Genomic DNA, 54,703 nt, shown 5'->3' on the forward strand with positions numbered 1-54,703 from the left:
AAATAGTGAAATCCTCAACGAAAAATTCTTTTCCGCTTTTATCTGTTACTTTGTGATTTTTGTTTACTATAGCTTGTTTTTCAGCGGGAGTATACGAATCCATGTTTTCACCGAAAACATTGAATCCCCATCTAAAAGGCCAAATTGCATCTTCCTTAAGAGAACCCCCACCCCATTCTTCTCCAAGACCAGGGTGAATTACTACTAAACTATCTATAATGCCATCTGGTTCGTTATAATCTCCATCACCATCTAAGTCCCATTTATCTTCAATATCAAATTCAGACAAATCAACGTCCTTTGATGCCTTTTGTATTGCTTCTAAAACCAGATTTCTAGCATTTTTTTGATCACTTTTATCTACATTGGCACCGTAAGTAGCAGCCGGCTTATCTGCTGTATACCAGCCCATTACCTTGCCTTTGAACTCATAGGTACCACCGGATTCTTCCTTGAAAAATTTATTTACGGTTATATGATCATTTCCATCTTCCGTCTTGTATGTCTCATCACCAAAGAAAAGTTTTTCATAAAAATCAGCTGTGGTTTCCTTTCCTGTAAATGAATTTATTCTAAAATCCTTTTCTCTTTCATCTAGCTCCGTATATCTATAATCAGGAAAATCTATTAATATAACTAATGGTTTAGCCGTAAACTTTTCTGCACTCTGCGTTCTATCCACAGGAGCTAATGGATTTTCAAATACCCCTGTAGTCTGACCAAAAACTGTCATAACAGGGCTTATGCAATTCACCATCATGGCTGCCGATAATATTGCACCAATTATTCTACCTTTTTTCATCTAAAATTCCTCCTTTAAAATTTAGTCTATAACCACTACAACTATAGTAGCTGATTTTACTGATATCCCTTCGGCATTATAAATAGGAATATCAACATACCCACCCATTTCCGTTGTAGTCTTTTCAGTTAAACTTACAATTATTTTTCCATTTTCAACGCACACTTTTCCTATTTGCACATAGTCGCCTCTATCCTCATAAATTGGATACGTGTTATAAATACTTTCGCCTTCTAATATAGCACCTTCTAGTATGTTAATCTCAACATCTTTACCAACTTGTGATGAAATTATAGTTATCTTATTACCAGTACAAAGTGTAACAGACTTTACAGTTGATCCTTCAAACTTAGACTTTGCTATTTGTAAATCATCTATAGCTTTTTTCATATTGGCTATTTTTGAATTAGGATCTGAAAAAATTATATTAGCTTCTTTTATTGCATTATCGAATATAGTCTTTGATCCTTTAAGATGTAATTCAGCGTAGTCTCCCTCTTCAGCTTCATCATGTAATTTTCTACACTGTTCTACTAAAGTTTTTAATTCCTGCTTAGCAATGTCAAACTCTGTTTCTTCCTGCCCTAAGCTAGCTATTTTATCAAGAAGTCCCTGTAGCATTGCTACCATATCATTTTCAAACAACTTCTTAGCTCCATCTTGCAAAGCATTAAAATCTCTTAAGGCATTCTCTATACTAGTCTTATCCTGAAGTTTAACAGTATCCACAGTTAATTTTAGAACACTGTCATATTTAGTTTTAAAATCATCTGCATCTTTTTTAACAGCAGCTCCATCCGTTGCTACTTTAAGTGCCTCTAACTTGCCCTTTTCTTCAACGAGCTTATTTTTTGCACTCTCATCCAGTTCTGCATAAGCACTTAAGGCTGATATTATATCAGTTCTATTTTCTAAAATGACATTATCAACTGTTAGCCCCAAAACAGAACTAAAATCACTTCTGAATTTTTCTACCTTTTTATCTGATATTACACTCAATAAAGCAATCAACTTTTCAACATCAGTTCTTATTGCACTCTTTAAGCTATCGTCTGTTAGCTTGTCATATTCGCTAATAGCAGTTTTTATTATAGCTTCATCATTAATACTGACATTTTCACTGGTTAATTCAAACGCAGCTTTATGAGCATTCTTGAACTCATTAACTTTATCGTCCGCAGTTTTTTCAGTTATCGTAAGATACACTTTAACTATTTTGATAACATTGCCTTCACTATTTTTAATAGAAACATTTATATTAGCTTTATCAGCTGTTTTTAATATGCATTCTACCAACAAAGAATCAGTGGTAGTTTTTTTATTTGCTACTTTAACCCACTTTCCATTATTTAAATCCCATACTACATCATTTATACTCACTAAACTCTCGCCATTCTGTAATGGTATTTTAACTTCTAATGTTTCCCCTATTTTGCTATTTACTCGTCCATCAACTACCCCAACAGCATCTATAAGCTTTACATTGGAATCCTCATATGATTTCTTTGCTGTTTCCAAAGCACTTATAGCTTTATTTATATTTTCTATAGTATCAGAAGCCTGAACCTTTTCTGCACTAGCAATACATTCTTGGAATATAGCCCATGAACCAACAATCTTACTACCTTCCACTATGTTTGAATCAGGTTCTTCCACCTTTTTTATACCCTTGGCAGATGTTATAGTTTTCGTTAACTTATCAAAGCTTTTAAGCCTTTCAATTTCTGCTCTAAGGACCTCTAATGCTTTTGCTTCATCTGCTAAATATGATTTAGAAACCTCATTAAGAGTTGCATACTCATCCTCTGCACTCTTTATAGCAGCTTCATGCTCTAATGTGACTCCACTGACAGAAACGCCCAATATATCTACATGATTTGCCTTAAATATCAATGCACTAACCTTGTCCATCAATTTTTGTAGATGTTCCTTTATGTGTCCATGAGTTGTAAGTTCAGCATTAGAATCTACTATATCTTTTGAACCCTGTTGAAGATCATCATATTTAGCAATAGCAGCTAATGTAATTTCCTTGTCACCACTTTGAACCGTATCAATTGTCTTCTGAAGAATATCTTTGTATGACTTTGCAAAATCAGCTGCATCAACATCTATTCTCAGATCGTTTATCTTTTTCATTAACTTATCTAAGTTAGCTTTTTCTTCCACTAGCAAAGCCTTAGCCTCTTTTGACAATAATTCATAGTCATCAACAGCCTTTTGCACAGCTTCTCTATTAGATACACTTACAACACTCTCAGTTAAAATTAATTGAGCATTGTGAGCAGCCTTAAAATCAGCTACTTCCTTCTCTACGTTTTTGCCAGCTATAATTACAAGTAACTTTTCAAGTTCCACCTTTTTCTCTTTTAATGCAAGCTGAGCTTCCGGTGATAATGTATTAATCTCATCAATTACTTCTTTTATCCTTACATCGTCACCAATTTTTACATTTTTATCGTTCATATCAATAACTACATCTTTATTTCTAGTTTGGAATTCTTCTACCTCTAGTTTTATTATATTTTCTATACTAAAGTTGAGCTCTTTACTAGTTAAATCGCTACCTTGGATTTTCATACATACCCGATATGAACCAGTGATGTTTTTCACTCCAAACATGTTGTTAGTGAAATCAAAGCTTACACTAAATTTACCCTGACTGTTCATGCTTATCTGGTCAAAATAGCATATATTCCCTTGAGTGTCCTTTACTATAAGTATCATACCATTATCATCATACTCTGTAGCAATGCCACTTATTGTAACAAATTTACCCTTAACAGATACGTTGAGCTCACATAACAAGTCTCCATTTAACTTTGCATTTAACTTAGTTAAAATTTCTGCTTCCTTTATTAATTTTGCTTTCATATCTCCATGGAATCCCTCAAATTCTTTTAAGGCATCTGCAATTTCTTTCTTGTCAGATATATTAACTGTATCCACAGTCTTATTTAATAATTCTCTGTGACTCGTTTTAAAAGTAAAAACACTCTTTTCAATAAATTGATTTATGAAGTTTACAAGGGAATTAAGTTTCTCTTCCTCTTTTTTTAACGCAGCCTTATCTGATTTGCTCAATGAATTGAATTTATGAAGTGCTTCATCTATATATGTTTTATTTCTTATAATGCTCTCGTCCAGGTCCATGCTGAAAATTTCAGCATAATCTTTTTTAAACCTATCCACATCACTTATGTTATCGATTACAGGAGGGTAATATGGTAATGTTTCACTAGCCATATTGTCAATTAACTTTTTTTGTTCCTTAAGCTTTGTAACTTCATCTTTTAAGATTGCTTTTATATCCTCTGGCAGTATATCTATATACTCTATAGCTGCCTCAACAGTCTTTTTATCATTCGTACTTAAATCTTTATCTTTCTTTAAAAGTATATTTGAGTATGATTTTCTAAAATCAATAATTTTACCGCCTTTTACAAGGGTACTTAAAAACTCTATATTCAGCTCTTGGGCTTTTAATTTTATCAAATCATTATCAGTTACCTTTAGAAGCTCATTTATACATTCTGTAGTTTTATCAATATCCTCCAATTCATATTTTTCCTTAACATTTTTTATATTTTCAATCACGGCATTTATTATGCCCTGTTGAAACTCATCAATAACCACAGACCAAGAAGGAATATAATCCTGATTTTCTTTACAACTAGCAAATCCTTTAATAAGCTTACGCGCCTCATTTATTTTTTCTTGTGGTAATATCTTTTTCTTAGTAACCATATCTTGTTCATATATTACTTCGTATAATTTTACAAATAAACTTTGCTGAACCGGATCCAGCATTGCTGACAAAGTACCTGTTAACTGTTCTCTTAACTTTTTATCTGAGCTAAGACCTTCACTCAATGCATTTATAGCCTTTCTAGCAACATTAATGTCTTCTTGCAACCCCGATTTCTTAGCCTTCATAGTGTACGTATACGCTTGGGACCACAACTGATTTTTATCCACGTTCACAGCTGTTATGGCCATGGTTCCTTCCATTAAAGTTCCCATAGCTGTGGTTATAGCCATTACAGTGCTCATAACTTTTTTCTTATTATTTGCCATTGCTTACCTCCCAATTATATATAAGGTTTTACCCCTATATTTTTGAATATTGACCATGTATTATATCTATTATACCTTTTTAAATTTACATTCTATGTATACTTATTCATTGTTTTAATACTTTATTAATATATTTTCCTTTTTGAATTGAAGTTATAGATATATTAATTATTTTAAAAAAATTCTTTCATATAGTAACTATATCTGATCTACAACTTTGCCACTTGCAACTATCAATCTGTACTCAGTCTCCCACCAATTATATTTAGCACATGCTAGGCACATAAGAATCGAGTAGTAGGAAAAGATATATTCTAAGCCTTTTAAGGTTATCATGCTTTGGTTTAACTTTCTTCCATTGTTCCCCAACAGCACATGGGAATCCTTCTTCTTAGCCACTAATCTAAAGTCTTAAGAGTACTTTTTATATCAGCTAATTTAAAGTAATTAACCCAACAAACTATACTTTGCCTTAATTTAATTGAGCGAAATTCCATGCTCATGACATAATTTCTTCCGGTTACATCTTTTAATTTAGCTTTTAGTTTTTTAATAAAGTTTTCATGTACTCTTATTCCTATCTCACCTTTCTTTGGGTAAAATGTAAATCCTAAATATTTTAATTTCCAAGGTCTACTAGTGTCGGAATCCTAGTGGTCGTTTCTGTTCGTCAGACCATAGTTTTACCGCCGACTTCCTTCAGATTCCATACCACGGTGAACACCCTTGTCTTAAGCTATGCACTTGGCACTATCAACCCGTGCTTTGGACTATCACCCGTTATATTGCACCCATGCTGGGCGCACAAAAAACAGGGTCTTCGAATACTTTTTCGAGACCCTGTTTTATTAGCTAAATGTATGATATATTTAGTTTTTTAGTACAATATAAACACGAATTAAATTACCGACTAGGTTCCTTGGCTAACTCAGTGTTATCCTTCCCCTATGTTACCATAAGAGTATTTCAGAAGAGTCTTCCCCTACTCTATGCTCTGATTTTCGGCTGAGTGTCACAGCTACTATGAACCTGCTGAGCCCGTATATACATCACTGGTGCTGCTACACCTCTTTATATACAGCATCAAACGTTCCATTCTATCTATCCCTTATTTTGACTACCTTAGGTATCCACTAACGACTTACTTTGCCTTGGTTTAACAGCCAATTATGCCAAAGCCAATACAATATTTCAATTGTATTGATCCATACCAAACTGCAAGCATAGCTATCAATTTAACAGCATGAACTATAATTTATAAGACGCATTATAATGGATTCGTCTTCCTTACCATAGCAATCTTTTAAAGAACCCCGCATCTGACTCTCACAGATTACGACCTTACCTAGCTTCATAGACTTAACTTAGCAGTTCTAAATCTATGTAGGGGGCTTAGGTCAGAGCTATAGCTGTTTACTCTGAATAGGAATTTCACCTATTTAATCAATAGAACAGTTAGAAAATAAGGGGTAAGGGTTAATTTCCTCCCCCCTTATTTCCACCTATTTCGCCATAAGGCTTATAAGGTAACGTTTCGCACTTTTATTATGCAGTTGCTTTTGTAACTGTAACTTCTACACTTCCTACTTTTATTACTTTTCCATCTGCATTCTTAACAGTAACTGTTATTGTAGCTTTGCCGGCTTTCTTTCCAGTTACAGCTAAACCATCTTCCGCATCTACACTTACAGTGTCTGCATCGCTTGAAGTAACTACTAAAGTTTCTCCAACTGATTTATTATAACCACTTATAGTTCCCTTAACAGGATCATTATTATCTTTTGCTATTGTTAAAGTTGGTGCTGTTAATGTTCCTGTAGTTACTACTACTGCAGCTTTATACGCTTCTATTGCATCGTTTAATGTATTTGTAGCTTGTGTTAATTGTTCAGTTTTAGAATTAGCATTATTTAACACATCTTCTGCTGCCTTTTTAGCTGCATCTAATGTCGCTTTTGATCCTACAACTTGGTTTCCAACTACAACGCCTTCAGCTTTTCCTTCCTCTACTTTTGCTACTTCAGATATTTTAGCAGTTAATGCTTTTTTAGCTGCATCTTCTGCATTTGCTGTATCTATAGCTGTTTTTACTACTACTAATCTAGCATTTAAAGCATCTTTATCTTTTCCTACTGCTAATGCATCTACTAATTTCTTTGCTGCATCATAGTCTGCCTGAAGTTTGCTTCCTTCAGCTTTTTCTACTGCTGCTGTTGCTGTCTCTAATGCTTTTTTAGCTGCATCTTCTTCTATTTTAGATTGTACATCTTTTGAAGCAGTTACAGTAGCTTTTGCCTTAGCTTCGCCGCAAGTCATTTCAACTACAAATGTATCTCCATCTGTTAATTGTATTATACTTGCTGTAGCTGTACCATTGTTTGAATCAGCCTTTGCAGTTTTAGAATCAATATTCTTTATAGTAATTCTAGATTTAGCAAATAACTCTGCATTCTTGATACCATACTGATCTTTTACAGTTGAAGCTATAGCATTTCTTATCTGATCTGCTGTTATAGTTCCTACACCTAAAGTAATATCTTCATCCTTAGCTGTGTCTAAAATAACAAATGACTTTCCAGCAGGTGCTACTTTGGATAATGTTAAAGTTCCTTTTAAAGTTTCAAGGAATGCTCCATTGCTATCTTTAACATTGATAGTTACAGTAGTAGTTGTTGTATCTTTGTCTTTATCAAAATCAGATGTTTCTACTTTTTTCTCAACTATATCTCCACTAGAAGTAGCTGTTAACATGTTTTCATTTACTTTTATATCATACATTGAAACTGGTAGAACTACTTCTGTACCATTTTCAAGTACTCCAATTACTTCAGGTGTTGCACAATATTTATCAGATGCAACTTTTCCTTCTGTTGTATCGACGTACATTGTACCTAAATCAGATAATTTAAATGATTTGAATGCATTCTTCTTTACAACTGTTATAGTTTCATTTCTAGTACTTCCATCAACATCTTTAAAATCTTTGTCTTTTTCACCCTTTGTTTGAAGAGTTATAGATACATTAATCTTACCTTCATCTGCTCTAGTTAATTTTACACTTGCCTTTTCGTCTTCAATGTAATCTACTTTTTCCACTTTATCAATTGTTGTAACTACTTTAATTCTATTTTCAGGCTTTTTAACCCAATCTAATATATCGTCTGTGCTCATCATGCTACCATGCTGATCTTGAGCTAATATATTTTTTGCATAAAGTTCTTTTGTATCTCCTGCTACCATGCTCTTAGAAAAATCTTTTACTAAGCCTACAATAACGTTGGCCTGAATTGCAGCTCTTACATCAAGCATCATGCTAGAGAAGTTGCCACCATTAGTTACAAGAGATGTTATATAAACCATTCCCTCTTTTGTACCCTTAAATTCAAGCTTAGCTTTTCCTTTATTAGCACCTTCTGTTATTTCAACAAATTTCAAATTATCGCTGAAAGTAATCTTCCCATTTAAATCTGCATATTTGGTAATAGCATTTCCATACTGATCTATTGCTTCAAATGGTATTTCTATTGTTTTGCCTACAGTTACTATCTGCTGTGGAGCAGTCATATTGAATGTTTTAACTTCTGACGAAGCCGTTGCTTCAAATTCGAATTTACTTACATTTCCTGTAGCAGTTGACACAGCTTGGATTGTAACCTTTCCGCCTCTTTCTGGCATGCTTCCTCTTACAAGCTTCAATCCAAATCTCATGTTTCCATTACTATCTTCAACAAGCTCTAAATCCGTTCCATCAGATGCAGGAGTTTTTACAAATAGTATATTATCGCATGTAAACACAAGTGTTTTCTTCAATGAAGTTAATGTAGATTCACTTGGTATAATTTTGTTTCCATACTGATCTAATACATCAAATAATAAATGGAACTTATCATTTGCGAAATCAGCACCGAATTTTTTGCCATATTCATTGTATATTTTATCAAACTCAACTTTGTTAGCTTTTGATTCAAGTCCAATTTTAACTTGAGAATTTACAACTTTTGAAACTCCAGTTGTTGCATTTGCGTATACACCAGTTACATAAACAAGTTCTCCTGGGATAAATGCAGCTGTTTTAGAAATAGGCAATGTTCCATCATTATTTCCACTTGCCTGTACTCCTGTAGAAATTGTCCAAGTTACTTTTGAGAATTCTCTCTTTGTAACATTTTCACCATATTGGTTTAATATTTCAAAGTTAACCATTGCTTTTTTAGATTCACTATTAGAAACTATAGGAGCATTTTCTGATAGAATTTTTATATCAGATACTTTTTCATTATCCACTTCAAACTCAACTTCAAGAGCTTTTTCAGTTAAACCTTCTGCTGTAACCTTATAAGTTCCCTTTGTTAAGTTGATTGTAGTTTCAATTATTGCGCTCATTTTATCATCAGCAAATGTTACTTTTTCAACATTTGTTGTGATTAGGCCTTTCTTTAGAGTAACTTTTGCTTTTGCAGTGTCGACTGGTTTGCTAAACTTAACTTCGATTTTTTTAGCTCCTACAGCTTTTACAGAAGCTATTGCTACTGTATCTTCAAGAACCTTAAGTTGAGCATCTAGCCCTTCCGCAAATTCCTTTGTTTGTTTATTTACAGTTTTTAATAACTTATTTAAACTTTCTCTTGCTGCCTTAACATCTTCAGGTGTTTTTGATTTAAGAGCTTTTTCAAAAAGCGCTACAGTTGCATTTGTATTAGCCTGCTGAAATTTATCAACTGTTGATGACCACGCGCCTATATAAGCCTTGTATTCCTCTGAATCTTTTACATAAGCTCCCTTGAAGCTTTCAACAAACTCCATTGCCTTGTTGATTTCTTCCTGAGATAAGTTTTTCTTCTCAGTTTTATTGTCTTCTTCGTAGATTATTCCATAGAATTCTTTGAACTTGTCCTGCTGTAATGGATCAAGCATTCCTGATAATGTACCGATTAACTGAGCTTTTAAATCCTTGTTATCCTTTAAAGCTGCATCCAATTCTCTTACAGCTTTTCTTGCTACATTAATAGCTTCCTGTGTCTTCTTGTTCTGCGCTTCTTGCGTTGCTGTAAATGCGGCTTTGTACAATTGATCAACAGTATCAGCTAGTACAGTGGTTGCACCCATTACACTACCAAGCCCCAATGTTGTAGCTAAAACGCCACTTAACACTTCAGTGTTCTTCTTGTTCATACTCAATTCCCTCCTATTTAGATAAAAACTAAATTTTATAAAATTTATTTTTTAAAGCCCAATATCATAAGAATATACTTTTAGTCGTATATATCCTTCTTCAATTCAGCTTTGCAAACAAAATAATAAATGAGTAAAAAATAATTAACTAAATGAATTAATACAAGTTTAATTTAATTAGTATGATTTAGAATATTACTCAAGTATTATTATATAGCTTGTTTTTTTTCATTTCAAATTTTTCGTATGCCAATATTCGACAATATTCTCCATGATAAATACCTTGATTCAATATTTACTATATTTTTTTGAATTAAATTTATATAATATTCATTTTTGTAATTATTTTTGTCTTTTTATTACTTTCTTATATCATAATTACATTTCTAATATTTGCATGTATAAATTTACTAAATATATTTTATAAATCAAAAAATAAAAGCCATTACCCCACTACTGTATATATTCACACAGTAGCGAAATAATGACTTTATTGTATATTATATGCTTTTTTATCAATACTAATTTATATTCAATTAATTTTATTCTTCAATATATAGTATTATTTTTCCTATTTTCCATTGAAAAATTCTTTTATATTAATCAAAAAAAATTTTTACATGTTTTTTTTAAATTTTTATCCAAATTTGGACTACTTTTGGTTCAAAAATTAGAAATCATAATTTAAAAAATATGCTGTTTGTATTCACTTATACTTATTTTTAGATTACCGACTAGGTCCCTTGGCTAACTCAGTGTTATCCTTCTCCTATGTTACCATAAGAGTATTTCAGAAGAGCCTTCCCCAACTCTATACTCTGACTTTCGGCTGAGCGTCACAGCTACTATGAACCTGCTGAGCCCGTATATGGATCATAAGTTCTACCAAACCTACCCACACACAGCATCAAACGTTCCGTTTTATCTATCCCTTTATTTTGAAATGCCTTAGGTACCCACTAACGACTTACCTTGTTTAAGTTTAATAGCCAAAATTATTCTTAAACCAGTGAAGCATCTCATCTTCACCGTTCCATACCAAACCAAAAGCATAGCATCATTTAACAGCATGGAATATATTTATAAGACGCATATTCATGGGTTAGCTTTGTTTACCATAGCACTCTTTTAAGGAGCCCCGCATACGACTCTCACGTATTACGACCTTACCTGGCTTCACAAAGTCAAAATAGTAGTTTTAAACTTCATGCAGGGGTTCAGGCTCAAATCTTTTAAAATGGCTATTAGATCTGGATAGGACTTTCACCTACCAATTCAATAAAACAGTTTATATAAAGGGCATGGGCTTGCCCCACGCCCTTATATAGCTTATTTCGTTATTAACTTATAAAGCAACGTTTCGCACTTTTATTATTTGGTAATTCCTTTACCTGTAGCTCTGATTGTTAAATCTAACTTAACACTTCCAGCTGTAATCTCTATAACAGCAGTTTTTCCAGCTGCTAATTCAACAATCTTCATTCCTGTCTTACCGTTTTCTGTTACAGTTCCACCTTCAATGGATTTAACTATTATAGTAGCATCCTCCATTAATTTAGATCCTGCAACACCATACTGGTCAACAACTGTTGCTGTATCTATAACAGCTGCCAATATTTCTGCTCTGCTTAAGCTGCCAGTTTTTTCTACATCGTAGATTCCGTCAACAACATTAGCATTAAATTCTGCATAAGAAGCTTTTGGTGCTGCGCTAGTTAATGTTAATTTACCCTTTAATGTTTCAGAGATTATTCCATTAGCCTGGATAACATTTACTGTTACATCAACAGCTTTAGTTTCAACAACTTTACCATCAACTAATAAATCATCTGCTGTTACATCACCTTTAGTGATTTCTGGTTTTGCTATAGTTAATGCTTTCTTGTTTACTGTTGCAACAGCGATATCTAGCATCTCAGCTGGTAACTGTACTTTTGCACCATTTTTCATTACTCCGAATACTGGAACTGAAACCTTGTATCCTTCAGCACCAACATATAGTGGAGCTATTTCTCCTATTGCATAAGATTCAAATGCATCTCTTGCAACGATTGTAAATGTTTCGCTCTTTTCTGTTCCTGCTATAACTTTGCCGTCTTTAACTAAAGCAAATGTTACAGTCTTAGTTCCTGCTTTAGTTACATCTACAGCAACATTTCCTAAATCAGTTAATACTTGAGCTCCAGTTTCATTGTATGATACAGCTTTAACTGAAACGCCTTCTGGTAACTTAGCACAAGATATTGTTTCACCATACTGATCCTGGAAGTTGAAATTCTTAGCTTCAAAAGCAAATGCCTGTCCTGTAACAGTTGTCTTGCTATATTTGCTGTTTAATCCAACTAAAGCTTTAGCTTCAGATGCTTTTTCAACTTTTATAAGCATGTTCTGGAATATAGCTGCTGCTGGATGAGTTGCAGTTACTGAAACATATCCTTCTGTTAACTTAGTAGCAACCCCAGTACCTAATCTCAATACTGCTTTACCCTTATCTTTTCCTGTTAAAACTTCATCAAGGTAAGCACCTGTAAATTTCATAACTTTTAAATCATCAAATTTTGTTAATTTGTTTCCAAACTGGTCAAATGCTTCAAATGGAATTACAACGTCCTTATCATTAGTTCCAGCCTTAACAATTCCTTCTGGCTGTATCATCTTAAATGATTTTAATGCAGCGGCTGGAGCTACACTTACTTCAACCTTGTCCATTTTTCCAGTGTTCTTGCAGATAAGAGTTACTATAGCAGTGCCGCCATTTTTGTAATCTGCACCTGATGTTAATTCAACATAAAGAGAACCGTCGTCAGCTTTCTGTACCTGTGAAGCCACAACTAATCTCTCATTTGAATTACTGAACACTAAATGTTTGTTAATCTCAACAGCATCATTTAAGTTGTTTCCATACTGATCCAAAACTGTTAATGCTGCATAACGTTTAGTAGAATCATTTTTGTCTACTGTAACAGCTCCAAATTTAACTTCTGAAACTATTGATTTTGCAACAACTTCTACTTCAGAAGTTACAACGATAGGAGTTATTCCATCTATATATACACCATTTATGATAACTTTTCTCTGCATTCCTGCTATTTGAGGTATGTTTATTATTTCAAATGTACCTTTACCATCATCGTTCTGAGCTGTTCCTAAAGATGGTGTCCACTTCATTTTAGAAGCATCAATTGTCTTAGTTTCTCCATACTGGTTTACAGCTTTGTACTGAACCTTTATTGAGTCAGTTGCGCCTGCTGTGTTAACTACTGGAGCCTGCTTTGTAACAACTTCTATTTTAGCAACTTTTTCATCTTCAACTTTTACTTCTGCAACTAAAGCTTTTTCAGTTAATCCTGCTACTGTTACTTTGTAAGTATCTGCCCACATAGTAGCCGTAGTTTCTACTATAGCTGTAGTTTTGTCTTCTGAGAAAGTTATTTTGTCAGTGTTAACTGCTATGATTCCTCTATTTAAAGTTATCTTTGCTTTTTCAGTATCTACTGCTTTGTTAAATTTAACTTCCATTTTTTTAACGCCAATTGGTTTTACAGATACTAAAGATACGTTCTTTTCTAATTCAGCTACCTGGATATTTAATCCTTCTGCAGCAGTTTTAGCATCAGCATTTGTTGATGTTAATAATTCGTCAACTACTTTTCTTGCTGCTTTTACATCTGCTTCAGCTTTAGTTTCAATAGCTTTTTTAACTAATGCAGTTGCTTCATTTACATTAGCTTGCTGGAACTTATCAACTGCTGTTGACCATGCTGGAACGTATTGTTCATTTTCTTTTGCACCCAAGAAAGCTTCAACGTATTGTCTAGCTTCGTTGATTTCTTTCTGAGTTAATTTTTCCTTTAATGTAGCCTTGTCCTCTTTGTAAAGGATATCGTAGAAAGCTACAAATTGTGCTTGCTGTAATGGGTCTAATCTTCCAGATAAACCACCAACAAGCTGCTTTCTTAATGCTTCGTTGTTCTTTAATGCTGCATTTAATTCTCTTACAGCTGCTCTTGCAACATTTATAGATTCCTGAGTTTTAGTTTTTTCTGCTGCCTCAGTTGCAGTATATGCTTTTGCATATAAATTGTCGACTTCCTCGGCAAATACAGTAGTTGCACCCATAACTGTAGTAAGAACAGATGAAGTAGCTAATAAACTACTTAATACTTTTGTACTTTTCTTGTTCATTCTTAATTCCTCCTGTTTAGATAACATAAAATAAGTTTAATTTTAATATATAAAAATTAAAATTTTATCGATATTTTTCGACTTAATATCCTTATATTCGACATTATACAACATTTTTTTTGTTTTGTCTATTGAAAAGCTTTAAAATATGCGATATTTTTTATGAACTTCTTCTATTTATTTAATTCAATTTAAAGGAATTGATATAAAATTTATCTCTATTGAAATATTTTATGTTATCTTATTAATTAATTACAGTTAAAAAAAGGAAACTGAAGCCTTATTTAACTTCAGTTTCCTTTTTTTGATAGTCCCTTCCAAAGGGCAGCCACCCTATTAAATTTTCCAGTAAAAATATATTTTAAAAGTACTATGATTCTAGTTGAATAGAAAAACAATTTTAATTTTAACTCTTTGATTTTACTGCCTTTAAAGTATTTTTTGCCGTATTTATTAATTAGCCTCAGCCTGTTTCTAGTGTTCCACTCAATGGCAAAAGGCGAAGCCTCTCCCCCAGTAGATGAACTTACCCTGTGATATATAAGAGCCTTGGGACAGTATTTTATGGAAAAACCATTTTCCATGATTTTTAGGCAATAATCTACATCCTCATAATACATAAAATATTCCTCGCTGAGCACGCCCACACTTTCTAAAGCTTCCTTACTGATAAGCATAAGACACCCCGTAGCAAAGGTTATGAAACACTCGTTATCGTACTGGCCCCTATCCACTTCTCCCTCACCCCTATGAGCACCGTAAAACCTATTCTCCACAAACTCCCCACCGGCAAACCACAAAGTATCCCTCTTGCCCTCATAGCATATCTTCCCCGTGACAATGCCAACTTTATTTCCTTTGCCCTTAAATGCTGTGTTCCCTCTTTCAGTGGTGGAATTACACTCTACACTTTGGCACATTTCTCCTATACCATGGTCCTGCACCGCCACATTCACCAGGTAATCTAAGAAATCTTTTTCCACTAAAGTATCATTGTTGAGAAGCAATACATACTCACAGCCAATATCCATGGCATACCTAATCCCCACATTATTTCCCGCAGCAAAGCCTCTATTGGATCCTGCCTGAAGAAAAGTGCACCCCTGCCCTTGGCCTTCATGATAATTTTCATCAATATATTTATTTATTATCCCCTGCGAATCATCAGTGGATTTATTGTCAACCACAATAACATGATAATTACTGTACTCTATCTCTCTAAGAGACCCTATGCACTCCAAAGTATCCTTACTTCCATTGTAGTTTAGCAGTATTATCCCAACCAAGGGCTGCTTTATATCATTGGTCATAACTCTTATACTCCATCATTTTCTTTTTTCTTCATAAACACCATGCCATATTCAATAAAAAACACAAGCCCCACATTGATAATAAGAGTTGTTATCCTAAGGGAATTGTCAAACACACTCCACAGCATAACACTGGTAATGTTAGTGTACAAAAGGAATTTCCCCATAGGTGTAAAATGCTTTCTGCTCTTAAAAATCACAATGGAACCATAGGCAAGGCCCATAAATATCATCAAATAAATTGCAAATCCTAAAACACCAAAATCCTCAAAAGCATTGGGAATAAAAGACATAGCATTAAGCCCCACCTTGTCGAACAAATAAGGCGTATAACTGCCCCTCTCCATTAGCCATAACTTAAACTCTTCCCCCTTACCAATCACATTAGCACCCAATTTAATAAAAGGATAAAGCAAATTGCTCATAAAGGAAAAACCTCCAATGGACTCATTTGCAAGAGCAAAAGCCACATTTTCCAGAGGACTAGTGAGGTAAATGTACACCCACAAAAGCCCCGTAGGAACTAGCTGGCTGACACCATAGTGCTCCCACAAAGTCCTATGATAAACATTTTCCAAAACATACTCCATGCGCATATTTCCAATGTACCCAAAGAACCCAATGAAGGCCACTATCATAGCAGCAAACCCACAATACACCAAAATTCTCTTTTTCTTGCCAATGCTCTCCTTGTAGTTTATGAAGTTGAACACCTCATATACTGCCACCGTAATAAATATAAAAGCAATAGGCCCCCTATTTAGAGTGAGGAACAGTATTCCCGCACTGGCCACCGCTAAAATCACATGCTTAATTTCCTTAAAAATCCTGAACAATATGTATTCCACCTGACACACAAACACCAACATATATATAATGTATGCCCCATAATGCCCTAATTGCTGCTTTTCAATCTTATTGGGATACAATATAGCCAGCCCATACTCCTTGGCGTCCATGGCAAACACAATCGCCGCAACAACAAAAATAGCAGCGCAAATGTAAAAGTACACCTGCCCATATATCTTATTGTCAGAACGTTGCACCGCCCTCACATCCTCCATAACAACACCCTTAAACCTGCTCATCATGAAAAACGCAACACACATCACCGTAACAATGACATTCACCATGACAGTCGGATTGTACAAACTACTAAGCTGCAGATTATACAGCCCAATGGCACCACCCCACAAGATAAACATTATCTTAATCTGGTCCACCAAAGTGCACAACCCATTCCTATTGATCCAATAAAAAACTGTTATGAACACCACCAACAGCTGCATAACTCCAAGAATTCTATACACATCTTCACTTCCTTTTCTCGCTAAGTTCCTGTATCCTTTTCATTACCTCAATTCTGTCCGCATCCAATATAGGGTCCTCAATAACCCCATAAATATTCTTATTTCCACAGCTATTCTCATTTACGCAGTTATTCTCATTTACACATCTATTGTCATTTATACATCTATTCTCATTCCCATAGCTATTTGCATAATCATGTGGACAACCACTGCTATCTTCATTACCTAAACCCCCAGAACCTTCTAGCTCATCCTTCATGACAAACCGCCACAAAGTGTATGGAATATACCCAAAAGCACGTCCAAGGGTCCATGCCAAAGCTGCCACCCCCAATGCGCAGCCCACTATCACCGCCAAAATAGCCGTGACAACTTTAGCAAAAGTCTTCATATTTTTATCAATTGGAAACTTTTTTAATATCATATAAATGCCAAAAGGAAAACTACAGTACACAAATAGTACCCCAAAATCCACGGATTCCCCCACTTTGCACAAAGGACTCAAAACAATTCCCAAGGCCAAAACAATAGACCCTGGTATAACAGTATTATTCATAAAATCCTTTAATATTTCATTCTTAGACATTTTTAGCCCCCTACCACATATAAATCCCCTGTTTATAATGTGAATTATTAGTGAAAACTTTTATTTCTATTAACGCAGAAAAGCAGCACAATCACCGATGTCAACACCAAAAGCGTTCCATAAGCTGCAACGTAAAAATAAACTATACCATCATCCAAAGCATGAGTAAAATACAATATAATGGCACATACCACTGAAGACACGAAGCCTAAAATCACAGGCACTACCTTGAGTTTTGAACTCTTAACCTTACTTATAAAAAAATAATCTGCTATTATCAGCAAAATTCCCACTAGAATAGGTATTGCTATTTTCATGATAAAATCTCCTTTATTTATAAATTAGTCAAATTAATTATACACCATTATTTCAATTTTTACTCTCAAATAATTTACATTTTAATGTCAAATTTTTGGGAACTTCTTATGTTGACGTTTAATTTGCATTAATGTATAATCTCCATTAATTGGACTTAATTATTTTAGGAGGAAAAATTTATGGGAATCATCGCATTAATACTACTTGCCATTGGCCTTTCCATGGATGCCTTTGCCGTATCCATCTGCAAAGGGCTCAATATGACAAAAATTAATTTCAAACATTGTACCATAGTAGGATTGTTTTTTGGAGGCTTTCAAGCCCTTATGCCACTTATTGGCTGGTTTCTCGGCTCCCAATTTCAATCCTACATAACATCCTTTGATCACTGGGTAGCCTTTGCTCTTCTAGCTTTTATAGGTGGAAAAATGATTTACGATTCCATCAAAGTGGATGAAGATGAGGACAAGGATTCAGATATATGCGCCATATTAAATATAAAAGATTTATTTATTCTATCCATCGCCACAAGCATTGACGCCCTAGCTGTAGGAATCACCTTCGCCCTACTTCCAAACGTAAACATATGGCTTTCCATAGCCACCATAGGAATAATCACCTTCGCCCTATCTTTTGTAGGCGTCATCATCGGAAGCAAATTTGGCAAAAAATATGAAAAACGTGCAGAATTTCTAGGCGGAGCAATCCTCATCACCCTAGGAATCAAAATCTTAGTAGAACATATTTTGGGCCTATAGTTTTGGAAATATAATTTTACCACTTCATTTTAGAATAGCTCCACATATTATTAATTTGTGTGGACAACTTCTCATAGCTCCAAGGCTTCTTACTCCTATATACGCAGTTGGGGTCATTAATGTAAAATCCATCTTTTCCATATCCATGTATCACTACAAAATGCCCCTCTGCTGTAAAATCTCCTGGACTCATGGTGGCGATAAGTACATTGCCACTATCAAGTTCTACCTTCATATTTTGTTCTGAAAAGGACATCTCCTTCCCCTTTATCCCATAGCCAATAACAGCCTTGGTCATTAACTTCCAATCTGTCCCTACTCCCTTTATATAAAACCCATTATTTTCGCTAAACTTCGCCATTTCATCTGGTGTTACGACATAATCAGACATAGAATTAATTACCATAGAAAGACAGGTAGGAGCACACCCCGAAACCGCAATAATGCTATTGCCATATGGTTTATATCCCCATCTCTTATCCCACTGAAGAATCAATGAATTTTTCTTCTCAATATCATGAGTCTCGTAGCTGCTAGCCTCCACAGCCCCTCTACTAAGGTACCCACTTACAAAGTTTATCATCTCCGGGTTGTTCACCAAAGAACTCAACAAAGCCACAGGATATTTTTCTTTCTCATCATATATTTTTTTTACTTTTTCATCATTATTAGACATTTTTTTCAGTTCACTATAAACCTCTTCATCAGTTCTCTTTTTAGGCTCGCCAACCTCACATTTCACATAATTTGAAGCATTTGATTGCAAGGAATCACTATTTTCTTTTATACCATTGCCACTTATATTATTTTGTATTTCGTCCCTCTTATCACCACTTTGAGTATGGTCTTCCTTAATCTGCACCTGCTCATTATTTCCAGCAAAGTGCCCCTTATAAAAATATGTACAAAACATCAAACTTCCCGTAGCCCCTACAACCGCCACCATGGCTTTTATCCACTTCTTTAATTTACTTTTTTTCTTCTCTCCACTTTGCTTAATTAAATATATATCCGAAGACTTTTTATAGTCAATTTTTTTTATTTTGTAATTACTCTCTTTTATTAATTCATTTTTATTGTTATTATTTTTTTTATTATTTTCTTTATTATCTTTATTGTTTTTGTTGTTTTTATTATCTTTATTGCTTTTGTTTTTACTGTTATTATTGTTGTTTTTCGTGGATACATTTCGTATTTTCTTATCTCTTTTCATACAGTCTCCTTTCCTTTTCTACTTCTAAGTTACTCCACTTCATTTGTTGAGGTTTTAATTCATACTACTTATCATACTATTTATCCCGTTTCATTTCCACATTTTTTAATGTTAAAAAACATTTTATTCGAAAAATATTTCATAGCAAAATAGTCTTATTATTCTGCACATGCTCTCTGTAACATTACCATTTTAAATTCTCCCATACATATGGCTCTTTTGGCAAATGCAGTGATAAGCCGCAGGCTTGTGCGCCCTCCACCATAAGGCCGCAAGGCGGCAGGTTCACAACTTCCCAATATTTAATAACACTTCTTATAGTAATAGATACCAAATTTAATTTTTTTGTTAACGCAAACCCCTCATAAATCCTCCTAAAATCTAAAAAAGCTCCCCAAGAGTTTTTTACTCCCAAGAAGCCATTTTCCTATATTAATAATTCTATCACTGTTTTCTACAAAAGAGCCACATGCAACTTTTATTTTAAATCAAGTCCTAATTCCATCACTGCTTTCTACAAAAGAGCCATATGCACCACCCCACGTAGTTTTAATCCATGATGTCCACGTCTTCACCTCGCAGAATCTTATTAATATTTCTAACTGCGCACATTTTCCCACACATTGTGCATGTATCTTCCCTTTCTGGTGTGGATTCCGCACGATATCTTCTAGCCTTATCACCATCCATAGCTAAATTAAATTGCCCTTCCCAGTCAAGATTTCTTCTAGCCTCACTCATCTCATAATCCCAATCAGCAGCGCCCTTTACACCCTTTGCAATATCAGCTGCATGCGCCGCTATCTTGGAAGCTATTATTCCCTCTCGTACATCTTCTACAGTTGGAAGTCTCAAGTGTTCCGCAGGGGTTACATAGCAAAGGAATGATGCGCCATAAGTGGCGGCAATAGCTCCTCCAATGGCAGACGTGATGTGATCGTATCCAGGTGCCACATCGGTAACAATTGGCCCTAGGACATAGAAAGGAGCACCCTTGCAGATACTCTGCTGAATTTCCATATTAGCACGAATTTGATTTAATGGCATATGACCTGGTCCTTCAATTATTATCTGAACATTTTTCTCCCAGGCACGCATGGTAAGTTCCCCTAAGCTGACCAACTCTTCGATTTGAGATATATCACCCGCATCAGCTATACTACCTGGACGACATGCATCACCAAGGCTTAATGTAACATCATACTGCTGGCAAATTTCAAGTATTTCATCAAAATGCTCATAGAACGGATTTTCATTTCCTGTAAGCTCCATCCAAGCGAAAATTATGGATCCACCACGAGATACTATGTTTGTATGTCTCTTAGATTTTTTGAAACGCTCCGCAGTATTCTTATTTATACCGCAGTGAATAGTCATAAAATCCACTCCATCTTCTGCATGCATTCTAACTATATCTATCCATTCTTCAGATGTGATTTTCTTAAGTGCCTTGTTATAATAAACCACAGCATCATAGATTGGCACTGTCCCGAGCACCGCTGGACATTCGGAAGTAAGCTTTCTTCTGAAAACTTGAGTGTCCCCATAGGAACTTAAGTCCATGATGGCCTCCGCCCCCATTTCCACAGCAGTCATGACCTTCTTCATCTCCACATCAAGATCTAAACAATCTCTTGATGTACCAAGATTCACATTTATTTTGGTCTTTAATTTATTTCCTATGCCATAGGGCTTCAAACACTTATGATTTTTGTTAGCTGGAATTACAATTTGCCCCTTTGCCATAAGCTCCAAAAGCTCTTTACAATCCATATTTTCATATTCAGCAACTTTTTTCATTTCCTCAGTGATTATGCCTTTTTTAGCTGCATCCATCTGAGTGGTATACTGTTTACTTCCCGTACATTTTTCCATAAACTTAAACTCTCCCATATAATTATTTGCATGGTCTACAAAACAATCTCACAGGGCACAAAAAAAGCCGCCCATGCCATTGAATAATAATGTAAGTGCCAAAGCACTTTTCAACAGCGTAAGCGGTAGCAAAATTTCACTTTCAAGTTCCCTACGTTGGCATTATCCAAATCAGGTTATAAGGGTCGAAGCTAAAACTTCCTCTCAGCCTGTTCACAGGCTCCCCATGATGTATTATTAAGTTTTACCATGTATTTGTCTATAACTTATCACAATCCGTAAGTCTTGTCAAAGCATATTTTAGAAATTTGCATATTCATTCTTAATCTCATTGTAAAAATTAGCTATTGTAGCTTCCATATACGGAAAAACATATATTCCTGCAATTCCAAAGGTTACAACAACTAGCAATCCCCAAGGGATAAATGATAATTCCAATATGAACAAGTCCATTTTATGTCCATCCATCATTCTTTCGCTGTGCTCCATTGCCTGCATAGCTTTAAAATCTGGATTATCAACAGCTACGTACATTGCCATAGAATAACTCAAGCTCTTTATGATACCCGGAACTATCAACAATAAGCACCAAAAGAAAATTAGTATAGCACTCAAAAGATTAATGCCTACATTGGTAGCAAAATTATTAAATCCCTTAAATAGATCGCCTATATCTACACCCTCACCCTTAGTTAATTTTAGAAATATAAGACTTGACCCAAATGCCATAGGTCCTGACAAAAATAAATAGCCAATTGGACCTACTAAAGGTATTGCATTGCATCCTCCTTCTATTAAACCCCTTATAACATTGCAAAGGAACAAAACACCTATACTGCCCCTTATCTGGTCTTTTGCTAATGTCTTCAAACGCACCCTGTCAATTGAATTTTCCATAATACTTCCCCCCTATTCCATAATGTTCTCATTAAATTATAAAGCAATTTTTCATTGTTTTCAACTTATTAATATTATTCACTATATATTTATATATATTAGAGGGTTCTACAATAGTTTCATAATTTATACAATAATTATTATTATTATTTTTATTTACCTACTTGAATTTAGCCCTATTTCAATCTTGCAAAATGTTTTTTTCCTATTTTCAGAACCAATCCATTTTGTAATTCCATATTTATGTCTCTATTAGATATTTTTTCTCCATTCACACTTACACCACCTTGAGACAACAATCTCATGAACTCCTTTCTGCTTGGAATCATATCCATATCCTTAAGTTTAGGAATTATATCATTCAAGCATTGTAACCCACTTTTGCTAAGTTCAATCTCTGGTATATCATCTGGTATGGACTTTTTTGCAAATGCTTCTTCATAAAATTTCTTTGCCTTCCCCAACTCCTCTTGTGAATGGTAAAGTCCCGTTATTATTTCCGCTAATTCATATTTTACGTCACGTGGATTTCTGCCCTTTTCAAGTTGCTCTTTAATTTCCTGAATTTTATCTGGATGCTCATCTGTAGCAAGATCAAAGTATTTTATTATCAGTGAATCCGGTATCTCCATGCACTTTTTAAACATTACCTCCGAAGGTTCGCTGACTCCAATATAGTTATTTAAACTTTTGCTCATCTTTTCAACACCATCAAGACCTTCTAAAAGTGGCATAAACATGGCTATCTGTTGTTCCTGGCCCATGGTCTTCTGCAGTGTTCTGCCCATTAATATATTAAATGTCTGGTCTGTGCCACCCAATTCTATGTCTGCTTTAAGTTCCACTGAATCGTAAGCTTGCATTAAAGGGTAAAAAAATTCATGAATCCCAATAGCTACTCCATTTTTGTATCTATTGCTAAAATCATCTCGCTCCAACATTCTAGCTACAGTAGTAGTTGACGCCAGCTTTATTATTTCCTCAAACTTCAACTGTGATAACCACTTACTATTAAATCTAACTTCCGTTTTGCTTTTATCTAATATTCTAAAAATCTGTTCACAATATGTAGCTGCATTTTCTTTTACCTTTTCCTCGCTAAGTGCCACACGTCCTTTGGCTTTTCCCGTAGGATCTCCTATTCTTCCTGTGAAATCTCCAATGACAATGACCACCTTGTGTCCAAGATTTTGCATCTGCCTTATCTTTCTTAATACAACAGCATGCCCTATGTGGATATCCGGTGCTGATGGATCAAGTCCAAGTTTTATGGTTAATGGCCTACCCTGCTCCAGTTTCTGCATAAGCTCCTCTTCGCTTACCAGATTCTCCACTCCTTTGCAAATAATTTTAATTTGTTCTTTTGCTGAAATCATATAAAATACCATCCTTAAATATATTTTTCAACATATGCAAGGTCTATAAGAATTTTGCACTCTTCTTCACTGAAATAAAAAAGCCCGCCCTTTTATCCACAATCGTGTATAAAAGGACGGGTTATATTCCCGTGTTACCACCTTAATTCACAAAACAATTCACATTGTTTTATCTCACCAGGTACGATCCATAATTATGACGATACCCTTGCACGCGATTACGGGGTGCCTATCCGTCACAGCCTACTAAAAAGAAAATCAATAAATTATCTTTTATTCAGTGTGCAGCTCAAAGATGTATTCGCAAAAACTATCCTCACGCCTCTCATCAACCGGCAGTTTTCTGTTAGAAATCCTAATTGCTACTATTTCTCATCATCGCTTTTCTTATACTCCGAAACGTTAAAGACAAAAATGCCCAAAACAAATCTTCGTTATGCAAATATGAAATTAGCTATATCATACAAAATGTTTTTTAATTTGTCAAGGCAATTTTATCCTATTAATATTCTTCTTGCTCTTTCAGAAATTTCACCATATCATCATATAAAGCTGATGCCCGTTTATATCCCTTCTTATACGTGTCTTCTAATTTTTCTTTATCTTTTTCTATTCTTTTCAATGGCAAAGCTTCCTCTGGCCTTATGACAAAAACTTCCCCAATGTTCTCCTGCTGTTTTATATACCTCAACGTGTCATTATAAATAAGATACCTATTCTCCATTTTTCTAATTAATTGTGGATACTTTCTGTATTTCATCTTTATAAAGGTCATGGCTTTATTAGGTTCTTTTACATATCCCTCTGGCTGAGTTAAAACTATAACATTTTTCTTCATTCCCATTTCTTGAATTTTTCTAATGGGAATAGAATCTGATATTCCACCATCCAAATATTTCATTCCTCTAAATTCAACTATCCTTGACACTAATGGTAATGATGCCGATGCTCTAACCAAATCAACTTCTTTGTCACAATCCCGAAGTTCGATGTACGCTGGTTCACCACTTTCCACATCAGTAACCGTAACAAACAACTTTGATGGATTATTCAAATATGCTTCATTGTCAAAAATATCTAGTTTTCTTGGTATCTCATCATACACGAACTTTTCACCAAATAAGTCTCCTGTTTTTATTAAATTATAAACACTGCAATAATTCTTATCATCTATATAATCAACACTTACTTTTTTTGCCCTTCCATACTGCCTTGACAAAAAACTACAAGCATGACATGCTCCAGCAGACACTCCAATGATATTTTTGAATTCAACCCCCTTATCCATAAAGAAATCCAGTACTCCCGCAGTAAAAATTCCTCTCATTCCACCGCCTTCTAAAACCAATCCTGCATTATACAAAATATCAACTCCCCTTACCCTCTAATATTTACCATGTTTTTAGTTAATTCAATATTTAACCTATCCTCATATTTTATCACAATTTTTTTCACCGTTCAAAATTTATTACATATTAAAATTATTAGCCATTTTCATTGCTTCTAATCATTAACATCCATTTTATTAATATTTATTTGTCTTTAAATTTATATAGTTTATAAACTTTATGTAATTTATCGAATTATGCCAAAAAATGTTGTTATAGCATTTATCCTTATTTTATAAGCATAACCCTATATGGCTCTTTTGTAGAAGTCAGTGATGGAATCATAAATCAATTCAAGTTTAAATCAAATATGGCTCTTTTGTAGAATACAGTGAAAAATATTTATTTTTTTAGTGTTTAAAAGAAATATTTATGGTTATAATCTAAGATAATATTAAACCGGAGGTTGGTATTTATGGAAACTGTTGCATCAAATAAAATAATTAATTATATTTTAAATTCCTACAATACGAATAATAAAAACTTCATAACCAAGTTCTTTGCCATAATTCACGGTGATAAATCAGAATGTAGCTGTCCACACTGCGGTAGCACCAAGTCCGTAAAAAACGGAAAGAATAAAAACACACAAAGGTTTCTCTGCAAAAATTGCGGTAAATCCTATATCCGAAACACCAATACTGTACTCTACCACTCTAAAAAGAGTACTGAGCTATGGAATAAATTTGTCCTATGCCTTATAGAACGCAAATCTCTGCACAAGAGTGCAAAAGAATTAAATATCAATGTAAAAACAGCTTTTTTCTGGAGACATAAACTTCTTAATGCACTAAAAGCATCTATGTTTACAGTTCCCCTAGAAGGCACCATGGAAATGTCTCATACTTATATGCTTCGTTCCTACAAAGGAAACCACAGCCATGAAAATTTCACCTTGCCGCGACCATCCAAACAACGGGGACCTCGCTGGACCCAAGGAAATGTTTTTTACAATGAACCTGACAGCGAAAAAATTTCTATATTAGGTACCATTGATAACACCAATAATTTTCTCATAGATACAGCATTAAAAAAAACTGTTACCCCTGATGATCTTATTACTCTCTTTAATAATGCATTAAAGCCTGGCAGCACTCTTATAACGGATTACAATTATAAATACAAATACCTAGCAAAAAAATTTAATTTGGAGCACATATCCTTATCCCGTGGGACTCACAAAGGTGAAAAATATAACGTTGATTATGCGGATAAATTACTAAAAAATATGCTAGAGTTTTTTGAGCCTTATAAAGGCATTGCCACAAAATACCTCACTAATTACATAGCACTGTTTAAATATGTAAAGCTATTTGTTCAGCAAACACAGCAGCTTTTAAAAAATAGTACAACTGTCCACTTTGCATGCTAATGATTTGCTTCACATGGCCTGTGATTGGTCATAAGTTATATGATTGTGCATAAGTTTTATGGATTGTACACCAGTTTTATCATTATTCACAAGTTCTATGATTGTCCATAAGGTTTATAATTGTTCGCAAGTTCTATGATGGACCATAATTTATATGATCGACCATGAGTTTTATAATTGTCCACACGTTCTATGATTATCCACAAGTGATATAACTGTTCTAATTATATAGTTGCCCACATGTTATATATTTATCACAAATTACATAGTTGTCCACAGTTTTAAAAACTTATCAACATTATTTTGGGGATTATCAACACAATTTAAACATTTTATTCACATAGCTTGTTTATTTTCTAAGTACAGCCATAGATAGCTTTGGATTTTAAAGAAATAAGACGCCTATACCTTATCGTCCCCTTGAGGTTATACACATATTATCAACAATTATTAGGGTGTTTTCCACATTAATATCACAGTTTTACCACAGTTAATACTAAAGTTATCAACATATGCAGTAAATCATCGCAACAGCCAGTATAATCATCACTATCAATAATACTAAAGGCATGGACATACCTAATAAAGTTTCATGTAGGCTTTGTAGGATTTCTATGTTTAATTTTAATATACTTTCACTCTTTATAAGTTAAATTTATACTTTTATATAATTTAGCGTGCCGTGAATTTAATTGAGACTATATCCGCATAACTTGAAATTATCACAATTCCAGGTTATCGTTGTACCCCTTTGTTATAGTTGTATGCCACGTTATCACTCTGTATTCACCATTATCATTGTATTCACACTTATCATTGTGCTCACCATTATTATTGTATTCCTCGTTATCACTGTCATTGCCAAAAGAGCCATATATATATGGTTTTGTAGAAAGATAACTTCTAATGGTGTGTAGAATTAAAGGTTGTACACCCTTCCCGTACTAAAAAAGCACCTCGAAATTCGAGATGCTTTAAAGTTAGAAACTTTCTTTATATATATTCAAACTTATTATTTTGGCATATTCCATCCGGTATGATCTGTATGCAATAATTTGTGAGCTAAATGTGACAATGGCTCTCCAAGATATGATTTGTAACATTCCTGGATGGCTGGATTTTCATGAGAAAATCTCAAGTTATTGTGTTTATCTAATCCGTATAAAACTTTAGCTCTTTGTCCTGCTAGTTCCTGACCATCATGAATTGGCTGTCCACCACCATTGACGCATCCACCTGGGCAGGCCATAACTTCTACAAAGTCATATTGAACTTTACCGCTTATTATAGCATCCATAAGCCTTCTAGCATTTGCAAGTCCGCTTACTACAGCTACCTTCACAGTAACATCTGCAATTTTAAATTCAGCTTCCTTCCAAGCGTCCATTCCTCGAACTTCTTCGAAGGCATCTGCATCGGGATTTTGTTTTGTAACTAAATAGTAGGCTGAACGAAGAGCTGCCTCCATTACTCCACCTGTAGCTCCGAAAATAACTCCTGCTCCTGTATGCGTGCCTAACGGCTCATCAAATGGGACTTCTTTTAGATTCTCTGCTTTTATATTATAGCTCTTAAGCAGTCTTACTACTTCTCTAGTTGTAAGAACCACATCTACATCCTTGAAAGCTTCCGCATCATTTATATTTGGAATGTCACATTCATGCTTTTTAGCAAGACATGGCATTATTGACACACAGTATATCTTTGATGGATCTACATTAAGAAGTTTTGCATAGTAGGATTTTGTTATGGCTCCGAACATCTGCTGTGGTGATTTAGCTGAGGACAGATATTCCACCATGTATGGGTATTCAGATTTTACAAATCTTACCCAACCCGGACAGCAAGACGTAAACATTGGCATTCCACTTTTCTTTATCTCAGGAAGCTTTTCAATAAACTCACTTCCCTCTTCCATGATAGTAAGGTCAGCTGAGAAACTGGTATCAAAAATATAATTAAAGCCGACTTTTCTAAGACCATCCACAAGCCTGTTAACAGTGGCATTTTCCCTTTCTAACCCTAGCTGCTCTCCCCATGCTGTTCTAATAGCCGGAGCAATTTGTACTACTGTTATTAAATCTTTATTCTCAATAGCCTCTATAGCTCTGTCCACATCGTCTCTTTCCCTAAGTGCAGCAACTGGGCAGTGAGTAAGACATTGTCCACATAAACTACAATTTGCCTCTTCTAATTTTACATTATTTGAGACATCAACTGTAGTTCTTGCACCTGTATTTACCACATCCCACACTTTAAGACTTTGAACCTTGTCACAGATTTGTACGCAACGCATACATTTTATGCATTTTTCAGCATTTCTGATAAGTGGAAAATTCTCATTAAAAGAGGATTTTTCTATGATACTTTCATAAGGAACATCGGTAATATTTAAATCTCGAGCAATTTTCTGCAAAGAACAGTTGCCACTTCTTACACAAGTTGCACACTTGAAATCATGTTGCGATAAAATTAGCTTTACATTAGTTTTTCTTACTGTTCTAGCTTTGTTACTATTGGTATGAACCACCATACCTTCTTTCACCGTATTATTGCAGGCAGTTACAACCCTATCTATGCCTTCCACTTCAACAACGCAAACCCTACATGCCCCTATTTCATTTATTTCTTTTAAATAACAAAGTGTCGGTATCTCTATTCCAGCTGTTCGCGCTGCGTCAAGAATAGATGTTCCCTCTGGTACTTCTACGTTTATGTTGTTTATAGTTAACTTTACCATTTTTCTATTCTTCCTCCTCTGAACACTCCGTATCCAAAATGATCACATCTAAGGCATCTGTTAGCTTCCTGACATGCCTCTTCACAGCTCATGCCAATCTCGGCAAGTTCAAAATCATTTACACGGTCTTTTGAATCTCTTTCTTTAACAGAGACCCTTCCACATTTTAATTTATCATCGAAGTTAGCTTCCGGTATTTCTACATCACATGTAATTTCATGGTTAAATCCAAGGTATTCATCTATATTGGCCGCTGCAACTTTTCCAGCTGCAATAGCCCTTATAACTGTAGCTGGTCCAGTAACGCAGTCTCCACCTGCAAAGATTCCCTTAAAGTTCTTGATTTCACTGCAGCTAAGTGCTTCTATGGCACCACGTTTAACAGGAATTCCGTAATCTTCAAAGGTCTTTGATTGAATACCTTGTCCTACAGCAACGATGATTAAATCGCATTCAATTTTTTTCATTTCAGCATCTGCATTGACTACACCCGGTCTATCATTCTTTATTTTGCTTATCATCTGAGGTTGAACGTGAAGGTATTTTACATTAGAATTTTCATCTGTCTCAATTTTTACAGGAGTCATCAGTTCATAAAGTTCGCACCCTTCTGCTATAGCACCTTCTATTTCATCTGGAAGTGCTGTCATGTCAGCCTTTCTCCTTCTGTACACAATGCTAACGCTCTCTGCACCAAGTCGGACCGAGCTTCTAGCTACGTCCATGGCTACATTTCCACCACCAATTACCACGATTTTCTTTCCAGTGTAATCTGGCTTATCTCCGTCGCCGATGTTTCTAAGCATTTCCACTGCTGAAATCACGCCCTTAGCTTCTTCCTCGCCTTCGATTCCAATCTTCTTGTCCGTGTGCGCTCCTATGGCAATATATATAGCATCATAATTATTCTGCAGTTCCACCATGCTAATATCTTTTCCAACAGAAACTTCCTTGTGAACCTCAATACCTGCTGATAATATGGCATTTATATCTCTCTCAAGCAATTCTCTTGGAAGTCTATAGTTTGGAATTCCATAGCTAAGCATTCCACCTAATCGCTTTCTTTGTTCATAAATAGTTACATTGTGCCCCATTAATGCCAAGTAGTATGCAGCACTTAGACCACCAGGTCCTCCGCCTACAATAGCCACCTTTTTTCCTGTATTTTCTGCACATGGTGGTATAGGAACCTCTCCTGCATTGTCCACAGCCACTCTCTTAAGACCCCTTATATTCACCGGATAATCCAACATACCTCGTTTACACCTGTTTTCACATGGATGCTCACAAATAAGTCCGCATACAACAGGCATAGGGTTGTCCTTTCGAATTAACTTAACAGCATCTGCATATCTACCTTCCCCAACTAAAGAAATATATCCTGGAATATCAACTCCAGCTGGACATAGTGCTTTGCACGGAACAGGCTGATTACTATTGCATATACATCTGTTGTGGTTTATGTGCTCTTCAAAATCCTCTCTGTAGCCTTCCATACCTCTTAATACCATAGCTGCTGCCTCATACCCAATGGCACAGTCAGAAGAAAGATAAATGCTCTCCGCTGTATTCTTAATCAAATCAATTGTCTCAAGAGTAGCACGTCCATCAAGGACGTCATCAAATAATTCAGAAAGTTGCCTTAACCCTATTCTACATGGTACACATTTACCACAAGTTTGTGCTAAACACATTTTAATAAAAGCACCTGTTAAATCAACAGGACACAAACCTGGAGGACTTGCTACGATTCGTCGTTCTAACGCCTTATAAAGCTTTTCCACCGTAATCTGAGCCTTATTTTCAGTTACAATACTCAATCTACTCATAATTATCTTTCCTTTCTAATTAATTTCCTTGTACTGCGATAATTTTCATATGCTTTCTATATTAATAATCCGGCCTGGATTTATTAACTCAATATCCTCTTTATCATGTGTTACAATGAACATGGTTCTTTTTCCCTTATTTTGCAACACATATTGTACTACCTTTTCTTTTGTCCTTCTATCTAGTCCCTTAAAAGGCTCATCCATGCAGATAACATCACTCTCAGCCATCATAGCCTTTATTATTTCTACCCTTCGCTTCATACCACCACTTAAGGTTTTACATATATTATGGCAAATCCCCTTAGGCAGTATGGTTTCACAGGCTTTTTCTATTTCCTCACGAGAAATTCTTTTGCCTTGCTTCTTATCTACAACGATTTTGATATTAGTCATCACCGAGAATTCCTCTAAAAGTCTATCTTCTTGGAACACAGCGGAAAACTCTTTATCAAAAAGGCCTTCAATGGTTCCTTCATAATCCTTATCCAATCCCATGAGTATATTTAGAAAAGTAGTTTTACCAACACCTGATGGCCCCATCACAGCAACAACTTCACCCTCTTCAATAGAAAAGCTAAGTTCTTTGAATAATATTTTATCGTAAGATTTTCTTAATTTCTGTACTGTTATTATGGATTCACACCTCACCTTTTAAGCAGAATTTCACTGAAATCTACTATTTAGTTCTAGTTCCATACATTCTTTTTTGCAGAATTAACATTATTTTATCTATAATCCTCTCGGAAATATAACAGATAAATATAATTAAAACTGTCCACGCAAGCAACTCATCCATATTTAAATATAGCTTTGAAAGATAAATCTCCTCTCCAATGCTATCTTTTGTAACACCAATAAGTTGTGCCGCTATACCTGCCTTTATGGCCATGCCAACTGTGCTCCTAAAAACCACCCTTAATTCACCCAAAATACACGGAATATATAGATATAAAAACCTGGTGAATTTACCCACTCTATAAATTTTGAACATATCGATTATTTTTTTATCTATATTTAATATGGCCTGAACTAAGCTGTAGTAAGTAACGGGAAACACCACCATAAATGATATAATGCCTGTTGCCATTTCCGAAGAAAATATAACAAGAACCAAAACTATAAAACACGCCACAGGTACTGACTTCATAACAGCTACCACTGGAGATACTATCATTGCCCATATCTTGCTTCTGCTTGCAAATACAGCACACACTACTGCAGTTAAAGTGGAAATGCACAACCAAACCATTATGTCCACCATGGTTTTGAAAACGATAACATAGGTTTGTGGCGTTCTCATTAATGTTGCCAGTGCAGATATTGTGTCAACGGGCCCAGGCAACAATATAGCTTCATTTACAATCAAAGATGCCAACTGCCATATTCCAAGCCAGCACAACCCAATTATTACTTTTAAAAATGATGGTGTTTTTCCATTTACCTTAATTTTCTTTGTAATAGAAGTCATCTCTAGGTAATTTCCCTCCTACAGAGGCTTTGTTTGAATTATAAAGTGTGGTTAGGTAACCCTCTAGCTTTTTGTTCATCTCGTCACCTGTTATACACACAAGGTTACAATAAGGCAAAGCTTTCTTTGCAATAGCAGCTTTTACAATATCGTATTTTTCTATAAGATTTGCAGCTTCATCAATATTATTCTTAGTGAATTCAACTGATTTCTTCTGCTCTTCCATAAACTTATTCACAAGCTCTTTATGCTGATTTAGAAAATCCTTTCTAACCACTGTTACAGCAGTTACCATGCTGCTCTCTCCATGCGATGACTTCTCCCAACATTCTGTAAGATCTAACACTATCTTTAATTTGTCGTTATTGTTAAGCGCTACCGTCGTAAATGGTTGTGGTAATATTCCCACACTATCCTTATTCACCTTTAATGCAGCAACCACTTCCGTAGGTTCAGATTTGAACTCTATTTTAACCTTTTCAAGCTGTACCCCATTTTTTTCAAGCAAATACTTAAGTGAATACTCTGGAACTGTTCCCTTTCCAGTCATAAAGACGGTTTTTCCTTCTAAGTCTTTTATGTCCTTTATATTGCTTGATTCAGAGACACCATACAAAACCCCTAGTGTATTAACATTTAGTGCCACAATATTGCCTTTAGTTTTTTCATAAAGCACTGCAGCCAAATTAGCTGGAATACTTGCCATATCAACCTGTTTCTTTACAATTAGTGGAACGATTTCATCAGCTGAATTGTACATATTGAAACTTACATTGATTTTTTTGTCCTCCAAAAGTTTTACAATACCCATAGAAGTTGGTCCTTTTAATGCAGCAAGCTTTATTTCATCAGTGTCCGACTTATTGACGGCATTCTCCTGCTGTTTTTCATTGCTACCGTGGGATATATCCTTTGACTCTTTAGAGCCAGTGCATCCTACAAATATAGGTATCATAAGACACAACCCAGCAACAATGCAAATCTGTTTTTTTAGCCATTTAGTTGTCATAATTTCCCTCCTTTTCTTTTTGTTTTTTTTGTTTTCCGTTTTACTTTTATAATTATTCCCAATTAAACTCCCGTAAACTATAGATTTTTTATATAATACGTATGTATATAGAATTATAACAAATATACATGGTATTTTAAACATATCTTAATTTAATTATAACATTGTTTTTATTTCGATTTTATTACAATAGTTTTAATTTTTTGATTTTAAGTCAACTCCACACCCCAGTATATCCTTATATGATTTCAGCTTCCTAAGGCTCTTTTGTAGAATACAGTGATAGAACATTGTTAGTTTCATCTCCGTAAATCTATATGGCTCTTTTGTAGAATGCAGTGATAGAAATACTGTCACTGTTATTGTCACAAAAGCCGCATGGCTTGTGCGCCTGTAAAAATTTTTTGCTGCAGGCGAATTTTTACTTTATCACTGCCATTGCCATAAGAGCCGTATGGCTAACGCCTATAAATATATCTATGGGCTTGAAGCGTAATTTTACTCTATCACTGTTATCGCCATAAGAGCCATATGTCTGGCAGGATAAAAAAAGGAAGATGTCTTGAAGAAATTTTCTTTCTTTTGGAACACCTTCCCTTGGGGAAATTTAATTTATGCGACCTATGAGTTTGTTTTGTTTACAAGTTTGCTTTGTTTACAAGTTTGTAGTAAGTTTTTGCAGTAAGTGCGTATACTATGCCATAAGCAATGGTGAAGATTAAAACTGTTCCCACTGTACAAATTATAAATAATGAGGTTTTAGTAAGACCTAACATTAACAAAAGTTGTCTTATTATTCTAAAGGCAAAACATATGTGCACTATGGCTACGATGATTGGCAAGAAAAATACAGTGAGTATCTGGCTATGAATTACCTTTTTTACTTCTTTATCTCCCATACCTACTTTTTTCATCATATCAAATCTGCTTCTATCTTCATACCCTTCTGATATTTGCTTATAGTATATAATCATCACTGTGGTTATAAGGAACAAGATTCCCAAGAAAACACCTATGAACAAAAGACTGCCATACATGTTCATAAAATTCTCTCTTCCACTGTAAATATCGCGAACATCTCTCACATGGGCAATACCGGCATCATTAAGCACATCTCTCAGATTGCCAATGAAAGCTTTTTTGTCAGCCATGGAACCGCTAAGATCAAACTTGTAATTATACGTTACGGATTGGGTTCTATAACTTCCTTCTTTTGATTTATCGTAGTAAGCCAAGGCTTCCATTTCGTTTAGTGTTGGAACTACCAACACTTTTACATTCACATAATAATTTGGAAGGCTATCACAAAATTCATTAGTAAGTTTTTTCTTTATAGTGTACTTCTTCTCAATATTGCTCTTTATTAAAATAGTATCGTAGTCATACTTCGATTTCTCAGATGTTAAGATAATAGCTTCCTGTGCCCCTAATGTTTCTTTAGAATTATTGAGTTTATTATAATCGTCAAGGTTCATCACAATTACATTGGACATATTATTTATATCACTTAAAGCCATAGATTTCGCAACGTTATGTGTCTCTTTATTGTACTGCATAATAAGATTTAGCATATAAAAATCCTGCACATTATCAATCTTCACATTGTGCTTTTCTGCTTGCCTCTCCATGGTTTCCTTTATAAGATTAGTATCATATGAACCAGGATTGTGATTTTGCAGTTTATCCATGTTTGGCTCGTAGTTATAGCTAGTAACTATATCCCTATCATATTGCATCTTTAGCATATCTTCGAGACCCATGTAAAGTGATACTGTGGTGGATAATGTCACAAGAACCATGGTGCTTAAAATACATATACTTGCAAGTCCTGCGGCATTTTTCTTCATTCTGTAAATCATACCCGATATTGTTATAAAATGAGTTTTGTGATAATAATATCTTTTGTTAGATTTCATTATTTTTAGTACAGCAATACTTACTGTAGTAAATAAAAGATATGTTCCTATTATTACGAGAATTACTGCAATTAAGAATGTGGACAGTGCCTCCATGACATTCTTACAAGTCATGGCTATATAGTAACCTGTTCCAAGGGTTCCAAGGCCTAATAGGGTAATAATCCACTTTGCTTTTGGCTCGCGCTCACCCACATTGGTGCTGTGAAGCAATTCAATAGGTTTCAAAAATATTACTCGTATTCGATTATATATGATTAAAAGAATAAACAATACTCCAAATAAAATTGAAGTAAGTATTATAGCAAATCCTGAAATTGAAAACTCCATGGGAGTTTTAATTTGAGCTAGTTTTATGAGGATTAGAAACATTAATTTTGCAAGTAATGCCCCAAAAAATATGCCCAAAACTATACTTCCAATTCCTATAAAAAACGTTTCCCAAAAAAGTACTTTTCCAATATGCTTTTTATCCATGCCAAGAACATTGTAAAGCCCTAATTCTCTTGTTCGCCTTTTCATTAGGAAGCTGTTGATGTAGAAAATAATTAATATAGAGAAAAATCCGATGCACCAAATACCCATGTAAAGTATTGAAGAAACTTCTCTGGCACCAGAAAAATTTGAATTAGCTGTCTTAACCGTTATAGAAGTTAATATATAAAACAAAGATGCCATAACCATGGCTGCCAGTAAAAATGGGAAATACATATTTTTATTTTTCTTGATATTGCTTAATGCTAGCTTGCTGTACATAAATTTATTCATGTATATCACCGCCAGCTAAAAGTAAGGTTAAGGTGTCTGATATTTTTCTGTACATTTCATCGTCGTTCATACTGCCCCTGTACAGCTGATGGAATATCTCTCCATCTTTTATGAAAAGCACTCTTTCAGCATTGGAAGCTGCTCTAGTGCTGTGTGTTACCATTAGAATTGTCTGGCCCATGTGGTTTAAATCTGAAAATACATTTAATAATTCCCCTGTGGATTTTGTGTCTAGTGCACCTGTGGGCTCATCGGCTAAAAGGATCTCTGGTTCAGTGATTATGGCCCTTGCTATGGCTACACGTTGCTTTTGTCCACCAGATATTTCGTAAGGGAATTTCTTCAAAAGACCGGCAATATTTAGTTTTTTTGCTATGGGTTCTAACTTGGGCCTCATCTCATTATAGGTTTCCCCAGCCAACACTAATGGCAAATAAATATTGTCCTCTACAGAGAAGTTGTCTAGCAAATTAAAATCCTGAAATACAAATCCTAAATGCTCTCTTCTGAACTTAGCAAGTTCTGATTCTTTTATTTCCACAGTGTTGCTATTGTTTAGAATAACCTCCCCATGGGTAGGTCTATCCATGGCAGCTAATATGTTTAAAAGGGTAGTTTTACCTGAACCCGACTCCCCCATGATAGCAACATACTCGCCCTTCTCCACGCTGAAATTTATATTTTTAAGGGCCTCTACCTTATTCCCTCCAAAACGAGTGGTATATATCTTTTTTAAATTTTTAACATCAAGTAGTGACATAATATCTATACTCCCTTTCATCATAATTATTTTATACACAGTGGGCATTTATCCATGACCACACCCTATATATTATAATAACAAAAAGAGAAACGCTTTGCCTTCCATCGGCCTTACATTTCCCCCTTTATCCTTACATGTTAGTAAGGTTTCTAAATATAATTTCTACTTGAGTGCCCTTATTGACCTGAGAGTATATATTAATCCCATTATTTAATCTATCCAATATTGTCTTTGTAAGATACAATCCAATACCCGTGGATTTTTTCTCCATTCTGCCATTATAACCTGTGAACCCTCGTTGAAATATTCGCGGCAAATCTTCACTGCAAATACCTACACCAGTATCTTCAATTACAAGAATAAGAGAATTCTGCCCTTTCAGCGTTTTATTTTGTTTTTTAAGGTATATGGATATGGTGCCCTTTTTAGTATACTTTAAAGAATTGGACAAAATCTGCTTTAAGACAAAAAGGATCCACTTCTCGTCCGTTACCACCTTCTCATTGAGATTGTCATCTAGTTTCAAAGAAATATTGCGGCCAATGAATACTCTAGAAAAATACTTTACTGCTTGTTTTACTATCTGCAAAAGATTATATTGCTGCAAAACAAGGTCGCTATTAAGACTATCCAACCGAATGTACTGAAGCATCATGTCCACATATTGTTCAATTTCAAAAAGTTGATTTTTCATTTCCCTTGTGTAGCTCTTGTCAAGCTCATTTTCCTCATCCATGTCCTGAAGGAGAAGGTTAATGGCCGTTATAGGGGTTTTAATCTGATGTGCCCATGTAGTTATAAATTCCCTATTATCAAAATTCACCTTATTCACGTCTCTAAGTCTCTGCAAAAGTACATACTCTAGCTGACATAACAATTCTTGATAATCTGACTCCATCTGTGTCTTTGGAGACTGCAATTGGTGCAAAGTAATGTCAATGTTGTTCTTATGTTGTTGCAGTTCCTTGTGCCTTATCAAATATTTTCTTAAATCAAACAAAACGTACATTAGCCAGAACGTAGCGCAAATCATGGCTGGATAAAGTGCGACTTTTGTAGGCACATCACTTAGTTTAAACACCAAAGCAAACACAAATACACAGACTATATCAAATCCAATTCTAGGAATCTTCTCTTTTAAATAATTCATCATAGATAATACCCTATGCCCTTTTTAGTTTTGATGAAGTCGTCTGCACCTAATTCCTTCAACTTTTTTCTTATTCTCGTAATATTCACTGTAAGGGTATTGTCATCTACAAAACAATCACTGTCCCACAATCTTATCATTAAGCTTTCCCGAGTTACTATTTCACCGCCATTTTCCATAAGCATCTGAAGGATCTTAAACTCATTTTTTGTAAGTTCTACACACTGATCTTTATAGGTAACCTTGGCATCTCCCAAGTTCAGAAAAACACCATGGTACTCCATCAAGTTCATATTGCTTTTAAAGGAATAACTCCTTCTTATAAGCGCACTTACCTTGGCCCTTAATACCGACAAATCAAAGGGCTTTGCAATGAAATCGTCACCACCCATGTCCATAGCCATTACAATATCCATATTTTGATTAGCTGAAGAAATGAAAATTATAGGGACCTTGGAAAACTTTCTAATCTCTGAACACCAGTAAAAGCCATTATAAAAAGGTAGCATTATGTCTAGGAGAATTAACTCAGGTGAAAACTTGGAAACTTCCTTTACTACATTGGCGAAATCATTGACACAATAAATCTCATATCCCCATTTTGTAAGATACTTCTCCATGGATGACGCAATGACCTCATCATCCTCCACAATTAAAATTTTATAGTTTTCCACTATACATCTCCCCTTGCAAAGAAATGCCCAAAAGTCAATGTTACTCTTGTGCACCCCTATCTAAACTCACTATTGCAGAATACCTACAGCAATTCATCCAGTTGTTCAATATTTTCTATAGTAAACAAACTCTTTATTGCTTTCTCTATGCTCTCTATGCTGGCACACTGAACTTTCGCTCTGTATTGATTTGCATCATCTTTAAACTTTTCACTTATTAGCTCTAAAAGAAGTGTTGCCTTAATATTTTTAAGTTCTTCCTTCATTTTTAAATTTTCTTCTTCTACCCTGTTCTTTTCCTCTTTGGCTCTGTTTAAATCCTGCTTAACGCTATCCCTCTCTTTTTCTGCTTCCTCAAGTTCTTCCTTGACTTTATTCATTTTATATTCTGCGTACTTTTTCTTAGACATCTCATCCATGAGATATTTTTCTCTGGCAAGATATCTTTGATATTCAAGCTCATCTGCACTTAACTTATTCATAATATCAACTGCCACCCCTATCTCTTCTTTATTTTTTGATAACTTAGTTAATATATTTGTATCACCATTAGGTTCACACTCTTTAAGGAACGTAACCCACCCCTCTAAATCATTGAGTTCTGATATATTCTTATTGTGTTCAAACTTATTAAGTTCTAGATAATGAATTTCTAAATCCTCAGTAAATGCAAAATTATCATCTCTTTCCTTTACAAGAAATACATTGTGAAATTTATTGTTTTCCTTAATGAGATTAAAATCAAGAATGTTTATTACGATGCTTTTCTTTAAGTCATAATAATAATTACTTTTCTTCAGTGTTTCACAATATAATTTTGCCCAATAATATAGACTCCTTCTTTTATAGTCGTCCACATCATTTATCTGAACTTCTATATCTATTAATTCACCCTTTTCTGTTTTAACTTTAATATCCATTATAGATTGTTTATCTTGCTCTATTTCCCTATCATTAAATGGGTTTAAATACACTATTTCCTTTATTTTGTTCCTATCTTTTAATTCAAGAACAGAATTAAGAAAATCCTTTAATATACGCTCACTTTTTTCACCATCACCCGCAAAAACTTTTTTAAATGCAAAATCTACCTTTTAAATACTTAATTATATCTTATCCTACTAAGCTCTATGCAATCTCCATTCATAAGGAGCAATGCTTTGTCCGCACCATTGCTGTCCACACTATCCTTGCCCATAATAATGGTCATAGGAGTTTCGTTATTTAGATAATTTGGCTTTACCCATATAATTTCCTGTGACGTTATGCCTAAGGATTTTAGGGAAATATTATTGTCCTTTTCGAATTGTGATGCCGACAAAGTTTTTTCTTCATACTTTACCCCATATCCGGAATAAATCAACTTGCTATAAGATTTATCATAAACTGACAAAGTATTTTCAAGGAAAAACAAGTTGTTGCCACTACTGGTTTTTGCGTTGTTTAGCTTTTCCATGGTGACACCACTATTATTTTTTACAATGCTAGTAGCTTCCCATTGATCCATATAAATTGGCCTATTTTCTCTTTTATGCTTGTAAATATCTTTATCTATAGACCAGCTTTCAACTTTATCCTGCTTAATGTTTACACTAAAGGTATTTTCCTTAAATTCATATACACACCTTTGAATCTCACCATCTCCATTGCCACTGATGATTTTTTCGCTATTATAATTAGTGCCATAAAGCTTTTCCATGGTAGCTTTGCTGTCTCCAACCTTTAATCCCGCATTGCTTACTATGCTAGGATCAGATACATCTATAGAATATAAGGATTCCTTTGCATCTTTCGTGGTAAATGTTAATCCCATGTTTTCTATATGGCATTGCACATCTCCCCACTTCATATCTGAAGGATAGCTCGTTATGGCAGTAGTATTAGGGTTGTATATACCCTGCTTAAACATGAGTTTTTCAGCATCTTGCCTTGGCATACCCAAATAGAAAGTAGAGTTTTTGTCTACCACCTTTTCATTAATATTTACATTGGCTAACTTGTAGATACTCTGTCCAATTTCATTGAAACAACTCATAATTTGCTCTGAGCTTTTATTATTTAAACCATAAAAATTATCACCTAGGAAGAAATTATTTTCCACATCGTAATCTACTATTGGTATATTTATCATACTGCCATCAGCTTTGCTAAGGTTAAGCACCACATCACACATTGTTATATATGGTATATAGTTGGATGGTTGTGTGTTCAATGTCCCCTTCTTTAAAGAAGCCACAATCTTGCTAATTTCTTCGCTGTCACTTAAGATCTGTTCCTTTTCATCAATTTCAACTTTCGTACTGCTCCAATACTCATTATATCTAACTAGCTTGGCTTGCTTTATATCTTTAATATCATCCATACTGAAAGTTTCATATCCGCACCTTGCCTTGGCCGTATCAAGAGCCCACTGGTTCACCTTTATATCTTTACCATCTATGACTACTCTGATACCCTTCTCTATGGCATTTTTTAAAATATTATTGTCACTATCCGAAACATTTTTTTCACTGGACATGGCCTTGTTTTTTTCTTCACCCTTTAAAGCCACATACTCCGTTTTCTTTCTATTACCCTTCCACACTTTGGTTTCTATAAAATCTTTATTTTCAAGGGTGGAAAGTTGAGCATTTCGCTTTACCACATCCTCTAAATAAGCTAATCCCTCTTCACCAAATTTAAAATTCTCCATAGCTTCAGCTATCTGCTTATTGCTGTCACTGTTTACTGATACTATAATTTTGCCATTATCCAAGCTTACACAATTGTCCATATTCTTCAATAGGTACACACCTTTTGGAGAATAATCCTCATATTTTTGGAAAACTATATTTTCAATTTTATCATTATTAGAACCATCTTTAAAGTTATAAGCCATTTGCAAGTCCATTATAGGGCTTTGCTTTTTATTGCAAATACCAATGGCATATCTAACAGGCTCTGATGTACCCTGTGAATTCTTTGATGATTCATATATTTTAAAATCGTAGTCCTCTTTAAAAGGAATAGATGATATAAATTTCTCCCCTTCTTCACGGGTGGATTCCTTAGCCCCTGGCACCACTGCCAAACTCATCACATTGTCAACTCTCTTTTGCAATAGTTCAAGGTCCTTGTTGATTTTTTCGCCTGCACCCAATGTATTATTATCTGAAGTAACTGCATTTTTTCCGCCGAAGGACACCAACAAGGTTACTCCAATCATTGCTATAAAAATAAATGACGCCAATGCTATACCTCTGTTCTTTTTCTTAATATTCATAATATGGGTTAGTCTCTCCTTTACCTGATTTTTCTTTCCTCCAAAGCTGCTGGAGAATAATAAATTCTGTCCTGACTTCATGGTGACACATTTTAAAATCACTTCGCAATAGGACTTTCGCTTTTCCGCACCAATTACCTTTGATACACCTTCATCGCATAAAATCTCCATATCCTTGGACATCTCTCTTGTCATGAGGTACACAAAGGGATTAAACCAGTACAAGCTATTAATCATGGCAAATAAAAATTTTATGGTAGCATGGTGTTTTTTCACATGAGTAAGTTCATGGGCAAGTATATAGTAAAGTTCTTCTTCACTGTAATCATCATAGGTAAGATATAGTACAGGCTTCCTACAGCCCATTACCAAGGGCGAGTCCACCATATGAGTGCTTCTAAAATCTATAATTTTATTTACACCTAAAGTCTTTCTTATGGACCTTAGCTGAGATCTCACTTCCACGTCTTGCATAACCTGCGAAGACTTTTTCAGTTTCTTTTTCATCATAATATACATGAAAATATTGTATATCATCATTATCAAAGCACCAAAAATCCACACAATAAAAATAATACTTGATGTGTTGTAAAAGCTTCCCCTCTGCTGTTGCAAATCCTCTAGCCACATACTTGCCCAAGTCTCCGCCCTTTTTTCTCCATTACTGGGTACTTGTCCATTTACATTTCCACCTAATATATTACCATTGATATCTGATATCCCACTAACGGTTCCTGATCCTTTACTGTTGGTAGCTGATACCTTACTAGGATTGTTTGTCACCCTACTATTAGTGCCTGTCACTTTATTGTTATTGTCCGTAATTTCACCATTGCTGCCTGTAACTTTATTGTTAGAATTTATGGCTTTATTGGCAGTGTTATAACTATTAATGGCTGTTATACTATCCTGTCCACCTTTAATTTCTGCACCATTTTGTGATACTGCCACATACTTTTTAATTATCTCACTATTTAGTAAATCTAGCCTCATGTTATTCATGGACAAATCAAAGGGAAGCAATAGCCTTATGCCTATGATAATCCATGCGCAATATCTCCATGTGCGCCTCAGCTTTTTGTCCACCAAAGGCGTTAAAATCTTTATTGCCACAATGAGTATGGAACATAAAATAGATAAAAATATAACATAAGATATATTAAATTGCATATTAACCCCCCTTTTTTCAGTGAGCTAGCGTAAAGTTTTTTACACTAACCGCCATGAATTCACGGACACATAGTCCTATATTATTTCATTCGCTGAAACTCCATTTATTTTTTTATTATTTTTTATTACATTTTAATTATACACCAAGATTTAACCTTATCACCCTGAATATATACTTGGAAATCTTTTTTTGTAAACTTTTCCATGTCTTCTTAACTATTTGCCAAAGGAATCATAAACCTTTTGTAAATTGTTCTGACTAATCTTGTACCAATATCCATTTTCCATTATTACAGCCGCTTCCTTGTGCTCAGATGAGAGTTTTGATAGTTTAATTTTAATTTCCATGCCATCATCTCTTGTCAGGGTTAAAATTCTTACATTATAATCATCTGGTACACTATTAATTCCTTCTTCGTTAGATGTAGACTTTAAGGCATCCAAAATAATTTTCAGCTGCTGTGAATCACTTACAGTCTCCTCTTTAAAAATTACAGTTTTCTCGTCCAAATCGTAGTTCTGCGTACTATTTATATTATACTTCTGTAAACTAGCCTTTTTTATATTTTTTAAGTCTTCTATATTATAGTCGTCAAAATTGCATCTAGTTTTTATTAAATTCATAAAATATTGTCCTGGGAATCCATTCTCACATTCATACTCTTTATTATCCATAGAAAAAGTAACTGTATGAAAAATAGCTGTGCTAGCTGCCTTATTTCTTATAGGCTGATTTTTCTTAAATTCTTCTTGGATTTTCTGCTTTTCCTCCTGATTTAAAACTATATATTCCGATGAACCAAACACATCATTGGTAATGTCTAATTTTGATACTTTAATATAGTCCTCATTCACTGGTGGCATTACCTTTACATTTCTTTTTATAGTATCCTCTAAATATGATATCTGCATGTTTCCATAGTTAAGTCTCTGGAATGGCAGATATATTCTTTCATTTTGATTGCATTGAAGCACAACCGCTATATTACCACCACATAAGGTAGCACACCTGTCCATGCCCTTCAATTTGTATACTTCTTTACGATCATTATTCTCATGCTTACACAAAATCGTATTTTCAACAGCACCATCTTTTTCAGTTTTAGCAAAATCATAATCACAGAACATTCCCTTAAGTGGACTTTCTTTTTTATTGCATATACCTATGGCATACCTTATAGGTTTATCCACCCCATTTTCCCTGCAATTTGATTCATAAGTTACAAAATCAAAATCCTGTCTAAAGGGAATCTGTTGCAAGAACTGTTCTGAATCCTTTGCTGTAGATTTTTTACAATCCCCTATAATAGCATTGTTCATTACGTTGACAATTCTTCCTTGAAGCATGGCAAGGGCTTCCTTGTCATGATCTTTCTTATCAATCTCCCCTGAAAGTATAGTACTATCTGAAAGTACTACATCATGCTTCTTAGAAACCACCTTATTGTTGCTATTGTTGCTATTGTTGCTATTGTTGTAAGATATAGCAAAAGTAAATCCGCCAAGAATAGTACACACTATAGCCGATATAATTAACACATTTTTATTTCTATTATTCATAATATGAATTAACCTCTCTTTTACCTGTTTTCTTATTCCACCAAAACATCTAGAAAAATGGATTGAACCATTGTATCCAAGCTCACATGTGGTATAGTTAGACACTTGCCTAACATACTTTTAGTATATTCTTGACCATACAATTTGTCAATAGTTGTTTAGGCATTTGCCTAAATATTTTTCTCCATCACTGCCATCGCCAAAAGAGCCATATACACAAACTTTCAAAAATACATATGCTCAAATCCTTTGGCAAGAAAAAATGCCATGAAGATGTACACACACATCTCCATGGCATTAGTTTTATACTATTCAATACACCTCTACGTATTCAACATTCTTTTTTCCCTCTACAACTATAAGCAAATATTTCTTTTCCTTATGAGAAATATTTCTCAATCTGCTGCTACTCCTATATCTTTTTAGTTGTTCAACCCCTTGTTTCTTAACATCTTCAATTTTATTCTTATCACTTTCTTTTACATATTTCAGTTCAATAATCCATTCATAATTTATATACTTATCATAGGCCTTATTGGCAGAAAGAAATATATCTACATATCCTTCCTCTACTTCAAACTCGCTATTTACTAAATATATACCGTTTATAAAAAGTGATATTAATATCATTTTCACATTTTTTTCATTAAACTGCATTAAATCTCTATTGGACAATATCGAAATAAATTTTCTCAAATAATCAATAAGAAATGATACTTCTCCCTTTGATGCCATATAATGTACGGAATCGAGTAGTTGGACATCCTCTAATGTTACATTCATTTTTTCATAAATTTTTTCAATAAAATACTCCCAATACACCGTTTTAACAGAATAATTGGGTATTTTCATAATGCATTTGTCAAAATAGGTGCTTTCAATGGTAAGCATTCCCATGTAATACAAAAGAGATATAAAATTTTCTTTTTTATCATACATATATTCTAAATTGAATTTTTCCACTAACTTTGTATTGATTATTTCTTCAGATATGAGCTGTTTTACAGTTTCTTCGTCTTTAAAGTTAAACGCCATATTTTCTAATTTTTTATAATCAGTTTTTATGTTCAAATCCAGTATATTTTCGGGATAAACCTTATTTTTAATAATACTTTGGATAAAATATAAGGTTAGATTAGGATTGTATACTCTATTTTCCCCATTTTTACTAAATAAATAACCATTATAATATTGTTGCATGTCCTTTAATACAGTTTCCAAATCAAAGTTTTTTTCAATTTCAAATTCTTTTAAAATATTTTTTACTTCATCTTCGTTAAAACCTAACATTTCATTTAGATTATTTTCTAAAGTTAAGTTAATTGTCACATTAAAACCACTAGTTAAGTCATCTAACATTATAGGACTTACCCCTGTAATAAAAATTCTATCCACGCAAAAAGCAGTTCCAGTCTTTATTGTTTTATAAAAAGTTCTCACATACCCTTCACTGGATATTACATCATAATATAAATTTTTATTACCACATGAAATTAAATCATTTGCAAAATTATCGTATTCATCTATTATTATAAACATCTTTTGATTTGAATTATTAGTCAAGGCTATAATCTTATTTACAACAATCTCAGCGCCAACAGAATCTCCTAAAATGTCTTCTTTTCGGAGATATTTATCATATTTATTCAAAAATTCCTTTGCTGCAGATAAAACACATTGATCAAAACTTTCAACAAATCTCTCTTTTCCATTACTTACTACTAAATTTGAGAAATTAATATAGAATATTAAGTAAGAATTTCTTTTTTCTGTAGGACTTTCCCCAATATATAAGTTTTGAAATAACTCTTGAAATTTGTGACTTTTATTTATATCATAATAATTTTCGAGCATGGATAAAAATAAACTTTTACCAAACTTTCTAGGTCGTATAAAAAATTGATAAGGAGGTTCATTTTCTAGAATTTCTATATATTTCGTTTTATCTATATATAAATAATTCTGTTCTCTAATGGTTTGAAAATTTGAAATGCCATATGGGATTTTTTTCACATAAACACATTCCTTTCTTATTTAATTGAACTTAGAAATAATACAGCATCTATTCATGAAATAAATGCCTATTACTATTATACCATACTTTAAAAAATCAAATACTGTTGTGGTCAAGCATTTTTGTAACATTTTAACCTAATAATTTTTATTTATCTTTAACTGTAATTTCACTAAACCCCACGTTCTCTAAATGGTTGTATCCCTGCTGAAGTAGTTCAGATGAATATTGATGATTTACACAAAAATTCTTGGTTTATAGCTGCCTAACTATTTTCACCCATAGCTATCCCTTGTAATATCATCATCACTGCCAAGTACAAAAGAGCCACATTAAAAATTGATTATCTTGTTAAACATGTTTACCATTAATTTACATCGTACAATTTTCTATTAGAATTTAAATTTATAAGATTTTCTAAATGAGATTTTATTTCAACTCAAGTAGTATGCTATCTTTTATATATACAAATTAACTGAAAGAAATAAATACTTGACTAAAACATAATTATGCAATAAGAAAAAATCAATAAATTAAAATTATGAAAAATCAAAAATACTTGACAAGTTAAAATATACACATTAAACTATTAATAGTATTTAATTGGCAAAGGATAGATTGTTACAAGAAAGTAAAGCTATAAACAGTAAAGAAGAGTTATTGACTGAAGAAGTTAAAGATATAAGTACCATAAGTAGTTTTAGTTTCAAGCCATATAATAGAGATACCGCATATTACAACTCAAGTAATAGATTGCCTACATGGACAAGTGCAGCGTGAGTATATTCATATTTAAGGGAGTTATAATTAAAATAATGAGAAAAATATTATTAATTGGGATTATATTTATATGTATTAGCTTGATGCTGTCAGCTTGTGCCCCCGTGAGCACTAATAAAGATGATTCCCAGATATCTAGTTCTGATAAGAGTAATGCTGGTGAAACCCAGTCAGAATCACTTGACTCTATTAACATAGAAGAATCTAATTATAAATCAGAAGATTTATTGGGAAAAGTTATTCTAGAAAAATTAGTTATTGATAAAGGGCAAATAAGTTTTCAAATTAGAAATTTGACTAAAGATAATATTCTTTTATCAGCTTATTTTGAGTATACAAGATTAGAAGATGGTAAACAATATTCATCTTATCCTTTAGATTGTGATAAGCTAAAAATATCAGCTGGTGATGTTAGTAGTACAATTTCTTTTAACCCTCAGAAACCATTAGGTAAACATGGTATTGTAAAAATTAAACAATTGATATTTGAAGATAACAAAGACAATTATCGGGTAGGAGGTAAATAATTAATTTATTTACCGACCTCCCACACCACCGTACGAACCATTCGGTATACGGCGGTTTCATAGTTTACACTCTAATTTCAAGGTAGTATTTAAGAAAGCTTAAATAACCTTGTTTTTCAAATATAGCATTAGTTAGGGTTGTTTCCCATGCTGTGCACACACAAAAGACTAGACAGTTTTATTCAAAATGTCTAGTCTTAAATCATTCAACTTTATTTCAAATCTACAAACTTCACAGTTTTTCTATTATTACTCCACTGTTACTGATTTTGCAAGATTTCTTGGTTTATCAACATCGCAACCCTTTTGTACTGCTACATAGTAAGCTAAAAGCTGTAATGGTACTACGGAAACCACTGGTGCAAAAATTGGATTTACAGAAGGAACGTATATAGTTGACTCTGATACTTCCTCGATTTCCTTGTGTCCCTCTGGTGTAAAGGAGAACACTCTTGCACCTCTTGCGGTTACTTCTTTTATATTGCTCACCATTTTGTCGATTAACTCGCCCTGAGTTGCTATGGTTAAAACTATTGTTCCCTTATCCATTAATGCAATTGGACCATGTTTCAATTCTCCAGCTGCGTAGGCATCGGAGTGAATATAAGATATTTCCTTAAGCTTTAAAGAACCTTCCATGGCAACAGCGTAGTCAAGACCTCTGCCAAGGAAATATACGTCATGAGTCATATAGATCATAGAAGCTATCTTCTGGATTTCTTCTTTATTCTTAACTACCTCTGACACTTTTCCTGGAAGCTCTATAAGCTGTTTTTTCATATCTTCTATCTGTTCTGAAGTCAAGCTATTGCGCTTCTCTGCAAAATATAGTGCTATGATGTACATGGCTATAAGCTGTGTTACATAAGCCTTTGTGGATGCAACAGCGATCTCTGGTCCTGCTGATGTATATAAAACATCCTCTACTTCTCTGGAAACTGTGCTTCCAACCACATTGGTTACTGCAATTACTCTAGCACCCTGTGACTTGGCAAGTCTTAGAGCGGATAATGTATCTGCAGTTTCTCCGGACTGGCTGATGACGATAACAAGACTGTTTTCATCTAAAATTGGATCCCTGTGTTTGAATTCAGAAGCTATGTCAACTTCCACAGGTATTCTAGCCAACTTTTCCATGGCGTATTTTCCAACTATGCCTGCGTGATATGCAGTACCACAAGCTACAATATATATTCTGCTCAATTTTTCAATTTGCTCTTTGCTTAAGCTGATTTTATCAAGTCTTATTGGTTCCCCAAGAGCTACCCTAGATGCTAATGTATTTCTTATAGCTTCTGGTTGTTCGTGGATTTCTTTCATCATGAAATGCTCAAATCCGCCTTTTTCTGCCGCATCAGCATTCCATGTAACGTGATATACTTCTTTTTCAATCTTTTGTCCATATTCGTCAAATAGCTGAACACCATTCTCATCCATAAGGACAAATTCTTTATTATTCAATAGATATATATCTCTTGTTTCATTTAAAACTGCAGGGATATCAGAAGCGATGAAATTTTCACCCTTGCCAAGACCTACAATCATAGGATTGTCTTTTCTCACAGCTACCAGTTTATCTGGCTCATGAGAAGAAATGACACCTATGGCATAGCTTCCTTCCATCATGGAAGTAGCCTTCATAACTGCCTTAAGTAAATCTCCTTCATAGCAGTAATCTATAAGATGAGGTATAACCTCTGTATCAGTTTCAGAGACAAATTGATGTCCATTATTTATAAGCATATCTCTCAATCTGATATAATTTTCAATTATTCCATTGTGAACAACAGATATAGTTCCTTTTTCATTGCTATGAGGATGGGAATTTACATCTGATGGTTGACCGTGTGTGGCCCATCTTGTATGTCCTATACCTATGTTTCCCTTTATCGGTTGCTCCTTTAGCTTGTTTTCAAGATTTTTTAATCTTCCCTTACACTTTTCTACTACAATTTTCCCATTTTCTAATATGGCAACACCAGCTGAATCATAACCCCTATACTCTAGCTTGCTCATGCCCTGCAACAATAAGGATGCTACATCTCTTTTGCCAAAATAACCAACTATTCCACACATTTTACTCTCTCCTGTTATTTTATTTTTTAGAAAATGTGCAATACCTAACTGATATTGTGCCGAAAATCACTCTCCGGTTTTGCCAGTTGTTAACGGTAGTATCATTACCGTGGAGTACCCGCCGAAATTTCGAATTTCTCCATCCTCGTCAGGTTGCATACATCACTGTTTAATACACAACCTCTGGCGCTGTGATCTGAAACTTTTTTATACCACATTTCTAAAATATATATATATAATAGGCGCTAAATCCATAACTTATTATTTAGGATATAACGCATTCATATCATTATACTCATTTATATACGTTTTGGTCAATAGTTTTATAGTTTTTCAGAGAGTTATGAATAAGTTTTTAATAAATTTTTAATAAAAATTTAATTAATTCGTTTCACCTTTACCAATTTTGTAGATTTCGTTCTAATATATTCTGTAGGTATGTTAATAAAGACACTAAAATCCAATACACAATTATTATGTCCACAAATGCTTCTAAGTATTTCCAGCTTGAAGTTGCCTCCATCTGTGCCGCCGCAATCATCTCTGTTACACCAATTGTAAAGGCAACAGACGAATCCTTTATTAAATTTATAAACGTGTTGGACAATGATGGTATTGCTAGTCTTATGGCTTGGGGGAATATTATTCTCCTCATGGCAGTTCCATAAGTCATTCCCACAGACATGGCTGCTTCCATCTGACCTTTATTCACTGATAAAATAGCCCCACGAATGGTTTCCGTCATAAAAGCTGAGGATGCCAAACTAAAAACTATTATGGCAGCTTGAATATTGGTCATGGCTTTTAAAGAAGGAATAATCTGTACAAAACCTAAATATACCAAAAATAGCTGAGCTATGATTGGCGTCCCTCTGAAGAAAGATATGTATACTGCAATAATTTTATTTAAAATCTTATTATTTTTATTTAATAATATAGACAATATAATAGCTATAGTTAGCCCGAAAAGCATGGATAAACTTGCTAACATAAGAGTTGTTTTTAAGTATATTAACATCTTTGGAAGTATTTTTAAAGCATATTGATAGTCAAACATAAATCAATCTCCTACCTATATTAAAGATTAAGGTCCTACATGATTTCGTAAGACCTTAATCTCTAATATGAATATTATTTTGCATCTGCTGGTTTATCTACTGTATTCATTTTAAACCATTTTTCTGACAAATTCTTTAATGTGCCATCTTCTCTCATGTCTTTTATAGACTTGCTTATCTTTTCTACAAGAGTCGCATCTGCATCCTTTGTAAATGGATAGGCATTAACCTCAAACACTCCACATTCAAGCTTTACTCCTAGTAATTTTAATGGAAGCTTACCCTGCTCTATAGTTGCCAAGGTCTTTACTTCTCCCTGCCATCCAGCATCTATTCTGCCGTTTTCAACCTCTTTTTCAATTGGTGTTCCATCGTATGTTACAATTTCTAGGTTTAAGCTTAATTTATCATTTAATTCTCTAAGTGTCTTCTCACCATTTCCACCTAGCCAACAGCCGACTTTTTTACCCTTTAAATCTTGCAAAGTTTTTATTGGGCTGTCTTCTTTAACCATAAACTCATAGTAACTGTATGCATAAGGTTCTGTAAATACGTATTTTTCTTTTCTTTCCTTTGTTATAGACATTTGATGTGCTACGGAATCAATCTTCTTAGCATCTAACATTCCAACTAAACCACTAAACTTAGCTGTTTCATATTTTAATTCAAGATTATTCCTTTTTGCAATTTCCTTCCAAACATCAATTTCAAATCCCTGCAATTCCCCATCTTTCATATGAGCCCATGGATAATACTGTCCAGAAGTTCCTATAGTTAAAGTCTTTTTCTCTTCCGGTTTTTTATCGTTATTCCCATTATTACTCTCAACTTTATTTCCAGAACATGCAACTAAAGAAAGAGCCATAATCGTTAAAATAATACACGTGAAAATTTTTTTCATTTTTTTTCCCCCCGAGCTTTTAATATTTAAAATCCTAGTAAATTATACTTCTTTTTTAATTAGCTCGTCTAATAGAAATTTCAAATGAATTCACGGCCTTTAATTGCAATTCTCGATAATCTTTACATTACGCTAGCCTTCAATTCTATCTTTGCTGCAAGAGTTTTAGCTATATCATCTATTTCCTGCTGGTTTTCTCCCTCTAGCATAACCCTTACTAATGGTTCTGTGCCCGAAGGTCTTATGAGCACTCTTCCCCTTCCAGCCATTTTTTCTTCTATCTTTCTTATTTCTTCTTTTATTTCCTCATCTTTTTCATGAATATCTTTCATTTCATTCTTTACCTTTGCATTGATTAGAACCTGTGGCAACTCCTTCATGATTTCAGCAAGTGTGCTTAGCTCTTTGCCTGTTTCTTTTACAATATTCAAAAGTTGAAGTCCTGAAACCAATCCATCACCTGTGGTATTAAAATCAAGGAATATTATGTGTCCAGACTGTTCACCGCCAATGCTATAATTGTGCTTTTTCATCTCTTCTAGAACATATCTGTCCCCAACCTTCGTTTTAAGGGAGGTAATGCCTTGCCCCTTCATAGCAATGTCAAAGCCCATATTGCTCATCACTGTTACCACTACAATATCATCTTTAAGCTTTTTGTGTTCTTTGAAATATTTTGCGCATATGGCGATCATAAAGTCTCCATTTATTAAATTACCCTTTTCGTCCACAGCAAGACATCTATCAGCATCTCCATCAAAAGCAAGCCCAACATGGCATTGATTTTCCACTACAAACCTTTGCAATTCCTCAGGATGAGTTGAACCACAATTCTTGTTTATATTGAAACCATCGGGATTGTTGTGTATAGGCAAGACTTCCGCACCCAACTCTTTTATGGCCATAACTGAAGTTTTAGAAGATGCACCATTGGCACAATCCACAGCTATTTTCAAGCCACTTAAATCGCAGTTAACTGTGGATTTTGCAAAGTCCACATACTCTCTTATTGCATTGTCCATAACAGTTTTCTTGCCCACCTGTTCTCCTATTGGACAAGGAACTCCCTGAAAATCACTTTCCATTACTTGCTGTATTTTGTCCTCAAGATTGTCCTCTAGTTTGTATCCATTTCTATCGAAAAATTTGATTCCGTTGTACTCTACCGGATTATGAGATGCTGAAATTACAACGCCCGCATCGGCTTTATACTTTCTAGTTAAGTATGCAACTGCTGGAGTTGGAACTACACCTACACATATAGCTTCAGCTCCCACAGATAAAATTCCAGACACCAAAGCAGACTCTAGCATATCTCCTGAGATACGTGTGTCCATGCCCACTACAATCTTGGGTTTATGAGTTCCCTCGGTGAGAACAAATGCCCCCGCTCTTCCTAGACCATATGCCATATTTGCTGTCAATTCAGTATTTGCAATTCCTCTTACTCCATCTGTTCCAAATATTCTCTTCATATAACACTACGCTGCCCATTTAAAATATTATGCAGCCTTCCTCCCATTAAACTTATTAATTATTATCTATATTATGTTCAAAATTATGTATTGCCATTGATATTGCAACACAAATAATTATACCACAAATGATTTTTTTTTCATATTATGACTCATGTTATGGCACATATATACAGTATGATATTCCTGCTACCAACACATGAGGCTCTTTTGGCGATGGCAGTGATAGGACAAATCAAACCACAGTATTGCCGTATGCAATTCAAATTCATATGGCTCTTTTGGCAATGGCAGTGATGGATAAGATTTCGATGGATAAGATCACATATCAGCATTACCTTAGCCAATGCAAATGTATGTGGCTCTTTTGGCAATAACAGTGATGGAAGTTTTACACGGCTTCAAGCATTTTGTATATGTCGTCAACATACTGTTTTATATCTTCCTCACCTTCATAATTTACAAAGGTAATCTTCTTGTCTTTGTAACCAATCAGATATTGCTCATCCTTTATTTTACCGAAAAGTAGCTTTTGAAATTCACCTTTCTTGTCCACAGTTTGCATATGTATTCCTTGTTTATTTTCCTTCTGACTTATTTCTTTATTGAAAATTATCTGGCTTAATAGTCTAGTTCTACATTTTATATTTTTTATAATTTTGCCCGTAAAACCTCGTGCCCTTGTGGTCGAGGATGTAAGGGCTTTAAGTTAGGGGGAGTTCGATACTCCCCTAACTTAACATTACACTAACTTCTGATTTAGAACAAAATACAATATGAAAGTTAATTCTGACGTCATTTCAATAGCATTGTATAATAACTATACAAACTACATAAAATACATAAGAAATGAGGTGATATTGTGGAGAAGTCTTTTAAATTTAGGTTAGTGCCAACTAAAGAACAAGAAATTATGTTAAG

Annotated in this window: 38 protein-coding genes, 1 pseudogene, 1 riboswitch and 1 other annotated feature; of the genes and pseudogenes, 5 read left to right on the forward strand and 34 right to left on the reverse strand. The window is 34.2% G+C overall.

All coding sequences use genetic code 11. The annotated features are described in order from the left end of the window. The 10 genes from BUA73_RS10435 to BUA73_RS10475 form a co-directional block, all read right to left on the reverse strand. Nucleotides 1-802 (reverse strand): immune inhibitor A domain-containing protein (locus tag BUA73_RS10435; protein WP_143147001.1); only part of this gene is annotated, 802 nt, incomplete at its 3' end. A gap of 21 nt (nucleotides 803-823) precedes the next feature. Continuing rightward, a complete protein-coding gene (locus tag BUA73_RS10440; RefSeq protein ID WP_072904072.1) occupies nucleotides 824-4,879 on the reverse strand; it encodes a coiled-coil domain-containing protein in 4,056 nt (1,351 codons plus the stop codon). Between the two features lie 198 nt (nucleotides 4,880-5,077). Then, a complete protein-coding gene (locus tag BUA73_RS14240; protein ID WP_207649871.1) occupies nucleotides 5,078-5,278 on the reverse strand; it encodes a hypothetical protein in 201 nt (66 codons plus the stop codon). Further along, nucleotides 5,278-5,382, reverse strand: coding sequence for a group II intron maturase-specific domain-containing protein (locus tag BUA73_RS14620; protein WP_423230386.1), 105 nt, complete (start codon nucleotides 5,380-5,382; stop codon nucleotides 5,278-5,280). The genes BUA73_RS14240 and BUA73_RS14620 overlap by 1 nt, the downstream gene beginning before the upstream one ends. 1,042 nt (nucleotides 5,383-6,424) lie before the next feature. Continuing rightward, nucleotides 6,425-10,051, reverse strand: coding sequence for an Ig-like domain-containing protein (locus tag BUA73_RS10450; protein WP_072904073.1), 3,627 nt, complete (start codon nucleotides 10,049-10,051; stop codon nucleotides 6,425-6,427). 1,371 nt (nucleotides 10,052-11,422) lie between these two features. Further along, nucleotides 11,423-14,236, reverse strand: a complete 2,814-nt coding sequence (locus BUA73_RS10455) for a hypothetical protein (RefSeq protein WP_072904074.1) — start codon at nucleotides 14,234-14,236, stop codon at nucleotides 11,423-11,425. Nucleotides 14,237-14,526: 290 nt separating this feature from the next. Continuing rightward, on the reverse strand, nucleotides 14,527-15,546 hold the full coding sequence (locus BUA73_RS10460) for a glycosyltransferase family 2 protein (protein ID WP_072904075.1): 1,020 nt from the start codon (nucleotides 15,544-15,546) through the stop codon (nucleotides 14,527-14,529). Between the two features lie 5 nt (nucleotides 15,547-15,551). Next, nucleotides 15,552-16,856, reverse strand: coding sequence for a hypothetical protein (locus tag BUA73_RS10465; RefSeq protein ID WP_072904076.1), 1,305 nt, complete (start codon nucleotides 16,854-16,856; stop codon nucleotides 15,552-15,554). A 4-nt stretch (nucleotides 16,857-16,860) separates the two neighbouring features. Continuing rightward, nucleotides 16,861-17,442 carry a DUF6050 family protein gene (locus tag BUA73_RS10470; RefSeq protein ID WP_072904077.1) on the reverse strand — a complete coding sequence of 194 codons (582 nt, stop codon included), beginning with the start codon at nucleotides 17,440-17,442 and terminating at the stop codon, nucleotides 16,861-16,863. Between the two features lie 47 nt (nucleotides 17,443-17,489). Next, nucleotides 17,490-17,759, reverse strand: coding sequence for a hypothetical protein (locus BUA73_RS10475; RefSeq protein ID WP_072904078.1), 270 nt, complete (start codon nucleotides 17,757-17,759; stop codon nucleotides 17,490-17,492). A 180-nt stretch (nucleotides 17,760-17,939) separates the two neighbouring features. On the opposite strand from BUA73_RS10475, the gene BUA73_RS10480 reads away from it, so the two are divergent. Further along, the gene (locus BUA73_RS10480; protein ID WP_072904079.1) at nucleotides 17,940-18,518 is read left to right on the forward strand and encodes a manganese efflux pump MntP; all 579 of its coding nucleotides are present in this window, start codon (nucleotides 17,940-17,942) and stop codon (nucleotides 18,516-18,518) included. 16 nt (nucleotides 18,519-18,534) lie between these two features. Here BUA73_RS10480 and BUA73_RS13730 read toward each other — a convergent pair whose 3' ends face one another. The 6 genes from BUA73_RS13730 to BUA73_RS10510 form a co-directional block, all read right to left on the reverse strand. Continuing rightward, the gene (locus tag BUA73_RS13730) at nucleotides 18,535-19,731 is read right to left on the reverse strand and encodes a C39 family peptidase (RefSeq protein WP_084672226.1); all 1,197 of its coding nucleotides are present in this window, start codon (nucleotides 19,729-19,731) and stop codon (nucleotides 18,535-18,537) included. A gap of 184 nt (nucleotides 19,732-19,915) precedes the next feature. Further along, nucleotides 19,916-20,146, reverse strand: a complete 231-nt coding sequence (locus tag BUA73_RS10490; protein WP_072904080.1) for a hypothetical protein — start codon at nucleotides 20,144-20,146, stop codon at nucleotides 19,916-19,918. A 134-nt stretch (nucleotides 20,147-20,280) separates the two neighbouring features. After that, nucleotides 20,281-21,606: a phosphomethylpyrimidine synthase ThiC gene (thiC, locus tag BUA73_RS10495; protein ID WP_072904081.1), complete on the reverse strand. Its 1,326-nt coding sequence runs from the start codon at nucleotides 21,604-21,606 to the stop codon at nucleotides 20,281-20,283. A gap of 131 nt (nucleotides 21,607-21,737) precedes the next feature. Next, nucleotides 21,738-21,843: riboswitch (TPP riboswitch) on the reverse strand. Nucleotides 21,844-21,906: 63 nt separating this feature from the next. After that, nucleotides 21,907-22,503, reverse strand: a complete 597-nt coding sequence (locus BUA73_RS10500; protein WP_072904082.1) for a DUF975 family protein — start codon at nucleotides 22,501-22,503, stop codon at nucleotides 21,907-21,909. 176 nt (nucleotides 22,504-22,679) lie between these two features. Continuing rightward, the gene (gene tyrS, locus BUA73_RS10505; protein ID WP_072904083.1) at nucleotides 22,680-23,879 is read right to left on the reverse strand and encodes a tyrosine--tRNA ligase; all 1,200 of its coding nucleotides are present in this window, start codon (nucleotides 23,877-23,879) and stop codon (nucleotides 22,680-22,682) included. Between the two features lie 109 nt (nucleotides 23,880-23,988). Beyond that, nucleotides 23,989-24,267: a binding site (T-box leader), on the reverse strand. Between the two features lie 114 nt (nucleotides 24,268-24,381). Continuing rightward, nucleotides 24,382-25,242, reverse strand: coding sequence for a patatin-like phospholipase family protein (locus BUA73_RS10510; RefSeq protein ID WP_072904084.1), 861 nt, complete (start codon nucleotides 25,240-25,242; stop codon nucleotides 24,382-24,384). A gap of 440 nt (nucleotides 25,243-25,682) precedes the next feature. On the opposite strand from BUA73_RS10510, the gene BUA73_RS10515 reads away from it, so the two are divergent. Continuing rightward, nucleotides 25,683-26,639, forward strand: coding sequence for an IS1595 family transposase (locus BUA73_RS10515; RefSeq protein ID WP_072904085.1), 957 nt, complete (start codon nucleotides 25,683-25,685; stop codon nucleotides 26,637-26,639). 1,012 nt (nucleotides 26,640-27,651) lie between these two features. Here the strand turns inward: BUA73_RS10515 and BUA73_RS10520 are convergent. From BUA73_RS10520 to BUA73_RS10580, 13 genes and pseudogenes are all read right to left on the reverse strand, one after another. After that, nucleotides 27,652-29,379 carry a [FeFe] hydrogenase, group A gene (locus tag BUA73_RS10520; protein ID WP_072904086.1) on the reverse strand — a complete coding sequence of 576 codons (1,728 nt, stop codon included), beginning with the start codon at nucleotides 29,377-29,379 and terminating at the stop codon, nucleotides 27,652-27,654. Continuing rightward, nucleotides 29,373-31,208, reverse strand: coding sequence for an NAD(P)-binding protein (locus BUA73_RS10525; protein ID WP_072904087.1), 1,836 nt, complete (start codon nucleotides 31,206-31,208; stop codon nucleotides 29,373-29,375). The genes BUA73_RS10520 and BUA73_RS10525 overlap by 7 nt, the downstream gene beginning before the upstream one ends. Nucleotides 31,209-31,253: 45 nt before the next feature. Beyond that, nucleotides 31,254-31,859 (reverse strand): ATP-binding cassette domain-containing protein, encoded by a 606-nt coding sequence (locus BUA73_RS10530; protein ID WP_084672228.1) that lies wholly within the window; start codon nucleotides 31,857-31,859, stop codon nucleotides 31,254-31,256. Nucleotides 31,860-31,887: 28 nt separating this feature from the next. Beyond that, the gene (locus BUA73_RS10535) at nucleotides 31,888-32,679 is read right to left on the reverse strand and encodes an ABC transporter permease (protein ID WP_072904088.1); all 792 of its coding nucleotides are present in this window, start codon (nucleotides 32,677-32,679) and stop codon (nucleotides 31,888-31,890) included. Next, nucleotides 32,654-33,688 (reverse strand): ABC transporter substrate-binding protein, encoded by a 1,035-nt coding sequence (locus tag BUA73_RS10540; protein WP_072904089.1) that lies wholly within the window; start codon nucleotides 33,686-33,688, stop codon nucleotides 32,654-32,656. The genes BUA73_RS10535 and BUA73_RS10540 overlap by 26 nt, the downstream gene beginning before the upstream one ends. Before the next feature lie 638 nt (nucleotides 33,689-34,326). Then, nucleotides 34,327-36,372, reverse strand: a complete 2,046-nt coding sequence (locus BUA73_RS10545; protein ID WP_072904090.1) for an ABC transporter permease — start codon at nucleotides 36,370-36,372, stop codon at nucleotides 34,327-34,329. Then, the gene (locus BUA73_RS10550) at nucleotides 36,365-37,132 is read right to left on the reverse strand and encodes an ABC transporter ATP-binding protein (protein ID WP_072904103.1); all 768 of its coding nucleotides are present in this window, start codon (nucleotides 37,130-37,132) and stop codon (nucleotides 36,365-36,367) included. The genes BUA73_RS10545 and BUA73_RS10550 overlap by 8 nt, the downstream gene beginning before the upstream one ends. A 133-nt stretch (nucleotides 37,133-37,265) precedes the next feature. After that, nucleotides 37,266-38,288, reverse strand: coding sequence for a sensor histidine kinase (locus BUA73_RS10555; RefSeq protein ID WP_072904091.1), 1,023 nt, complete (start codon nucleotides 38,286-38,288; stop codon nucleotides 37,266-37,268). Further along, entirely contained in the window at nucleotides 38,285-38,959 is a 675-nt protein-coding gene (locus tag BUA73_RS10560) for a response regulator transcription factor (protein ID WP_093426699.1), read from the reverse strand. Before BUA73_RS10560 ends, BUA73_RS10555 begins: the two co-directional genes overlap by 4 nt. A gap of 83 nt (nucleotides 38,960-39,042) precedes the next feature. Further along, a pseudogene (locus BUA73_RS10565) lies at nucleotides 39,043-40,041 on the reverse strand (Rpn family recombination-promoting nuclease/putative transposase); the annotation flags it as partial. Nucleotides 40,042-40,061: 20 nt separating this feature from the next. Further along, on the reverse strand, nucleotides 40,062-43,391 hold the full coding sequence (locus BUA73_RS10570) for a M56 family metallopeptidase (RefSeq protein WP_072904093.1): 3,330 nt from the start codon (nucleotides 43,389-43,391) through the stop codon (nucleotides 40,062-40,064). Between the two features lie 216 nt (nucleotides 43,392-43,607). Then, nucleotides 43,608-44,951, reverse strand: coding sequence for a hypothetical protein (locus tag BUA73_RS10575; RefSeq protein ID WP_143147002.1), 1,344 nt, complete (start codon nucleotides 44,949-44,951; stop codon nucleotides 43,608-43,610). A gap of 312 nt (nucleotides 44,952-45,263) precedes the next feature. Continuing rightward, a complete protein-coding gene (locus BUA73_RS10580; RefSeq protein ID WP_072904095.1) occupies nucleotides 45,264-46,964 on the reverse strand; it encodes an AAA family ATPase in 1,701 nt (566 codons plus the stop codon). Between the two features lie 604 nt (nucleotides 46,965-47,568). Here BUA73_RS10580 and BUA73_RS14125 point away from each other — a divergent pair. Both BUA73_RS14125 and BUA73_RS10585 read left to right on the forward strand, forming a co-directional pair. Then, nucleotides 47,569-47,745: a hypothetical protein gene (locus BUA73_RS14125; protein WP_178139253.1), complete on the forward strand. Its 177-nt coding sequence runs from the start codon at nucleotides 47,569-47,571 to the stop codon at nucleotides 47,743-47,745. A 35-nt stretch (nucleotides 47,746-47,780) separates the two neighbouring features. After that, nucleotides 47,781-48,272: a hypothetical protein gene (locus BUA73_RS10585; RefSeq protein WP_072904096.1), complete on the forward strand. Its 492-nt coding sequence runs from the start codon at nucleotides 47,781-47,783 to the stop codon at nucleotides 48,270-48,272. Between the two features lie 249 nt (nucleotides 48,273-48,521). Here BUA73_RS10585 and glmS read toward each other — a convergent pair whose 3' ends face one another. The 5 genes from glmS to BUA73_RS14130 all read right to left on the reverse strand — a co-directional run bounded on the left by glmS (nucleotide 48,522) and on the right by BUA73_RS14130 (nucleotide 54,347). Continuing rightward, nucleotides 48,522-50,348 (reverse strand): glutamine--fructose-6-phosphate transaminase (isomerizing), encoded by a 1,827-nt coding sequence (gene glmS / locus BUA73_RS10590; protein ID WP_072904097.1) that lies wholly within the window; start codon nucleotides 50,346-50,348, stop codon nucleotides 48,522-48,524. Between the two features lie 397 nt (nucleotides 50,349-50,745). After that, on the reverse strand, nucleotides 50,746-51,405 hold the full coding sequence (locus tag BUA73_RS10595) for an amino acid ABC transporter permease (RefSeq protein ID WP_072904098.1): 660 nt from the start codon (nucleotides 51,403-51,405) through the stop codon (nucleotides 50,746-50,748). Nucleotides 51,406-51,479: 74 nt separating this feature from the next. Next, nucleotides 51,480-52,307 carry a transporter substrate-binding domain-containing protein gene (locus BUA73_RS10600; protein ID WP_072904099.1) on the reverse strand — a complete coding sequence of 276 codons (828 nt, stop codon included), beginning with the start codon at nucleotides 52,305-52,307 and terminating at the stop codon, nucleotides 51,480-51,482. A gap of 122 nt (nucleotides 52,308-52,429) precedes the next feature. Then, nucleotides 52,430-53,782, reverse strand: coding sequence for a phosphoglucosamine mutase (gene glmM / locus BUA73_RS10605; RefSeq protein ID WP_072904100.1), 1,353 nt, complete (start codon nucleotides 53,780-53,782; stop codon nucleotides 52,430-52,432). Nucleotides 53,783-54,173: 391 nt separating this feature from the next. Beyond that, complete coding sequence (locus BUA73_RS14130) at nucleotides 54,174-54,347, reverse strand: hypothetical protein (protein WP_178139254.1); 174 nt, start codon at nucleotides 54,345-54,347, stop codon at nucleotides 54,174-54,176. A 297-nt stretch (nucleotides 54,348-54,644) separates the two neighbouring features. Here BUA73_RS14130 and BUA73_RS14625 point away from each other — a divergent pair. Beyond that, nucleotides 54,645-54,703, forward strand: a 59-nt coding sequence (locus BUA73_RS14625) for a helix-turn-helix domain-containing protein (protein WP_423230387.1), incomplete at its 3' end; no start/stop codon positions are given.

Origin of the sequence: Hathewaya proteolytica DSM 3090 (assembly GCF_900142225.1) — a bacterium.
Taxonomy (GTDB): Bacteria; Bacillota; Clostridia; order Clostridiales; family Clostridiaceae; genus Hathewaya; species Hathewaya proteolytica.

Excerpts from the sequence above, each read along its gene's own strand:
- BUA73_RS10440 (WP_072904072.1), bottom strand. The coding sequence starts at position 4,879 with ATGGCAAATAATAAGAAAAAAGTTATGAGCACTGTAATGGCTATAACC.
- BUA73_RS14620 (WP_423230386.1), bottom strand. The coding sequence starts at position 5,382 with ATGAGCATGGAATTTCGCTCAATTAAATTAAGGCAAAGTATAGTTTGT.
- BUA73_RS10450 (WP_072904073.1), bottom strand. The coding sequence starts at position 10,051 with ATGAACAAGAAGAACACTGAAGTGTTAAGTGGCGTTTTAGCTACAACA.
- BUA73_RS10455 (WP_072904074.1), bottom strand. The coding sequence starts at position 14,236 with ATGAACAAGAAAAGTACAAAAGTATTAAGTAGTTTATTAGCTACTTCA.
- BUA73_RS10460 (WP_072904075.1), bottom strand. The coding sequence starts at position 15,546 with ATGACCAATGATATAAAGCAGCCCTTGGTTGGGATAATACTGCTAAAC.
- BUA73_RS10470 (WP_072904077.1), bottom strand. The coding sequence starts at position 17,442 with ATGTCTAAGAATGAAATATTAAAGGATTTTATGAATAATACTGTTATA.
- BUA73_RS10475 (WP_072904078.1), bottom strand. The coding sequence starts at position 17,759 with ATGAAAATAGCAATACCTATTCTAGTGGGAATTTTGCTGATAATAGCA.
- BUA73_RS10480 (WP_072904079.1), top strand. The coding sequence starts at position 17,940 with ATGGGAATCATCGCATTAATACTACTTGCCATTGGCCTTTCCATGGAT.
- BUA73_RS13730 (WP_084672226.1), bottom strand. The coding sequence starts at position 19,731 with ATGAAAAGAGATAAGAAAATACGAAATGTATCCACGAAAAACAACAAT.
- thiC (WP_072904081.1), bottom strand. The coding sequence starts at position 21,606 with ATGGAAAAATGTACGGGAAGTAAACAGTATACCACTCAGATGGATGCA.
- BUA73_RS10500 (WP_072904082.1), bottom strand. The coding sequence starts at position 22,503 with ATGGAAAATTCAATTGACAGGGTGCGTTTGAAGACATTAGCAAAAGAC.
- tyrS (WP_072904083.1), bottom strand. The coding sequence starts at position 23,879 with ATGATTTCAGCAAAAGAACAAATTAAAATTATTTGCAAAGGAGTGGAG.
- BUA73_RS10515 (WP_072904085.1), top strand. The coding sequence starts at position 25,683 with ATGGAAACTGTTGCATCAAATAAAATAATTAATTATATTTTAAATTCC.
- BUA73_RS10520 (WP_072904086.1), bottom strand. The coding sequence starts at position 29,379 with ATGGTAAAGTTAACTATAAACAACATAAACGTAGAAGTACCAGAGGGA.
- BUA73_RS10525 (WP_072904087.1), bottom strand. The coding sequence starts at position 31,208 with ATGAGTAGATTGAGTATTGTAACTGAAAATAAGGCTCAGATTACGGTG.
- BUA73_RS10535 (WP_072904088.1), bottom strand. The coding sequence starts at position 32,679 with ATGACTTCTATTACAAAGAAAATTAAGGTAAATGGAAAAACACCATCA.
- BUA73_RS10540 (WP_072904089.1), bottom strand. The coding sequence starts at position 33,688 with ATGACAACTAAATGGCTAAAAAAACAGATTTGCATTGTTGCTGGGTTG.
- BUA73_RS10545 (WP_072904090.1), bottom strand. The coding sequence starts at position 36,372 with ATGAATAAATTTATGTACAGCAAGCTAGCATTAAGCAATATCAAGAAA.
- BUA73_RS10550 (WP_072904103.1), bottom strand. The coding sequence starts at position 37,132 with ATGTCACTACTTGATGTTAAAAATTTAAAAAAGATATATACCACTCGT.
- BUA73_RS10555 (WP_072904091.1), bottom strand. The coding sequence starts at position 38,288 with ATGATGAATTATTTAAAAGAGAAGATTCCTAGAATTGGATTTGATATA.
- BUA73_RS10570 (WP_072904093.1), bottom strand. The coding sequence starts at position 43,391 with ATGCAATTTAATATATCTTATGTTATATTTTTATCTATTTTATGTTCC.
- BUA73_RS10575 (WP_143147002.1), bottom strand. The coding sequence starts at position 44,951 with ATGAATAATAGAAATAAAAATGTGTTAATTATATCGGCTATAGTGTGT.
- BUA73_RS10585 (WP_072904096.1), top strand. The coding sequence starts at position 47,781 with ATGAGAAAAATATTATTAATTGGGATTATATTTATATGTATTAGCTTG.
- glmS (WP_072904097.1), bottom strand. The coding sequence starts at position 50,348 with ATGTGTGGAATAGTTGGTTATTTTGGCAAAAGAGATGTAGCATCCTTA.
- BUA73_RS10595 (WP_072904098.1), bottom strand. The coding sequence starts at position 51,405 with ATGTTTGACTATCAATATGCTTTAAAAATACTTCCAAAGATGTTAATA.
- BUA73_RS10600 (WP_072904099.1), bottom strand. The coding sequence starts at position 52,307 with ATGAAAAAAATTTTCACGTGTATTATTTTAACGATTATGGCTCTTTCT.
- glmM (WP_072904100.1), bottom strand. The coding sequence starts at position 53,782 with ATGAAGAGAATATTTGGAACAGATGGAGTAAGAGGAATTGCAAATACT.
- BUA73_RS14130 (WP_178139254.1), bottom strand. The coding sequence starts at position 54,347 with ATGCAAACTGTGGACAAGAAAGGTGAATTTCAAAAGCTACTTTTCGGT.